At 58.8% G+C, this 57,671-nt stretch carries 45 protein-coding genes; 1 reads left to right on the top strand and 44 read right to left on the bottom strand.

Going from position 1 to position 57,671, the window contains the following annotated elements; all coding sequences use genetic code 11:
• Window positions 1–232: 232 nt before the first annotated feature.
• The 31 genes from O3648_RS00225 to hisS all read right to left on the bottom strand — a co-directional run bounded on the left by O3648_RS00225 (window position 233) and on the right by hisS (window position 36,703).
• Window positions 233–1,627, bottom strand: a complete 1,395-nt coding sequence (locus O3648_RS00225; protein ID WP_371567681.1) for a bifunctional phosphopantothenoylcysteine decarboxylase/phosphopantothenate synthase — start codon at window positions 1,625–1,627, stop codon at window positions 233–235.
• A 31-nt stretch (window positions 1,628–1,658) separates the two neighbouring features.
• On the bottom strand, window positions 1,659–2,117 hold the full coding sequence (rpoZ, locus tag O3648_RS00220) for a DNA-directed RNA polymerase subunit omega (protein WP_279739979.1): 459 nt from the start codon (window positions 2,115–2,117) through the stop codon (window positions 1,659–1,661).
• Window positions 2,118–2,384: 267 nt separating this feature from the next.
• Window positions 2,385–2,942: a guanylate kinase gene (gene gmk, locus O3648_RS00215; protein WP_279739981.1), complete on the bottom strand. Its 558-nt coding sequence runs from the start codon at window positions 2,940–2,942 to the stop codon at window positions 2,385–2,387.
• A gap of 41 nt (window positions 2,943–2,983) precedes the next feature.
• Window positions 2,984–3,364 (bottom strand): integration host factor, actinobacterial type, encoded by a 381-nt coding sequence (mihF, locus tag O3648_RS00210; protein ID WP_279789061.1) that lies wholly within the window; start codon window positions 3,362–3,364, stop codon window positions 2,984–2,986.
• A gap of 439 nt (window positions 3,365–3,803) precedes the next feature.
• On the bottom strand, window positions 3,804–4,661 hold the full coding sequence (gene pyrF, locus O3648_RS00205; protein WP_279739985.1) for an orotidine-5'-phosphate decarboxylase: 858 nt from the start codon (window positions 4,659–4,661) through the stop codon (window positions 3,804–3,806).
• Complete coding sequence (gene carB, locus O3648_RS00200; protein ID WP_279739987.1) at window positions 4,661–7,981, bottom strand: carbamoyl-phosphate synthase large subunit; 3,321 nt, start codon at window positions 7,979–7,981, stop codon at window positions 4,661–4,663. The genes pyrF and carB overlap by 1 nt, the downstream gene beginning before the upstream one ends.
• Window positions 7,982–9,169 carry a glutamine-hydrolyzing carbamoyl-phosphate synthase small subunit gene (gene carA / locus O3648_RS00195; protein WP_279754085.1) on the bottom strand — a complete coding sequence of 396 codons (1,188 nt, stop codon included), beginning with the start codon at window positions 9,167–9,169 and terminating at the stop codon, window positions 7,982–7,984. It lies immediately after the preceding gene.
• 143 nt (window positions 9,170–9,312) lie between these two features.
• Window positions 9,313–9,852, bottom strand: coding sequence for a hypothetical protein (locus tag O3648_RS00190; protein ID WP_371567675.1), 540 nt, complete (start codon window positions 9,850–9,852; stop codon window positions 9,313–9,315).
• 217 nt (window positions 9,853–10,069) lie between these two features.
• Window positions 10,070–11,371 carry a dihydroorotase gene (locus tag O3648_RS00185; RefSeq protein WP_279790292.1) on the bottom strand — a complete coding sequence of 434 codons (1,302 nt, stop codon included), beginning with the start codon at window positions 11,369–11,371 and terminating at the stop codon, window positions 10,070–10,072.
• Window positions 11,372–11,401: 30 nt separating this feature from the next.
• Complete coding sequence (locus O3648_RS00180; protein ID WP_371567672.1) at window positions 11,402–12,403, bottom strand: aspartate carbamoyltransferase catalytic subunit; 1,002 nt, start codon at window positions 12,401–12,403, stop codon at window positions 11,402–11,404.
• Window positions 12,400–13,074, bottom strand: coding sequence for a bifunctional pyr operon transcriptional regulator/uracil phosphoribosyltransferase PyrR (gene pyrR / locus O3648_RS00175; RefSeq protein WP_371567669.1), 675 nt, complete (start codon window positions 13,072–13,074; stop codon window positions 12,400–12,402). Before pyrR ends, O3648_RS00180 begins: the two co-directional genes overlap by 4 nt.
• A 708-nt stretch (window positions 13,075–13,782) precedes the next feature.
• Window positions 13,783–14,193: a transcription antitermination factor NusB gene (nusB, locus tag O3648_RS00170; RefSeq protein ID WP_005505934.1), complete on the bottom strand. Its 411-nt coding sequence runs from the start codon at window positions 14,191–14,193 to the stop codon at window positions 13,783–13,785.
• Window positions 14,193–14,756, bottom strand: coding sequence for an elongation factor P (gene efp / locus O3648_RS00165; RefSeq protein ID WP_279740000.1), 564 nt, complete (start codon window positions 14,754–14,756; stop codon window positions 14,193–14,195). The genes nusB and efp overlap by 1 nt, the downstream gene beginning before the upstream one ends.
• A 226-nt stretch (window positions 14,757–14,982) precedes the next feature.
• Entirely contained in the window at window positions 14,983–16,113 is a 1,131-nt protein-coding gene (gene aroB / locus O3648_RS00160) for a 3-dehydroquinate synthase (RefSeq protein WP_371567666.1), read from the bottom strand.
• Between the two features lie 25 nt (window positions 16,114–16,138).
• Window positions 16,139–17,626, bottom strand: coding sequence for a shikimate kinase (locus tag O3648_RS00155; protein WP_371567663.1), 1,488 nt, complete (start codon window positions 17,624–17,626; stop codon window positions 16,139–16,141).
• Window positions 17,626–18,843: a chorismate synthase gene (aroC, locus tag O3648_RS00150; RefSeq protein ID WP_279790283.1), complete on the bottom strand. Its 1,218-nt coding sequence runs from the start codon at window positions 18,841–18,843 to the stop codon at window positions 17,626–17,628. The genes O3648_RS00155 and aroC overlap by 1 nt, the downstream gene beginning before the upstream one ends.
• 119 nt (window positions 18,844–18,962) lie before the next feature.
• Window positions 18,963–19,898, bottom strand: a complete 936-nt coding sequence (locus O3648_RS00145; protein ID WP_371567660.1) for a shikimate dehydrogenase — start codon at window positions 19,896–19,898, stop codon at window positions 18,963–18,965.
• Window positions 19,899–20,174: 276 nt separating this feature from the next.
• A complete protein-coding gene (gene mltG, locus O3648_RS00140) occupies window positions 20,175–21,368 on the bottom strand; it encodes an endolytic transglycosylase MltG (RefSeq protein WP_279740008.1) in 1,194 nt (397 codons plus the stop codon).
• Window positions 21,365–21,928 (bottom strand): Holliday junction resolvase RuvX, encoded by a 564-nt coding sequence (ruvX, locus tag O3648_RS00135; RefSeq protein WP_005505922.1) that lies wholly within the window; start codon window positions 21,926–21,928, stop codon window positions 21,365–21,367. Before ruvX ends, mltG begins: the two co-directional genes overlap by 4 nt.
• A 2-nt stretch (window positions 21,929–21,930) precedes the next feature.
• Window positions 21,931–24,618: an alanine--tRNA ligase gene (gene alaS / locus O3648_RS00130; protein ID WP_371567657.1), complete on the bottom strand. Its 2,688-nt coding sequence runs from the start codon at window positions 24,616–24,618 to the stop codon at window positions 21,931–21,933.
• A 132-nt stretch (window positions 24,619–24,750) separates the two neighbouring features.
• Window positions 24,751–25,248 (bottom strand): peptide chain release factor 4, encoded by a 498-nt coding sequence (locus O3648_RS00125; protein WP_279740012.1) that lies wholly within the window; start codon window positions 25,246–25,248, stop codon window positions 24,751–24,753.
• Window positions 25,248–25,682, bottom strand: a complete 435-nt coding sequence (locus tag O3648_RS00120) for a DUF948 domain-containing protein (protein WP_279740013.1) — start codon at window positions 25,680–25,682, stop codon at window positions 25,248–25,250. Before O3648_RS00120 ends, O3648_RS00125 begins: the two co-directional genes overlap by 1 nt.
• A 306-nt stretch (window positions 25,683–25,988) precedes the next feature.
• Window positions 25,989–26,621, bottom strand: a complete 633-nt coding sequence (rpsD, locus tag O3648_RS00115; protein ID WP_279790278.1) for a 30S ribosomal protein S4 — start codon at window positions 26,619–26,621, stop codon at window positions 25,989–25,991.
• A gap of 420 nt (window positions 26,622–27,041) precedes the next feature.
• Entirely contained in the window at window positions 27,042–27,557 is a 516-nt protein-coding gene (locus tag O3648_RS00110; protein ID WP_279754095.1) for a hypothetical protein, read from the bottom strand.
• Window positions 27,558–27,859: 302 nt separating this feature from the next.
• Window positions 27,860–28,984: a hypothetical protein gene (locus tag O3648_RS00105; protein WP_279740019.1), complete on the bottom strand. Its 1,125-nt coding sequence runs from the start codon at window positions 28,982–28,984 to the stop codon at window positions 27,860–27,862.
• A 208-nt stretch (window positions 28,985–29,192) separates the two neighbouring features.
• Window positions 29,193–30,644 (bottom strand): replication-associated recombination protein A, encoded by a 1,452-nt coding sequence (locus O3648_RS00100; protein ID WP_279740020.1) that lies wholly within the window; start codon window positions 30,642–30,644, stop codon window positions 29,193–29,195.
• A 130-nt stretch (window positions 30,645–30,774) separates the two neighbouring features.
• Window positions 30,775–31,209, bottom strand: a complete 435-nt coding sequence (dtd, locus tag O3648_RS00095; protein ID WP_314078327.1) for a D-aminoacyl-tRNA deacylase — start codon at window positions 31,207–31,209, stop codon at window positions 30,775–30,777.
• Window positions 31,210–31,314: 105 nt separating this feature from the next.
• The gene (locus O3648_RS00090) at window positions 31,315–31,842 is read right to left on the bottom strand and encodes an adenylate kinase (RefSeq protein WP_311446491.1); all 528 of its coding nucleotides are present in this window, start codon (window positions 31,840–31,842) and stop codon (window positions 31,315–31,317) included.
• 196 nt (window positions 31,843–32,038) lie between these two features.
• A complete protein-coding gene (aspS, locus tag O3648_RS00085; protein ID WP_279740026.1) occupies window positions 32,039–33,811 on the bottom strand; it encodes an aspartate--tRNA ligase in 1,773 nt (590 codons plus the stop codon).
• Between the two features lie 237 nt (window positions 33,812–34,048).
• Complete coding sequence (locus O3648_RS00080) at window positions 34,049–34,456, bottom strand: endonuclease domain-containing protein (RefSeq protein ID WP_371567651.1); 408 nt, start codon at window positions 34,454–34,456, stop codon at window positions 34,049–34,051.
• Window positions 34,457–35,341: 885 nt separating this feature from the next.
• Window positions 35,342–36,703: a histidine--tRNA ligase gene (hisS, locus tag O3648_RS00075; protein WP_279740030.1), complete on the bottom strand. Its 1,362-nt coding sequence runs from the start codon at window positions 36,701–36,703 to the stop codon at window positions 35,342–35,344.
• Between the two features lie 293 nt (window positions 36,704–36,996).
• On the opposite strand from hisS, the gene O3648_RS00070 reads away from it, so the two are divergent.
• Entirely contained in the window at window positions 36,997–38,265 is a 1,269-nt protein-coding gene (locus tag O3648_RS00070) for a DUF349 domain-containing protein (protein ID WP_371567649.1), read from the top strand.
• Between the two features lie 186 nt (window positions 38,266–38,451).
• Here O3648_RS00070 and O3648_RS00065 read toward each other — a convergent pair whose 3' ends face one another.
• The 13 genes from O3648_RS00065 to O3648_RS00005 all read right to left on the bottom strand — a co-directional run bounded on the left by O3648_RS00065 (window position 38,452) and on the right by O3648_RS00005 (window position 57,559).
• A complete protein-coding gene (locus O3648_RS00065) occupies window positions 38,452–41,832 on the bottom strand; it encodes a type I restriction endonuclease subunit R (RefSeq protein ID WP_371567647.1) in 3,381 nt (1,126 codons plus the stop codon).
• A gap of 188 nt (window positions 41,833–42,020) precedes the next feature.
• A complete protein-coding gene (locus O3648_RS00060) occupies window positions 42,021–43,232 on the bottom strand; it encodes a restriction endonuclease subunit S (RefSeq protein ID WP_371567644.1) in 1,212 nt (403 codons plus the stop codon).
• 11 nt (window positions 43,233–43,243) lie between these two features.
• Window positions 43,244–44,869 carry a type I restriction-modification system subunit M gene (locus tag O3648_RS00055; protein WP_371567642.1) on the bottom strand — a complete coding sequence of 542 codons (1,626 nt, stop codon included), beginning with the start codon at window positions 44,867–44,869 and terminating at the stop codon, window positions 43,244–43,246.
• Window positions 44,870–45,244: 375 nt separating this feature from the next.
• Window positions 45,245–47,662, bottom strand: coding sequence for a bifunctional (p)ppGpp synthetase/guanosine-3',5'-bis(diphosphate) 3'-pyrophosphohydrolase (locus O3648_RS00050; protein WP_371567639.1), 2,418 nt, complete (start codon window positions 47,660–47,662; stop codon window positions 45,245–45,247).
• A 376-nt stretch (window positions 47,663–48,038) separates the two neighbouring features.
• Window positions 48,039–49,205, bottom strand: coding sequence for a protein translocase subunit SecF (gene secF / locus O3648_RS00045; protein ID WP_371567636.1), 1,167 nt, complete (start codon window positions 49,203–49,205; stop codon window positions 48,039–48,041).
• Window positions 49,206–49,207: 2 nt separating this feature from the next.
• Complete coding sequence (gene secD, locus O3648_RS00040) at window positions 49,208–50,899, bottom strand: protein translocase subunit SecD (RefSeq protein ID WP_279740041.1); 1,692 nt, start codon at window positions 50,897–50,899, stop codon at window positions 49,208–49,210.
• Window positions 50,900–50,998: 99 nt separating this feature from the next.
• A complete protein-coding gene (gene yajC, locus O3648_RS00035; RefSeq protein WP_049342021.1) occupies window positions 50,999–51,358 on the bottom strand; it encodes a preprotein translocase subunit YajC in 360 nt (119 codons plus the stop codon).
• 338 nt (window positions 51,359–51,696) lie between these two features.
• Complete coding sequence (ruvB, locus tag O3648_RS00030; RefSeq protein WP_279789130.1) at window positions 51,697–52,683, bottom strand: Holliday junction branch migration DNA helicase RuvB; 987 nt, start codon at window positions 52,681–52,683, stop codon at window positions 51,697–51,699.
• Between the two features lie 171 nt (window positions 52,684–52,854).
• Window positions 52,855–53,475: a Holliday junction branch migration protein RuvA gene (gene ruvA / locus O3648_RS00025; protein ID WP_005505871.1), complete on the bottom strand. Its 621-nt coding sequence runs from the start codon at window positions 53,473–53,475 to the stop codon at window positions 52,855–52,857.
• Between the two features lie 227 nt (window positions 53,476–53,702).
• Window positions 53,703–54,359 (bottom strand): crossover junction endodeoxyribonuclease RuvC, encoded by a 657-nt coding sequence (gene ruvC, locus O3648_RS00020; protein ID WP_371567834.1) that lies wholly within the window; start codon window positions 54,357–54,359, stop codon window positions 53,703–53,705.
• A gap of 255 nt (window positions 54,360–54,614) precedes the next feature.
• Window positions 54,615–55,373, bottom strand: a complete 759-nt coding sequence (locus tag O3648_RS00015; RefSeq protein WP_279754108.1) for a YebC/PmpR family DNA-binding transcriptional regulator — start codon at window positions 55,371–55,373, stop codon at window positions 54,615–54,617.
• Between the two features lie 135 nt (window positions 55,374–55,508).
• On the bottom strand, window positions 55,509–56,276 hold the full coding sequence (locus tag O3648_RS00010) for a type 1 glutamine amidotransferase (RefSeq protein ID WP_005508778.1): 768 nt from the start codon (window positions 56,274–56,276) through the stop codon (window positions 55,509–55,511).
• The gene (locus tag O3648_RS00005; protein WP_371567632.1) at window positions 56,276–57,559 is read right to left on the bottom strand and encodes a MurT ligase domain-containing protein; all 1,284 of its coding nucleotides are present in this window, start codon (window positions 57,557–57,559) and stop codon (window positions 56,276–56,278) included. The genes O3648_RS00010 and O3648_RS00005 overlap by 1 nt, the downstream gene beginning before the upstream one ends.
• Between the last annotated feature and the right edge of the window lie 112 nt (window positions 57,560–57,671).

Raw genomic sequence — 57,671 nt, 5'->3', positions numbered from 1 at the left:
AAATATGAGGCGCTCTCCCGACAGAACCCCAGAAGAAAGAAACCCGCATCACAAGTGCTTGCGCATAATGCTCTACAAGGGGGTCTGCAGAAAGAGACGGGTAGCAGAGTCATAAGGGTACAGCGGAGCCACGGAGGGTACAGCAAAGCCCGCACCATACCTCCCACAGGGGGCACCGCACGGGCTCTACACTATAGACGCTGCGAAACTTTATGCGGATGCGCAGGTCGCCTCAGGCAGAAAGCTCAGGTAGGAAAGCTGCCACATGCTCCACTAGACGCACCGACAGTTCCTTCTTCGAACCGGAGAACACCGGCACCTCATCATTCAGAGTCGACAGCAGCGTAATCGCATTATCGTCCGTGCCGAAACCACGATTCACGCCCACTGTATTAACCGCCAAGAAGTCCGTACCCTTACGCTGTAGCTTCTCACGACCCAGCTCCAACGGAGTCTTCTCCGCCGAACCGGTCTCCGCTGCAAAACCAACAATGAGCTTCGGACCGGGGGTGCTCTCCCCCGCCTCACGAGCCTGCTGGCGGCGAACCACGACCTCACGCAAAATATCCGGGTTACGCACCAACTGAATCACCGGCGCATCCTCAGAATCGGCGCTCTTCTTAATTTTGAACTCGGCAAATTCGGCGGGCCTAAAATCAGCCACCGCCGCAGACATGATCAGCACATCCGCCGCCGCGCTCGCCTCAAGGGTCGCCTCACGCAGCTCCAGGGCACTCACCACGCGGGTCACCTGTACACCTTCGGGTGCGGGAACCTCAAGGTTCGCGCCAATCAGGTGCACGGTCGCGCCCAGGTCGCGTGCCGCCTCCGCCAGGGCTACGCCCTGCTTACCAGTCGAACGGTTGCCGAGGAAGCGTACCGGGTCCAGCGCCTCACGGGTGCCGCCGGCGGTAATGACCACGAGGCGACCTGCCAGAGGACCATGCAGCGATTCAGATGCGCCAGTTGCCTGACCCAGCAGCACCGAAGTCAGGGTCGCCGCACGTGCCGCCGCCATACGCTCCTGCTCCGTACCCGTGTACAGGGGCTCAGTCGGCGCGTAACCGGGCATGTACACCGGGTGCACCCGACCCTTCGGGAAGCGAGCAATCACATCCAGCGCGACTGCGAAAATATCCTCCGGCTCAGGCATACGACCGGGACCAGAATCCGGGCCCGTCAAACGCCCAATCGCAGGCTCAATCACGTGATAACCCCACGCACGCAGAGTCTGTACATTTGCCTGAGTCGCCGGATGCTCCCACATCTGGGTATGCATCGCGGGTGCCAAAATCACCGGGGCGTGCGTGGTCAACACCGTAGAGGACAACAAATCATCCGCACGACCAGCCGCCAAACGAGCCAGCAAATCAGCGGTCGCCGGGGCAATCACCACAGCGTCAGCCTGTTCAGCCTGACGCACGTGGTTCACCTCCGGCACACGGTCAAACACGTCCGTTGAGACGGGGTTGCCGCTCAGCGCCTCCAGAGTCGGAACACCCACGAACTTCGTCGCGTTCGGGGTGGGCATGGCGATAACTTCGTCGCCATTCTTCACAAAAAGACGAAGGAGCATCGCCGCCTTATACGCAGCAATGCCCCCTCCAATACCAACGATAATGCGCATGGTACGTTATAGAATCCTTATAAAAAGCAGATTACTCAGCGGACTCGTCGAGGATAACCTCTTCGATGGCAATAACCTCTTCGCTACCTGCGGGGATGTACTCCTCCTCGATAGCGCCGGAGAACTCAGCCGCGCTGAAATCAATCACAGCGGACAGATCCTCGGGAACGGGGTAGCCGTCCTCGTCAAACTTTGCGTCCGGGTGGTGCTCCGACACAACACGGTCAGCAATGATTTCACGCATTGCCACCGACAGGGACTTCTCGTTCGACTCAGCGTCAACCAGCGGGCCAACGTGCGCAGCAGTATTGTCCTGCAGGTTAGCGTAGTACGCGTTAATCTGGCGTGCACGGCGGGCACCGAAAATCACCAGGCCGTACTTGGACTCCGCCTTCTCAATCAGCGCGTCAGCGCTGGGGCTCACGATGCCCTCGGGAGCGACGCCGTCAACGAAGTTGTAGTCCTCGTGTTCCTTGATTTCGTTTGCCACTAAAAACTCCAAATAGCTTGATGGAATGTACGTACCGAACGTCCCCACATACCGTTCGCGCCATGGCGCAAACCGGGCATACTGAGGGCACGGTCAAAACTAAAGAACTATTCTACCCTCTCAACGGCTAAAACGCACGTACCAGCCCATACAAAAAGGTGGGGGCCCGAAGAAAACTCTTCGAAACCCCCACCCTTCACAACATCTCACGGCGGAACTACAGGTCGGAAGAAATTCTAGCCTCATCGCAAACGCAAAACATGCAGATTAGGCAGCGCCAATCAACTCAGCAATCTCCTTCGCTGCACGCTCGACAGTGTCGTTGACAACCGTGATATCAAATTCCTTCTCGGCAGCCAGCTCAACCTTCGCAGTTTCAAGGCGACGAGCCTGCTCCTGCTCACTCTCGGTACCTCGACCTACCAGACGTGATACCAGCTCATCCCAGCTCGGAGGAGCCAAGAAAATCAGGCGGGCGTCAGGCATGGCCTCGCGGATCTGGCGAGCACCCTGCAGGTCAATCTCAAGAATCACCGGGTGGCCAGCGTCCAGGGCCTCCTGGACCTTAGCGCGCGGAGTACCGTACTTGTTCTTACCGTGCACCACAGCGTACTCAAGCATCTGACCGTCAGCAATCATCTGGTCAAACTCTTCCATCGAAACGAAATAGTAGTGAGTACCGTCAACCTCACCGGGTCGAGGATCACGAGTAGTAGCGGAAACAGAGAACCACACGTTCGGATAGTTCTCACGAATGTACTGGCACACCGTACCCTTGCCAACAGCAGTGGGGCCAGCCAGTACGGTGAGAGTCGGCTGAAACATAGCTTCCTTACTGCACCCTCATCGACTGAAGGCACGAGGTATTAGGACTGAGAAGACTCGGAAGACTTACCAGCAGTCTTACGACGTGCGCGGTTCAAATACCGCGAATTACGGTTGAAGTACTCCACCATCTTGCGACGCTGGTGTACACCCAGGCCGCCAAGGCGGCGAGTCGGTGCAATATGAAGTTCTTCAATGATACGTTCAGCTCGAACGGCACCAATGCCCGGAAGTGCGCGTAACATTTGCCCCACCGGCATTTTAGCCAGCGCAGGGTCGGAATCGACCATATCGAGTACCTGACGCACAGAAAGTTCACGTTCACTCAGTGCACGCTTAATTTCCTGGCGGTGTGCTCGGGCAAGTACTGCCTTCTCGCGGGCGGAGGCGCGCGCATCCTCAGTTAGCGGAGTCAGCGGCATGGTTGGGTCCCCCATTTCTGCGAGTTATAGAATTTTACCTATCAACTAATATAACACGGATAGCGTGAGAACCTTCATTCCATCCGCGGCACTCACACTCGCACCAACAATGCGTCTACGCACGTCAGCACGTAAATATCGGGGAGTACCCCTATAGCATAGCGGAGTATTCGCTCTATCAAAAGCGGAGCCACGCACACACCTCATAGAGCAGGCGTACTCCCCCACTACAGAGGTGAGCAAACTCGCATTGGCGCGAGTATGTAGCGGCAAAATATGCATCAGGATGTACAAAAAATGCGATAGAACAGCCACAATTGTAGTGCTATCGGCCCAAACCACCGGCAAGAAAAATGGGCACACAAAAGGGGCGCACACCCCGAACAGACCCTCAACAGAATCCACCCGGAGCACACGCCCCTCTCACACAACACGCAAACTATGCGCCGCGAGCCGCCAACAGGTCATTACGAGCCGCCTGCGCAGCCTGCGCCAAGCCCTCAACTGACGGGCCAGCAGCCAGCACGCCACGGCTGGAATTTACCAGCACCTGCGACTCAACGCCAGCAAACACGCGGTACAGATCAGCTGCCGAAGCACCCTGCGCACCATAACCAGGCGACAGAATCGGGCCGTTGAACACGCTCAGGTCAATACCCAAATCAACCAGCGCCTGACCAACAGTCGCACCAACGACCAGACCGCACGGGCCCATCTGCTCCCATTGGCGGGAAGCATTCTCAGCGGTAGACGCAGCGATAATACGCTTAGCCACAGCGCCCTCAGACTCCGATGCGCCCACGTGCTGAACGCTCTTACCCTCAGGGTTCGAGGTCAGCGCCAGCACAAAAGTGCCGCGATCATTCTCATCAGCCAAATCCAGTGCCGGACGCAGCGACTCAAAACCCAGATACGGGCTCAAAGTCACCGAATCGGTACCCAGCGGCGACGAGGAGCCGAGCCACGCATCCGCGTACGCCTTCATGGTCGAACCGATATCGCCACGCTTAGCGTCAGCAACAATCAGCACACCATCAGCGGCAGCGCGGGCAAATAGTGCCTCCAGCACAGCAAGGCCAGCCGAACCGTGACGCTCAAACAGCGCCACCTGAGGCTTCAACGTCGCCGCAAACGGGGCGCAACCCTCATAGACTGCCTCAGTAAAAGCAGCCAGGCCGGCAGCGGAATCCTCAAGACCCCACTGCTCCAACAGGTTCGGATGCGGGTCAATACCCACACACAGCGGGCCGCGCTCCGCCATCGCCTTCGCCAGACGATCACCAAAAGCAGCGGACATTACTCCTCGCCACCCTCGGAACGAGCATCCACAGCAGCAGCCAGCTGAACGCCGTGCTCCTGCAGGCTCATGATGTCCCAGCTGTGTTCACGCAGAGCAGTAATCGCCTGAACAGCCGCAGCGAACTCAGAAATGGTGGTCATAACCGGGCAGCCCACCGAAACCGCAGCGGCACGAATCTCGTAACCATCGCTACGAGCAGCACCACCGGCAGGGGTGTTTAGAATCAGGTCAATATCACCATTGCGGACCATGTCCACAATCGAGTGGTCGCCATTCGCCTCAGCGAACTTCGAAGCCACCAGAATCGAGTTCAGGCCGTTACGACGCAGAATCTCAGCAGTACCACCGGTCGAAACAATCTCAAAGCCCAGCGACTCCAGCATCTTCGCGTAAATAATGACATTACGCTTATCGTGGTTAGCCACCGAAATGAACACCTTACCGGAGGTCGGCAGCGGCGAACCAGCACCAGCCTGAGCCTTCGCGAATGCGGTGTCATAGTGCTTATCCAGACCCATGACTTCACCGGTCGAACGCATCTCCGGGCTCAGCAGCGAATCCACCACAACACCCTCGGGAGTGCGGAAACGAGCGAACGGCAGAACCGCAGCCTTCACAGCAATCGCGGTTTCCTCAGGCAGGGACGCACCATCCATGTTCGACGGCAGGTAGCCCTCAGCCTTCAGTTCCGCAATGCTCTTGCCCAGACCAATCAGCACAGCAGCCTTAGCCATCTGCACGCCGGTAGCCTTCGACACGAACGGAACAGTACGAGACGCACGCGGGTTCGCCTCAATCACGTACAGGTTCTCCGACACGTACGCGAACTGAATGTTAATCAGGCCGCGTACACCGGTACCGCGAGCAATCTTCTCGGTAGCGTCCTTCACCTTCGCGATGATGTCCGGGCCGAGAGTAATCGGAGGCAGAGTACAGGAGGAGTCACCCGAGTGAATACCAGCTTCCTCAATGTGCTCCATGACGCCGCCCAGGTACAGCTCCTCGCCGTCGAACAGGGCGTCAACGTCAATCTCGATAGCGTCCTCAAGGAACTTATCAATCAAAGCAGGCTGCGAAGGCGAAACCTCGGTAGCGTTCTCCAGGTAGCGTGCCAGGTTCGCCTCATCATAGACGATCTCCATGCCACGGCCGCCCAGCACGTACGAAGGACGAACCAGAACCGGGTAACCAATCTCGTCAGCGATGCGCTTAGCACCCTCGAAAGTGAACGCGGTACCGTTCTTGGGCGAAATCAGGCCGCCCTCCTCCAGCACGCGGGAGAACTCACCGCGGTCCTCAGCCAGGTCAATAGCCTCGGGGGTGGTGCCCAGAATTGGCACACCCGCATCCTTCAGTGCACGAGCCAGCTTCAGCGGAGTCTGACCGCCCAGCTGAACGAACACGCCCATCAGACCGCCGGTACGACGCTCCGACTCAACAATCTCAAGTACATCCTCAAGGGTCAGCGGCTCAAAGTACAGGCGAGTTGAAATATCGTAGTCAGTTGAAACAGTCTCAGGGTTGCAGTTGACCATGACGGTCTCGTAGCCGAGCGAACGCAGCACCAGCGAAGCGTGCACACAGGAGTAATCGAACTCAATACCCTGACCGATACGGTTCGGGCCCGAACCCAGAATCATAATCGAGGGCTTCTCGTGGTGCGTAACCTCATCCTCCAGGTCGTAGGAGGAGTAGTGGTACGGAGTGAATGCCTCAAACTCGGCAGCACAGGTGTCAACAGTCTTGAAGACCGGGCGGATACCCAGAGCGTGGCGCACACCGCGCACAACATCCTCAGAAGAGCCGATAATCTCAGCAATCTGAGCATCCGAGAAACCGTGGCGCTTAGCCAGCTTCAAGGTCTCCGGATCAAGGTGGTCACGCTTAGCGTGAACCACACCGGCAACCTCATTCAGCAGCACCAGCTGATCCAGGAACCACGGGTCAATCTTAGTAGCCTCGTGCAGCTGCTCCACGGTAGCACCAGCCAGCAGAGCCTGCTGAACCTGATAGATACGCTGAGTGGTAGGAATCTTCGTCTTCTCAATCAGCTCAGCCAGCTCAGCCTCAGACAGGGTCAGCGGCTTGAATGAGAAGGACGCGCCCTTCTGCTCCAGCGAACGCATCGCCTTCTGCAGAGCCTCGGTGAAGTTACGGCCCAGGGCCATAGCCTCGCCAACACTCTTCATGGTGGTGGTCAGGGTCGGGTCAGCAGCCGGGAACTTCTCAAACGCGAAGCGCGGAACCTTCACGACCACGTAGTCGAGGGTCGGCTCGAAGGATGCCGGGGTCTTCTGAGTGATATCGTTCGGAATCTCATCCAGGGTGTAGCCCAGGGACAGCTTGGTCGCAATCTTCGCAATCGGGAAGCCGGTAGCCTTCGACGCGAGCGCCGAGGAACGAGACACTCGCGGGTTCATCTCAATGACGATGATGCGGCCGGTCTTCGGGTCAATCGCGAACTGGATGTTACAACCACCGGTGTCCACGCCAACCTCACGAATCACGTTGATTGCGATATCGCGCAGCTTCTGGAACTCACGGTCGGTCAGGGTCAGTGCGGGTGCCACGGTGATGGAGTCACCGGTGTGCACGCCCACGGGGTCGAAGTTTTCGATGGAGCAGACGACCACGACGTTGTCGTTAGTGTCACGCATCATCTCCAGCTCGTATTCCTTCCAGCCGAGGATGGACTCCTCCAGCAGAACCTCGCTGGTGGGCGAGTACTGAATACCGGCACCGGCAATACGGTAGAGGTCTTCCTCGTTGTACGCCATACCCGAGCCGAGACCACCCATGGTGAAGGAGGGGCGGACCACCATCGGGTAGCCCAGTTCCTTAGCGGCTTCCAACGCCTCCGGCATGGAGTGAACGATCACCGAGCGTGCAGACTCGCCGCCGGCGCGTTCCACCACGCCCTTGAATGCTTCACGGTCCTCACCGAGGTTAATCGCCTCAATGTTCGCGCCGATGAGCTCAACATTGTACTTGGCGAGCACGCCGCGCTCATCCAGGGAGATTGCCGCGTTCAGTGCGGTCTGACCACCCAGGGTCGGCAGGATTGCGTCCGGCTTTTCCTTAGCGATGATCTTCTCAATCACCTCGGGGGTGATGGGTTCAATGTAGGTGGCGTCCGCGAACTCGGGGTCGGTCATGATGGTTGCCGGGTTCGAGTTAACGAGGATGACGCGTACGCCCTCCTCCTTCAGCACGCGCAGTGCCTGAGTGCCGGAGTAGTCGAATTCCGCTGCCTGACCGATGACGATGGGGCCGGAACCGATGACGAGGACGCTATTAAGGTCAGTACGACGAGGCATTTATGCTTCCTTTGCAGTCTTGGTTGCGACCATCAGGTCGATGAAACGGTCAAAGAGGTAGGCGGAATCGTGCGGGCCCGCAGCAGCCTCGGGGTGGTACTGCACGGAGAAGGCGGGGATATCCTTACAGGTCAGGCCCTCAACCACGTTGTCGTTCAGACCCACGTGGGAGACCATGACCTGACCGAACTCGGCGTTCGGTGCGGTCACGTAGTCGCCAATCGGCGCGTCCACAGCGAAGCCGTGGTTCTGCGCGGTGATTTCAACCTTGCCGGTGGTTTTATCCATGACCGGCTGGTTGATGCCGCGGTGACCGAAGGGCAGCTTGTAGGTGCCGAAGCCCAGCGCACGGCCCAGCAGCTGGTTACCGAAGCAGATACCGAAGAACGGGGTGCCCTTACGCAGCACGCCCTGCAGCAGCTCAACCTGCTCGTCAGCGGTTGCCGGGTCACCGGGGCCGTTGGAGAAGAACACTCCGTCGGGGTTGTGGGAGTAGATGTCCTCGAGGGTTGCGCTTGCGGGCAGCACGTGCACGCGCACGCCACGCTCAGCAAAACGCTGCGGGGTCATCGACTTAATGCCCAGGTCCAGGGCTACGACGGTTGCAACCGGGGGCGCGAACCAGTTGAACTGGTGCGGCTCAACGGTGTAGGCGGTATCAACCGAAACGGAGTCAGCAAGCTTACGGCCGGCCATCGGTTCGGAGGCGCGCACCTCCTCCAGCAGTTCAGCTTCAGAGCGTTCTGCGTACTCACCGGAGAACACGCCAGCACGCATCGAACCGCTCGAACGCAGACGGCGGGTCAGAGCGCGAGTGTCAATGCCCTGAATACCGATGATGCCCTGCTCGATGAGCTCTTCGTCGAGGGTGCGCTCAGAACGCCAGTTGGATGCCACACGTGCGGCATCGCGAACCACGTAGCCAGCAACCCAAATCTTGCGGGATTCAGCGTCGGTGGTGTTCACGCCGGTGTTGCCAATATGCGGAGCGGTCTGAACCACAATCTGACCCGCGTAGGAGGGGTCGGTCAGGGTTTCCTGGTAGCCGGTCATGCCGGTCGAGAAAACCGCCTCGCCCAGGGACGCGCCGGTTGCGCCGTAGCCATAGCCGCGGTAGACGGTGCCGTCCTCCAGGACGAGCAGCGCGCGGTCCGTACGCAGGGCGCCGGATCGTGTCATGTCAGTCATGCTCTTCTTCCTTTTCTCTGGTGTTCTCCCCCGCTTCCTGTGCGGCCTCTACCGTGCAGGTTCCGGGGTAGTCTATGGTGCCTTCGGCGGGTTGTTCCCCTGCCGCTAGGCCAAATCTATACGTTTCGCGGTTTGTCCGGGGGTTAGGCTTCCGGTTCTGCCGCCCACTTCTCGGGCGCATCTACCGCGTTCGGGGCGATGCGGCGTAGCTCCTGCAGTACCGCCTGCTTATCCTCGGCGTAGCGGGTGCGGAAGCCAGTCTGCACGCGGTGACCGTCCAGGGTCCAACCAATCACAACCAGGCCGTTCTTCTCCACAATCTTGCCTGCCATACCGCGGTCGGTGGTGATGACTGCGAGCTTCTTCGCTGGAATCCACAGGTCCTTCGCGCCGTTACGGGTGAAGATGATGCTGTCCGGATAAATCAGCAGGGTGGACTTGCTCTTGAAGCCGAGCGAATCGAACCCCACGCGGTCCAGCCAGTTACCGAATATCGTGGTGCTGACGTACTCGCCCTCGAAAGCAGCGTCAGCGGTCATGCCCTCGTAGCGTTCGGGAACTTCCTTGAGGGAGCCGAACATGTTCGCCTGGCGTACCAGGCGCGAGCGCCATCCATGCCACATGCCGTAGATGCATAGCGCAACCAGGGCGATGCAGATGATAGCGGTCAGGAACTTTCCCACGAAGGTTCTCTCTTTCGGTTGGGTCTCGGTCGATTGTCTCGGCCTGGGTTGATAGGGAGGGGTGTTTTTGCGCTGGTGGTTCCGGTCGTGTTTCGGGGAGGTTTCTCCCCCGCTACTAGCCGTTACTAGCTCCCACGAGGCTGTATTCCTCGCGAGGCGGTGGCAGGCGTGAACCTACCACCGCCAGGCACGGTTACTTCGTGGTTCGCCTCGCGGGTTAGCGGCGCGGGGTTGCCAGCTCGCCATTCAGCACGGTCGGGTGGCCGGCGTAGAAGGTTGCACGGATCGAGCCGGGCACCTCCATACCGCGGTAGGGGTTGTTCTTACCCTTGGTTGCCTGCTCCTCCGGCTTGATCACGCGAGTTGCCTTCGGGTCAACCAGCACAATATTTGCCGGTTCACCTTCGGCCAGCGGGCGGCCCTGCTCATGGTCCAGGCGACCAATCTTCGCGGGCTCCTCGGAGAGAATGCGTGCCACATCGCGCCAGGTAATCATGCCGGTGTCAACCAGAGTCATCTGGATGATGGACAGTGCCTGCTCCAGACCGGTCATACCGTTCGCGGCACACGCCCACTCGCATTCCTTGGTCTCTGCCGGGTGCGGTGCGTGGTCGGTACCAATCACGTCGATGATGCCGTCAGCAACTGCCTGACGCAGCGCCATGACGTCTTCTTCGGTGCGCAACGGCGGGTTCACCTTGAAGACCGGGTCGTAGGTGCGTGCGGTCTCGTCGGTGAGCAGCAGGTGGTGCGGGGTTGCCTCCGCGGTCACCTTCACGCCGCGGGACTTAGCCCAGCGCACAACCTCAATGGAGCCCTTGGTGGACAGGTGACAGATGTGCAGCTTGGAGTCCAGGTGCTCAGCCAGTAGCACGTCGCGGGCAATGATTGCCTCTTCAGCGACGGCGGGCCAGCCGGCTAGACCCAGGTCAGCGGACACCTTACCTTCATTCATCTGGGCGCCTTCAGTCAGGCGTGGCTCCTGCGCATGCTGCGCAATGACGCCGTCGAAGGTCTTGACATATTCGAGGGCTCGGCGCATCACGGCGGGGTCGTACACGCACATGCCGTCGTCGGAGAACACACGCACGTTCGCGATGGAGTTCGCCATACCGCCAATATCGGAGAGACGCTCACCCTTCAGGCCCACGGTCACTGCGCCGATGGGCTGCACGCGGCACCATGCGGATTCCTTGCCGAGGCGGTCAACCTGCTCAACCACTGCGGCGGTGTCTGCCACGGGCATGGAGTTTGCCATGGCAAACACTGCGGTGTAACCGCCCAGGGCTGCTGCGCGGGTACCGGTCTCGACGGTTTCGGATGCCTCGTAACCGGGCTGACGCAGGTGAGTGTGGATATCAACCAGGCCGGGCAGGGCCACCTGGCCTGCCGCCTCGACAACCTGTGCGTCTGCGGCATCAATGTTCTCTGCGATGCGGCTAATCACGCCGTCCTCGATGAGGATGTCGGCGACCTTTTCGCCGTAGAGGCTTGCGCCCTTAATCAGGTACTTGCTCATGGTGTTGGTTCCTCTCGTTAGGAAGGTCGTTTAGGATTCGTCGCCGGCGTCGAGTTTGGCGCTGGAGCCGTCGGTTAGAAGCAGGTAGAGCACCGCCATGCGCAGCGCCACGCCGTTGCTGACCTGGCGCAGGACCCAGGAGTTGGTGGCGTCGGCGGCTTCGGAGCAGATCTCCAGGCCGCGGTTCATGGGGCCCGGGTGCAGGATTGCGACCGGCTGCGGCTGTGCCTGCAGGGTTGCGAAGCGTTCGGCGGTCAGGCCCCACAGGTCGGTGTACTCCTCTGCGGAGGGGAAGTACGCGGCGTTCATGCGTTCCTTCTGGATGCGCAGCAGCATGACGGCATCGGGGTTGGTGGCAATGGCTTCGTCGAAGTCGTGGAAGATTTCTACGCCAGCTTCTTCAACCCAGGAGGCAGTGTTCAGCGGCAGTAGGGTCGGCGGTGCGACGAAGACGACCTGCGCGCCGAGGGTGGTCAGCAGCCAGAGGTTGGAGCGTGCCACGCGCGAGTGCAGGATGTCGCCGACGATGAGCACGCGCATACCGGACAGGTCGGTGCCGCGGGGGCTATCGAGGCCGTCGCGTTCTGCCTTGTACTGGCGCAGGGATACGGCGTCGAGCAGTGCCTGGGTGGGGTGCGCATGGGTGCCGTCGCCCGCGTTGAGCACGGGGATATCAGTCCAGCCTGCCTCGGCGAGGCGCTGCGGTGCGCCGGATGCCGAGTGGCGGATCACGAAAGCATCCGCGGCAATCGCCTTGAGAGTCTGTGCGGTGTCCTTGAGCGACTCGCCCTTAGACAGGGAGGATCCAGAAGCAGAGAAGTTCGTGACGGTTGCACCCAGGCGCTTCTCCGCGGCTTCGAAGGAGAGGCGGGTTCGGGTGGAGTCCTCGAAGAAGAGGTTGACGACGGTCTTGCCGTTGAGCACGTTGAGGGTGCGGTTTTCGGCTTTGACCTGCGCCATGTAGTCGGCGACGTCAAGGATTTCGATGGCTTCTTCGCGGGTTAGTTCGCGGGTGTCGAGCAGATGCTTCATGAGAGCCCTCCCAGCTGGATAATATCGACTCGGTCTGTTGCGTTGTCAGTTTCGGTCAGTACGACGCGCACGGTTTCGCTGGCGCTGGTGGGCAGGTTTTTGCCCACGTGGTCGGCGCGGATGGGTAGTTGCCGGTGTCCGCGGTCTACGAGGACTGCCAGGCGTACGAGGGCGGGTCGTCCGTGGGCGTTGAGTGCGTCGAGGGCGGCACGTACGGTGCGGCCGGAGTAGAGGACGTCGTCAACAAGGACTACGGTTTTACCTTCAATGCCGATGCTGGGCATGATGCTCTCCCCTGTGTTCTCTGGGGAGTTGGTGCCGTTGGGCGAGGTAGGTTGGTCGTCGCGATAAGCGGTGATGTCCAGGGCGCCGAGTCGTGTTTCTGCGGTGAAGTTCGGCTCGATGGCTTGGATGCGGGCGGCGAGTCGTACGGCGAGGGGCACGCCGCGGGAGCGGATGCCGATGAGTACGAGGTTTTCTACGCCTTTATTGGTTTCGATGATTTCGTAGGCGATGCGGGTGAGGGCGCGGCGGATTTCGTCCTCGCTGAGGATGGTGCGGCCGACGGTGGTCGCGTCCTCGGAGGTGCTTTGAGGGGTTGCCAAATGGGGGGCTGCGGTTAGATTTCGCCCCTGATTCGCGCCGGATGTGGGTACAGTTGACCCAGGCATAGCCGTCTCCTTCCCCGCCTCACGGGACGGATTTAAAGGTTTTGTGCTTCTAGTAGGGTACCACAGTTCACAGGCTACGTTCAGGTTCGGCGAGAGACCGCTCACGGCGAGATGGCTGCCGGAATACTTCAGAGAATTAGGCACAGTGCAATAGGTGGAGCCCCCATCTGTATGCCGATATGTACCCCCGTGTACATCTCGGGACACCCTTAACTACGCTGAAATGAATAGAAAATTGGCAAAATGAACAAACAATACGCTAGGGTGTGCGCTCTGTGGATATTTGTTAGGGTAATGGCATCAACCGATAACATTCCACTGAATTCCATACGTTGTTGTGTGGATGATTCTGCGGTTTACACAACCACACCCCAGAAAAGAACTAACAATGATGTTTAGTCGTACCACGTGTAGTTCTATTGCCGCACTTTCTGCAGCAATGATACTCACCCTGTCTGCATGTTCCGGTGGCGCGCAGGTCAGTGCTGAATCAAGTACTTCAACTTCCGTGAGCGCATCCACACCAAATGCGGACCCCAACGCAGAACTGCACCAACCAAGCGCAACCTAGACACAGAAAACCCCCGCCGTGCTGTAGCGAACTACAGCATGGCGGGGGTTTCACGTACGCTCCCCTGCGGGCGCATCCTCAACAACGGCAGCGAACCAACCAGCTACGGGCTGGCGAGCAGGCCGCGGCGGGATGTCTTACGCGAGCAGGGTCGGCTTCACCTGACGGAGCTTATCCAGCAGACCGTTCACGAACTTCGGAGATTCATTCGTGGACAGCACACGCGCCAGACCGACAGCCTCAGAAATTGCGACAGCATCCGGAACTTCGTCATTGTAGAGAAGCTCCCAAGTGCCAATACGCAGCACGGCACGGTCCACGGCGGGCATACGCTCGAAGGACCAGTCACGGGCGTAAGTCTCCACAAACTCACGGATTTCTTCATCGTGGTCGCGGACGCCACGAATGATTTCCTCAGAGTAAGCAGAAATCTGCGCTACCGTGTACAGTCGGCGGCGGCGGAGTACCTCAATATAATCTTCGTTGCGCTGATCCGCCTCGAAGAGCACTTCGAGGGCGCGCAATCGGGCTTTAGTACGCGAATTCATTAGTCGTTCACGCGACCGAGGTACTCACCGGTGCGGGTGTCAACCTTGACCTTGGTGCCGGTCTCCAGGAACAGGGGAACCTGGATCTCGTAGCCGGTCTCAACGGTTGCGGGCTTGGTGCCGCCGGTAGAGCGGTCACCCTGCAGGCCGGGCTCGGTGTAGGTGATTTCGAGGACCACGGATGCGGGCAGCTCAATGTACAGGGGGGTGCCCTCGTTCAGCGCGATGGTTGCGGTCTGGGACTCGAGCATGTAGTTTGCTGCGTCGCCAACAACGGTTGCGGGAACATTGATCTGGTCGTAGGTCTTCATGTCCATGAAGACGTAGTCGTCGCCGTCCTGGTACAGGTACTGGTAGTCGGAGCGGTCAACGGTTGCGGTTTCAATCTTAGCGCCAGCGTTGAAGGTACGATCGACGACCTTGCCGGAGGTAACGTTGCGCAGCTTGGTGCGGACGAATGCGCCACCCTTACCGGGCTTAACGTGCTGGAACTCTACGACGGACCAGAGGTTGCCGTCAATCTTCAGGACGGCGCCGTTCTTAATATCGGTAGTGGATGCCATGGGGCTCTCCTTCGTGTCATCGACGCTCACGCCGTAGTGGTACCCGGCGCGGCGCTAAGTTTTCAATAAGCAAAAATATGTCCAGTACATTCTACAGGATGCGCACGAATTTGCCTAGCAGGGGCACCACAGATGCTGTGGCACCCCGCCCGGCTACCGCATGCTGACTGCCATATGTTGGCAGTCGTGTGGCGGGTGCGTGGCGGTGACTGTACGGGACTCAGGCCTACTCGGAGATAATCTCCTGGTAGGTCATGTACAGGATCGAGTCGTCCGGCACCTCGTAGACGCGCGGGCGAGCCAAACCGTCAAGAATGATGAAGCGCAGCAGGTTGCCGCGTGCCTTCTTGTCGCGGCGCATTGCTTCGAGCAGCTGGGGCCATGCATCTGCCTTGTAGGAGGTGGGCAGACCCAAGGATTCGAGGATGCGGCGGGTGCGTGCCACGAGTTCTTCGTCGGCGTGGCCGGTTGCCAGCGCCAGTTCGGCGGCGTAGACCATGCCGACGGACACTGCCGCGCCGTGACGCCACTGGTAGCGTTCGTTACGTTCAATGGCGTGGGCGAGGGTGTGGCCGTAGTTCAGGATTTCGCGGCGGCCGGATTCGCGCAGGTCCTCGGAGACGACCTCAGCCTTCACACGCACGCTACGCTCAATGAGTTCACGCATGATGGCGGACTGCGAGTCACGCACGGCGTTCGGATTCGCCTCAATCAGGTCGAGGATTTCGGGGTCTGCGATGAAGCCGCACTTGACGATCTCACCCATGCCGGTCAGCAGCTCGTTCTCGGGCAGGGTGCGCAGGGTGCCGATCTCGCAGAGTACCGCGGCGGGCGGCCAGAACGCGCCGACCAGGTTCTTACCCTCGGCAGTGTTGATGCCGGTCTTACCGCCCACGGCAGCGTCCACCATGCCGAGCAGGGTGGTCGGAATGTGAATAACGCGCACGCCGCGCAGCCAGGTTGCCGCCACGAAGCCGGCAACGTCGGTAATAGCGCCGCCACCCACGGAGATGATTGCGTCGGTGCGGGTGAAGTCGTTCTGGCCGAGCACCTGCCAGCAGAACGCCGCCACCTGGTAGTGCTTCGCCTCCTCAGCATCCGGGATTTCGGCGCTGAACGATTCGTATCCCATGGCACGTAGGTCTTCCATGACCAGCTCACCGGTGGAACGCAGGGCACGCGGGTGAATCACGAGCACCTTCTTGGTGCGGTTGCCCAGAATTTCGGGAATCTTACCGAGCAGGTTGTGGCCAATGAGAACCTCATAGTTCTCACGCGGGGAGCTGCCGGTCACCGGGATGCGGGTAATATCTTCCGCGCCGGAGGCACCGAAAGTGGGGGCGGGCTGAGTGCTCATCATGTGTCCTTTCACAGGTGAGGGGTTATGCTTGGGGGTGCTGCGCTCGGGAAGTACGGATTGCGGTCACGTACGCCTGGATTTCTGCGGTCATCTCCGTGATAGGGCGGCCGCCTCGTGCGTCCAGGGTGAAGTGCGCCAGCTCTTCGTATCGGCTGCGGCGACGCTCAAAAATTTCGGTCCACCGCTCCACCGGGTTCGGCTGCAGCAGCGGGCGGGTCTTGCTGCCGGTAATGCGCGGGGTGACGGTGTCAGCATCAACGAGGATGTACACCACGCATTCGTCCTTGAGCAGCTCCGCAACCGAATCGGTCATGGGTGCGCCACCGCCCAGGGAGAACACCGTATTGCGGTACACCGGCGAGGTGAGGACCTCTTCGATGGTTTTGCGTTCGAGCTCGCGGAAGTGCGTCTCACCGAAAATCTCGAAGATTTCGGAGACTTCGCCGTAGCGTTCCACGATGAGCTGGTCGGCGTCGAGGAACTCGTAGCCGTAAAAACGCGCCAGGTGCGTACCAATATAGGTCTTACCTGCCGCCATGGGGCCGATGAGCACGATGGGGCGGGCGCGTTCCGCGAAGTTCTCGTGCATTTCACGCACCTGCTGCGGGTGGATGCGAGCGCCGCCGGCGGACTCGTCTTCTGCGGGGGTTTCTTCCGGCGCGCCCAGTTCTTCCGACGCTGCAATATCTGCGGGTGCCGCAGATTCAGCGGAAGTTGCGGGCAGTTCGAAAGCTTCGAGGGGATTCTCCCCTGGTTGACTCTCTGCTTCCACGGCGGGTACTGCGGGTGCGGCAACCTGAACCTTGCCGAACAGCGCCGGAGTCGGACGAACCGGCTTGGCCGGTTCAGCCGCGGGCACAGCTACGGGAGTTGCGGATGCGGCTATGGGGGCTACGGGGGCAGACTGCGGTTCAGTCTTCTGCACGGGAGCGGTAGCGCTCTCCCCCGCCGCCTCTGCAGGCTGTACCTGCTTTACAGGTGCCGGCTTGGGCGCGGCAGGTTTAGGTGCAGCCGGCTTCGGAGCTGCAGGCTTGGACACAGGCGGCTTAGGTGATTCCGCCTTCGCGGGCTCCTTGCGGGGCTCCTCTTCGTCGGTGCCCATGCCCTGCAGGGCGCTGAGCAGCTTCAGGCGCAGGTCCTCGCCCAGACCGAGTGCCGGGTCAGCATCCTCAGACACCGAGGAAGCGTACAGGCGCACACCCTGCGTGCTCGCCATAGTAGCGGCAGGCACGGGGCGGGTACCAGAATGCATCAGGTCAGCCGGGGTGGGCACGCGAAAGGCCGGACGGGAGGAATCCTCACACTCAACAGCCTGCTCAGCCGTGGCAGATACGGATTCCGATACACCAGATTCCGGGCGCGGCGAAGCGCCCCCTCGCGCACGCTGCGTTGCCGCAGCAATACGCGCGAGGGGGCTCGAAGCGACCGGGCGGACACTCTGTTCCACAGAAACCGCCCCGGAACCACAACCGTTCACGCCGCTGCCCTCAGACTCCGCAGGAAGGGGCACTACGCGTCCCAACCAGCCACGTTAGACTCCCAAGCCAGAGACGCCGGAATAGCGTCCAGGTAGGAATCCATGTTGCGGCGAGTCTCACCCATGGAGTCGCCACCAAACTTCTCCAGTGCCGCCTCAGCGAGCACTAGGGCGACCATAGCCTCCGCCACCACGCCAGCGGCGGGAACAGCACACACGTCCGAACGCTGGTGGTGGGCGCGGGCCTCTTCACCGGTGGACGTGTCAATGGTCTTCAGGGCCTTCGGCACGGTCGCAATGGGCTTCATTGCCGCGCGCACACGCAGCAGGTCACCGATGCTCATACCACCCTCAATACCACCTGCACGGTTGGTATCGCGGGTGACGCCATTTTCGCCAATGGAAATCTCGTCGTGAGCTGCAGTGCCGGGGCGGTCAGCGGTCGCGAAACCGTCGCCAACCTCAACGCCCTTAATGGCCTGAATACCCATCAGAGCCGCGGCAAGGCGCGCGTCCAAGCGGCGGTCCCAGTGCACGTACGAACCCAGTCCGGGAGGCATACCGTACGCGAGCACTTCAACCACACCGCCGAGAGTCTCACCGTCCTTGTGCGCCTCATCCACGCGCTGAACCATCGCGTCGGAGGTTGCCTTGTCGAAGCAGCGCAGCGGGTCAGCGTCCAGCTCCTCAACGTTGCGGGGCGAAGGTACCGGGGCACCCTCAGGAGCGTGCACGCCACCCACAGCTACGGTGTGAGAAACCAGCTCAACACCCAGAGCCTTCAAAATCTGTGCGGCAACCACGCCAAGAGCTACGCGGGTCGCAGTCTCACGCGCGGAGGCGCGCTCCAGCACCGGGCGAGCTTCAGAGAAGTTGTACTTCTGCATACCCGCAAAATCGGCATGACCGGGGCGCGGACGAGTCAGCGCAGCGTTACGCGCACGACCCTCAATCAGCTTCGGATCCACCGGGTCGGAGCTCATCACGTCAGTCCACTTGGGCCACTCGGTGTTCGCAATCTCAATCGCGACCGGGCCGCCCTGAGTCAGGCCGTGACGCACACCGCCCAGGATGCGCACGCGGTCCTCCTCGAACTTCATGCGGGCACCGCGGCCGTAGCCGAGGCGGCGGCGAGCCAGGGCGTCACGCACCATGTCGCTGGTGAGTTCCACACCGGCGGGTACGCCCTCAATAATGCCGACGAGCGCCTCGCCGTGGGATTCTCCGGCAGTGAGCCAACGCAGGGCCATAGGTTAACCTCTTTTCATCGCACCCGCACCGCAGCGCAGGAGGAAGGAATAATAATTCTTCACGTGTATAAATAGTGTATAAAATGCCTGTTTACTGAGCGAGTGAAAGCACGCTTTTTTCACGAAACGGAAGCACGAGGCGCAAGATCAACCGCCGCACACATCGCATTCACCAAGCCCAGCAGCTCACCCTCAGACAGGGTGCGGTCAGTAAAAATCAGAACCTGCTCCACCGCCTGATACAGCAGCATCTCCAGGCCAGAAACCACCGTACCGCCGTTCGCCTCCCAGGCGCTCGCCAGCACCGAAGGCCACGGGTTATACGCAACATCGAGCAGTACCGGCCGGTGCGTCGCGGAGGCACCTTTCAACCCGCTCAGCTGGCTCGCCCACTCATCCGCCGCATGAGCCGGAAGAGTAGACACCACCGGGTGATGACCGCGCTCAGCAAGATTCTGCGGCAAATCAGCCAACGTAATCTGTTCCAGCTGAACACCCAGGCGGCCCGCCGCCTCCTGCACACTACCGAGCTTATGCAACGAACGGGCGTACACGCTCACGCGGCGGTACCCCAGCGCGTGCAGCGCCGCCAAAGCAGAAATAGCGGTCGCTCCCCCACCCACAATCGCGGCAGAATCCTTGAGCGGTTCCGGTTCCAAACCGGCGTGGCGCAGCGCGTTCACAATACCAATGACGTCCGTATTATGCCCCAGAATCTTCTCACCACGCGGATACACCGTATTCACCGCACCGGTCACCTGCGCCATCTCGCTAATCTCATCGCAATACTGGATGACCGCGGTCTTCAACGGCATCGTCACCGACAGACCTGCAATATACGGAGCATCCTCCGTACCGTCCGGGTGTCGCACACCGTGCATCATCGCCGGCAAATCATCAGGCAAAGTATCGCGGCGCTCATACCCCAAATTCTGCTCACCCAAAAAGTCATACGCCGCACGATGCAACGCGGGTGACAGGGAATGGGAAATCGGGTGCCCCAGCACGTAGGCACGGCGAAGATACGGGGCTTCACGGTACGGCTCAGTCTTCATCGGTACTCTCTCGCTCTCAACGCTGGGGAATGCTCTCAACGCTTGGGGCTTTGCGGACACGCACGCCACGAACCCACGTTCATAGGCGCACTCTACCCATTTTAAGGGACAAACCACTATTCGGGTACAGCCCACCACCCGAGCACGACCCAGCATTCGGGTACAGCAAAGGCGGGCACCTCCCCCACTCTCGTGGAGGCGGTACCCGCCTCAGCAAAGAACCTTCAGTCCAAAGCTACCGAATCGTAGCTACCTGCTGAACCAATCAGCTACAGCTTAGCTACAACGGTTCGGGTGCTTAGAACACCACTGGTTGTACTCTTCAACATAACGCTGGTGCTCAGCATAAGTGCGGGAATACTTGGTCTCACCGGAATCCAGATTCACAGTCACCCAGTAGAAGTACGGGTTCTTCTCGGGAGCTGCAGCAGCCTTAATCGAAGCCAGCTGCGGGGAACCAATCGGACCCTTAGGAAGACCCTTATTCGCATAAGTATTGTACTTATTGCTCTTATCGGCCTTCTGCTCTTCAGTCAGGTGGTACGAGCGGACACCCAGACCGTAGGTCACGGTCGCATCCGACTGAATCAGACCCGAGGTCTCACCGTCGGGGTTGTTCAGACGGTTCTCAATGATGCCTGCAACCGCCACGTAGTCCTTCGGCTGAGCCTCAAGTTCCACGATAGAGGCAATAGTCAGAACCTCAAAGATCTTCTGATCGCCGCTCACACCGGCTTCCTTCAGGTCAGCCTTGGTCTTATCAACCATGGTCTGAATAACCTTCTTGATGTCGGTATCCTTCGGGAAGCGGTACTCACCCGGGTGCAACCAGCCCTCAATCGACGGGAAGTTGCTCGGCACGCCGTACTGGGTGTAGTTGCTGATCGCGTCCTCAACCTGCTTGCGGGTGAACGCGCCATCGGAGCCAGAAACAATCAGATCGATGGTCTCGCTCACGCGCTTACCCTGAGGAATAGCCAGGTACAGTACGTTGCTGTTCGCCTGAATAATCGTGTTGATAGCGTTCGAGCTGCTCATGTGCTGCTGCAATTCATAGGTGCCAGGCTGCAAGTACTTACCCTTGCTCTCCTTGGCGTACACCTCAAGGAACTTATCAGCATCAGCAATGACGCCAGCATTTTCTAGCTCAGCAGCCACCTGCGCGGTGGACTGGCCGGAACGAATCGTGAAAGTTACGGTCATGCCGTTACCGCCACCCGAGTAGTCACGATTCTTGAACGGGTCATAGCGAGTAATCAGGGCACCAGAAATGATGACCAGAGCCACGACAAACAGGGAAATTGCGCTCAGCAAAACGGCGCGGCGGCGGCGCTTACGCGCACGCAACGTAGCCACCGACACGATTTCCTGTTCCATCGTAATGCCGGTAATACCCTTACGTTCGTCCTCAGCCGTAGGCCTAAAGAGGTCGAGCCCGCTCTCTTCGGGCTGTTTATTCTGTTCGGTCACTGAAGGTTCTCCGTTTCGTTGACGGCACCAACCGCGGTCCCTTCTGACTCGGACGGTCGGTTTTCTTCGTGGGCCGGATCGCTCACCTTGTACCCGGCTACGGACTGCCCCGCTTTGAGGGCATCCAGGCTGTACTGCAAAATGTTCACAGCCGCCACCTGGTCAACCATAGTCTTGAAATCTCGGCTGGAAACCCCAGCCTCGTGCAGTGCACGGTGAGCGCTCACGGTGGTGAGTCGCTCATCCACCAGCCAAATATTAATATGTGTTTTCTCTTCGGCATCCAGCTCGGAGCGCAGAGCCTGCGCGTACTCCCTAGCCATTTCCGTGGAGGGAGAATCCCCACCACGCATGGTCTTCGGAAGCCCGACGAAAACCTCCACCACCTCGTTCACCTCAATCAGCTTGCGCAAAACACGGCGGTCAGAGTTCTTCTTCGCGTCGCGGCGTAATGTCTTGAGCGGGGTGGCAAGGATGCCGTCGGGGTCGCTGAGGGCGGTGCCGACGCGAGCATTACCCACATCGACGCCCATCCGCACTCCGCGCTGGAATTCTGCCATATTTAGGCCTGAGCCTGTGCGATAGCGTCGCGGACAGCGTCCAGTGCAGCACCAATCTTGGATGCATCCTGGCCACCACCCTGAGCGACGTCGTCCTTACCGCCGCCACCGCCGCCGAGAACACCGGCAGCGACGCGGACCAGAGCGCCAGCCTTCACGCCAGCCTCACGAGCGCCCTCGTTGGTTGCTACCAGGATAACGGGGCGACCATTAGCCACACCCACCACAGCAACAACCGCAGCCTCGGAGCCGAAGCGCGAACGCAGATCCAGAGCCAGCTCACGAACGCCGTTAGCGTCCAGTTCGCCAGCGTCATGCGCCAGAACGCGAACAGAACCGATGGTCTGTGCATTCTCCAGCAACTTGCCAGCCTCAGCCTGCAGCTTCTCGCGGCGCAGCTGAGCCAGTTCCTTCTCAGCAGCCTTCAGCTTAGCCAGAGTCTGGTTAATCTTCTCCGGCAGATCAGCGGAGGACTGAACCTTCATCAGACCGGTCAGCTGGTTCACCAGGGTACGCTCAGCAGTCAGGTGGTTGAAGGAGTCCAGACCCACCAGAGCCTCAACACGGCGGTTACCGGAGCCAACAGAACCCTCAGTCAGCAGGGTCAGGGAACCAACCTCAGCGGACGAACCAACGTGGGTACCACCGCACAGCTCGCGGGAGAACTCGCCACCGATTTCAACAACACGCACCACGTCGCCGTACTTCTCGCCGAAGAGGCTCATAGCGCCAAGAGCCTTAGCCTCAGCCAGCGGCATCTCACGGGTAATCACCTGGTGGTTATCGCGAATAGCGAGGTTTGCTACCTCTTCAACCTCACGCTTAGCAGACTCGGACAGGCCCTCGCCCCATGCGAAGTCGAAGCGCAGGTAGCCTTCCTTGTTGAAGGAGCCGCGCTGAGTTGCTTCATTACCCAACACCTGGTGCAGAGCTGCGTGAATAATGTGGGTACCGGAGTGTGCCTTCTCACCGTCGCGGCGACGCTGAACGTCAACCTGTGCCACAACCTCAGCACCGGTGTGAACCTCGCCCTCACGTACAACGGCGCGGTGAACACTCAGGCCCTTCACGGGCTGCTGAACATCCTGAACGTCAATGATGAAGCCGTTGCCGGTAATAACACCGGTATCAGCTGCCTGGCCACCAGCCTCAGCGTAGAACGGAGTCTCATCCAGGACAACCTCAATCTTGTCGCCAGCCTTAGCTGCGGGAACAGATACGCCGTCCACCAGGATTGCACGCAGGTGAGTCTCAGTACGCAGCTCGGTGTAACCGGTGAAGATGGAGCCACGCTCATCCACGAGCTTACGCAGCTCGGACAGGTCAGCGAACGCGCCCTTCTTCGCCTTAGCGTCAGCCTGTGCACGGTGACGCTGCTCAGCCATCAGCTCACGGAAAGCCTTCTCGTCAACCTTCACGCCAGCCTCAGCAGCCATCTCCAGGGTCAGGTCAATCGGGAAGCCGTAGGTGTCGTGCAGAGCAAACGCCTCAGCACCGGAAACAGCGTTGGAGCCGTCCTTCTTAGCGGCAGCAACTGCCTCTTCCAGACGCTCAGTACCGGTCTCAATGGTATGCAGGAACGCCTTCTCCTCAGCGTAGGCAATGCGGGAAATACGCTCGAAGTCATCACCCACGTACGGGAAAGCACCCTTCATAGCCTCGCAAGACGCCGGGAACAGCACGGGCAGGCAAGGCTCAGTCACGCCCAGCAGACGCATCGCACGGATAGCGCGGCGCATCAGACGGCGCAGAATGTAGCCGCGACCCTCGTTGGAGGGGGTGACACCGTCAGCAATCAGCATGAGGGAGGAGCGGATGTGGTCAGCCACCACGCGCATACGCACGTCGTCCTCGTAGCCTTCGTCCTCAGGGGACTCAGAGCCGTGGTACTTCTTACCGGACAGTTTGGATGCTGCATCCAAAACCGGGCGAACCTGGTCGGTCTCGTAGAAGTTCTCAACACCCTGCAACAGCATTGCCAGGCGCTCAACACCCAGGCCGGTATCAATGTTCTTCTTCGGCAGCTCACCCAGAATCTCGAAGTCATCCTTGCCGAGGCCCTCGCCACGCTGGTACTGCATAAACACGAGGTTCCAAATCTCAATGTAACGGTCGTCGTCAGCCGCCGGGCCGCCTTCCTTACCATAGGCGGGGCCACGGTCATAGAAAATCTCCGAGTCGGGACCTGCAGGGCCGGGCTGACCAGTGGACCAGTAGTTTTCCTTCATGCCCATACGCTGAATACGCTCAGCGGGGAACCCAACGGTCTTAGTCCAAATCTCGAATGCTTCTTCGTCACCCTCGTAGATGGTGACCCACAAACGCTCGGGGTCCAGGCCAAAACCACCCTGATCCTGAGAGGTAGTCAGCAACTCGTAAGCGAAAGGAATCGCCTTCTCCTTGAAGTAATCACCGAAGGAGAAGTTACCAGCCATCTGAAAGAAGGTACCGTGACGCGCAGTCTTACCCACCTCTTCAATGTCCAGGGTGCGGATGCACTTCTGCACGCTGGTCGCGCGGGAGAACGGAGGGGTCTCACGGCCCAAGAAGTAGGGAATGAACGGCACCATACCGGCAATAGTGAACATAGCGCCGGGCTCGTTCGAAATCAGCGATGCCGAAGGCACCACAGTATGGCCGCGGGAAGCGAAGAAATCGATCCAGCGCTTGGAAATCTCCTGTGAGAGCATCTCGTTCCTTAGAGTAATCTGTGCGAAATTCTAAATTAGTCTACTGACCTATGGTGCCTGCCCGAGAGCAAAATGGCTAATTGAGCCAGTCTCGTACCGTGGTTTACGGGCGAAGACACCACGTTTTAAAACCTAGTTGAAGAAGCCGTCACCGAGCTGACGGTCACGCGCAATGCGCTGCTCACGCGCTCGCTTCTGCGCCTCTTCCAAGGAGGCAATCTCAGCCTCCACCTCAATAAGTTCACGCTCAGCCAGGCGGCGGTTCGTGGACTCAATCTCAGTCGAGCTCATCTTGCGCTCCCAGGTATCCAGGGAGCCAGGACGCAGATCCTGCTTCTGGCGCTCCACCTTAGCGTTGAGCTCCATCTCCTTTTCCTGCATGCCCTCACGCACGCGGGCGGCGAACTCAACAGCACGCAACGCATACGGCTGCAGGGGCTTGCCAATCGGCGAATCGAAGAACTTTCCCATCTGAGACTCCGGGTTGAGGGCCAGTTCACCGTGCTCACGCATGAGCAGGGCGCTGCCGGGGGTACGCTGAGCAGGTTCGGAGGCGGTGGCACGCTTGGAAGCAAAGTAACCAACCGCCGCGCCGGCGCCAAGCAGAAGAGCTGAACGAAGCAGACCCATTAGTTCTCACCACCTGCAGAGTAAGAGGACTGTGCCGAACCATACTGACCGCCAGCGTTGTTGTTGCCGGTGCCGTGTGCGTCGCCGGGCTTACCTCCGCGGAACGCCTGACGCACACCGTAGGAGAAGGACGCAACCTTAATCAGCGGCTGACCCACAGTCGAGGTCACCAGCGAGGACAGCGCAGAAACATTCGCAGACGCATCTGAAACGTTCGAGGTGATGTCGTCAACCTTCTCCAGCTGCTCATTGGTGGTTACCACAGTGCGGGTCACCTCTTCAATGAGGGGGCCGGTGCTCTGGTTCAGCGAACGAATCGTCACGATAAGCTCATCAAATACCTTAGTCAGGCGAATAATGGGTAGCGCAAGAAGAGCCACCAGAATCGCAAAAACTCCTGCTGCAATCAGGCCCGCAATATCTCCGCCGGTCATCTATAACCCCATTCCGCTCAATGCATGATGCTTATCAAATAGTCGTACAGGACCGCATGCCACCGTGGCATGCAGCCGGATTGTGCGTACATATCAGGACTGTACACACAGTTCAATCCCTTATTTTAGTCGAAAAATCCTTCAAGCGCCCCCTAAACTCTCATGAAACTCCCAGCGACGGAAGATTCACAGGTTCAGTGGCGCCACTGCTCTCTGGTGTATATACCCAAAAACCCGCGCGTTAAACGGGAACAACCCGCCCCCCACCGAACGGTGCAGGACGGGTTGCTTCTCGAAAAATCGAGATTATGCCAGACGCGAGTAGTACTCAACGACCAGCTGCTCGTCGCAGATCACGGGGATCTCTTCGCGCTTGGGCTTACGCTCAAGCTTTGCGTGCAGCTTCTCAATCTCAACGTTCAGGTACGCGGGAACCTCGGGCAGAACTGCCTGGTTCTCACCTGCAGCCGCAGCCTGGAAGGGGGTGGTCTTCTCAGCCTTGGGGTGAACGTGGATCAACTGGCCGGGCTTAACCTGGAACGAGGGGCGGTCCACGCGAACGCCGTCAACCATGATGTGACGGTGAACAACCATCTGACGTGCCTGTGCAATGGTGCGGGCGAAGCCTGCACGCAGAACCAGAGCGTCGAGGCGGGTCTCGAGCAGCTCGACCATGTTCTTACCGGTCTGGCCCTCGGTACGCTTTGCCTCGAGGTATGCGCGGCGCATCTGTGCCTCGCGAATGTTGTACTGAGCGCGCAGACGCTGCTTTTCCTTCAGCTGGGTAGCGTAGTTGGAGTCAGCCTTCTTGCGGGCACGGCCGTGCTGGCCGGGGCCGTAAGGACGGCGCTCTAGGTACTTTTCTGCCTTCGGGGTCAGTGCAATGCCCAGGGCACGGGACTGACGCACGGTACGGCGGGGGCGGTTGTGGTTTGCCACAGTTCGTATTCCTTTTCTTTAGCGGTGGCACGGCTCATGACGCATATACGGTGATGTGCTGAGCGTTTCCCATGGGTGTGGGTGTGCCATTGTTCTGGTGGTCTGGCCTCCGGTAGGCCGCCCACGGTTTGGGCGGTGGAGAGTAGAGAGCAGCCGCACTCTCGGTACTATGAGCTACCCGATGATCAGTTTCTACCCCGTTACCGGGGCGGACGCTGCGTTTTGGGTAGTCTGCCAGCCACCTTTCTAGTGTAGCCACTCAAGGTAGGTCAGGGAGGAGGAACTGACTATGATATTAAACATAGCGTCTACTGTATGCTCAACAAGCTTTTTCTGGTTTACAAATATAAGAAGTCGGCTCTAAGGGAAAAAAATCTCCTAGAGCCGACTTACTCTCATATAGGTGGAACCTTAAATTTCTTAGATGCCGTAGCCGTAGTTATCGTAAACGCTGGTATTGTTAGCAGTGTTGGTGTCTACAGCAGTGTTAGGGATGTAGTCGGTGGTAACCACAATCTTGTTACGCTTGGAGTGGTTCAAGTAGTGGCCATGAGCCCAGTCAAGACGAATCTGCTCGCCGGGACCCAGCTCACCGCGGAGGGTTACCATAAAGGTGTGGGAGTTGACACGAGCAATCTTGATCTTGGTTGACATGGGAGTAGTGAGGGTTAAAGAGGTGTTCCGGACGGGGGCACCGCTCATATCCTCGACGGTTACGTAGAAACGAGTTCCGCTGGGCAGGTTGCCTGAGGCGGAGCCTGCATTCCCTAGATAGAGCTGGCCGATGGTGGCTAGGCCGGGAACCGGAGCGAAAGAACTTACGTTGGTGTAGGCATTAACAGAGGTAGGTGCGGTAGCTGCCTCTGCAGGAGTCAGGGCTGCACCGCCCAGGGCTAGAGCGCCTACAAGGGTTGCAGTCAGGGTCTTTTTCATCATAAGTACATCATCCAATCTCTAAAGATGCGAAAGCGTGAGCAATATGTCGAGGAGGGGCCGACTACTAGGTCTCAACCAATCAGTGGCACACCTAAGATTTTAGCAAGCTAAAGGCTGACTATGTATTCGGTTTTTACTTCCTTTTATGGGGGCAAAAACACTCCATTTGCGCCTTATCAGCCCCCATGCGGGGCTTTTAGAGGGTATCACAGAGCGGGGGAGGGATATGTAACCCCTCCCCCGCTTAACCCTTTCCCTATGAGTCTAACTATAGACACAAAGAGTTGGATTTACCTTTGATCTTACCAGATACCATCGGCATACATGAGCTGGTAGCCAAGCTGGGTGTCCTGGCCACGAGTGAGTCCAACCAGCTGGGCGTTGAAGAAGGTCACAGCATTGGAGGTGGAACCATTGAAGCCGGTACCGGCAGCGCCTGCAGAGGTGGTCTTCTGGAAGGCACCAATCTCGTTGGAGTAGACGTAGCCGCTACCGGTGTAGGTAACAGCCTTGGTGTCACCGCTGGTGTCGTGAGCCCAACCAGAGAACTGGATGGTGGCACCGGCGAAACGCTTTTTGCTCTTGTTCCAGTTGTCTACACTCTTGGTGTAGGCGTTCAGCAGGCAGGCCTCGTCAACAGAGGAGCCAACGGAAGAACGGACCTCATCGAAGCTGGGGGGCAGGAAGCCAACGGGGCGAACACCAATGGCAGTGTAGATTGCGCCAGAGCCAATAACGGTACCATCACGCCAGTGGGAGTTAACGAAGTCAACAGCGTCGCCCTTGGTGGCTGCAGTGTTGGGCTTGATGGCGAAGAGCCACTTGAGATGGTTACCCTCGGCAACACCGGTCTCTTCACCGAACTCGCCAGCACCCAGGTTGTTGTAGCGGCCGTCAGCAGAGTAGACGTCGATGTAGGAAGAGGCATGGGAGACGTCGCGCTGGTTAGGAGCATTGGGATCATCCACGTTGACAGCTGCGGGAGAATCGTCAGCTACACCGGTGCTGGTGTTCCATTTGTTGTTGGCAGGCCATTCAGCAGGCATCTGGGCGGAACGGATCTTGCCGCCGCCGAAGAGCTTGTTGATAGCGGGAGAGGTGGCAACGTTACGCTGAGCGAACTCGAAGCCGAAGGGCAGCTGAGGAACGTCCAGAACACCACCGTTGGTTACCTGCACACGCAGGTTGGAGGTTCCTAGGGCACCGTTGGAGCTAGCGTTATTGTTGTACCAGAAACGAATGGTGGTGTTCTGCAGGTTGGGCAGAGCGGCCAGACGCCTCTGGAAGACAGCCTCTACCTGTGCGTCGATGTCAGCGGGGCAGGGAGAAGAAGCCGCGTAAACGGGAACCGACGCAGACGCAACAACCACAGGAGCTGCCCAGGCAACACCCTTTGCTAGGGTGCGTCGGGAAAAACCGTGAGTCATGTGTAACTTTTCCTTAAAGTATTTAGGGAGAAATAAGACGTGTAAATACCACAAAGCTCTATGAAAACACAATGCTCTCACAGATGTACTTACAACTCCTTAATTATAGACCCGTAAGCTAGAAAAGCAGACGTAATCGCCCAAGTTTCTTTCGTATTCTGTTAACCACAGAGCGTCTGGCTTCCTCTCTTTTCTTTGCAGATTTTCACTAGGCGGGCTCGCGTAGGCAGGCTATTTTTTTCAGACGCTCCCCTATCTGTCCCTCAGCCCCAAAAACTGTGGGAGTATAGTAGACCTTCCCCACCAGAGCCTCAGGGGCATATTGTTGGCGGGCCACCCCGTTCTTCTGATCGTGAGGGTAGACATAGCCCTTACCATGCCCCAGTGCAGTAGCCCCCGGGTAGTGACCATCGCGCAGATGAACCGGAACCGGCCCTGCCAAGCCCGCACGGACGTCCGCCAACGCCCCATCGATAGCCCGGTACACGGCATTCGACTTAGGGGCAGACGCTAGATGAATCGTCGCCTGCGCCAAATTCAACCGAGCCTCCGGCAGCCCCACCAGCTGAACAGCCTGAGCAGCATTCACCGCAGCAGTCAGGGCCGTGGGGTCAGCCATACCGATATCCTCACTGGCATGAACAATCAGGCGGCGGGCAATAAACCGGGGGTCCTCCCCCGCCTCAATCATGCGCGCTAGATAGTGTAGGGCAGCATCCACGTCTGAGCCACGAATCGACTTAATAAAGGCACTGGTGACGTCGTAGTGCTGATCGCCCTGCTTATCATAGTGCACCACCGACCGATTGACCGCCAAGCTCGCGTGCTCTGCCGTCACCGGCAGGGGCTGCTTGACCGAATACTCAACACCGGCGTCCTCAGCCTCACTAAACGCAATCGCAACCGCCGCCTCCAGCGAGGTTAGGGAGCGGCGAGCATCGCCTCCAGAAACTGCCGCGAGGTGGGCGCGCGCATCCGCATCAATGACCGCCGCGCCGCCAAAACCGCGCGGGTCAGCCAACGCACGGTCAATCAGGTGCTCAATATCGGACTGCTCCAGCGAATGAACCCGCAACAGCAGCGAGCGCGAAAGCAGCGGCGAAATAATGCTGAACGACGGGTTCTCCGTCGTAGCCGCCACCAGAATCACCCAGCGGTTCTCCACGCCGGGTAGGAGCGCATCCTGCTGAGCCTTCGTGAAACGGTGAATCTCATCGAGGAAGAGTACGGTAGTCGTGCCGTACATATCGCGGTCGAGCAGCGCCTGATCCATGACCGCGCGAACATCCTTCACGCCCGCGGTAATCGCCGAAAGCTCCACGAACTTACGACCCGGCGCGCGCGCAATCACATGCGCCAGGGTGGTCTTGCCCGTACCCGGAGGGCCGTATAGAATCACCGAAGACGGGCCAGCCGGTCCGGCGTTCTCCCCCGCCAATACGCGCAAAGGCGCACCCGGAGTCAGCAGATGATCCTGGCCGAGAACCTCATCAATAGTGCGCGGACGCATACGCACCGCCAACGGTGCACGAGACGCCGAACGGGAAGAGTGCGCACGCGACGCAGAGGCACGCGAGGAGGGCTCCTCAGCGGGCGCGCCAATCAGGCTCACGCGGTCCCCGTCATCGGGCAATTCAAGATCAAAGAGGGAATCAGCCATAGTCTTACTCTATCGTTTCACAGGAAATTCGGTCATGACTTCGTGACTCTGGTACGGGTTAAAGACCCCCGCCGAAGTCACTAACTCATGACCAGAAATCAGAACCTAGCGTCTAAATTGTGAGCCACTCTTAGAGGGTCTCACTATCGAGAATCAGGGTCACCGGGCCGTCATTGACAAGCTCCACCTGCATGTCCGCACCGAACACACCGGTCTCCACGTGCAGGCCATGCTCACGCAACGCCTGAACATAATCGTTGAACAGCGGCTCACTCACCGCGCCGGGCGCAGCAGCAGACCAGGAGGGGCGGCGGCCCTTCTTCGCATCCCCGTACAGGGTGAACTGGCTGACCGCCAGCACGGGTGCACCCTCATCGAGGAGGGACTTCTCCCCCTCCAGCAGGCGCAGGTTCGCGGTCTTATCGGCAAGCTTCGCAATCTGCGCCGCACCATCACCGTGAGTGATACCAACCAGCACCAGATAGCCGGGCTGCTCAATCGCGCCGACCGTCTCACCGTTCACGCGCACCACCGCGCGGGTCACACGCTGAATAACAGCTCGCATCGTTCACCTTTCAACTGGGTTCATCTTTCAACTTGGAGCCGGCCTTCACCGGGCTCATACATCTCGCTCAACCCCGCTCTCGGCGGCTGGTTTAGGGCAGCCGCCTCAGAGCACACCGCGCAGTTGCACGGCACGCAAAAACTGGTTTGCCGCCCGCGGGGTACGAAACTCGATAAAACGCTTCTGCAGATGCTGCCCGCGAGCCTCCGCCAGCAATTCCCCGACGTGCGGGTAGCTCCTCCACGTGTACCGAATCATGTTGTCCGGGTCACGCAGAATATTCTTCAATGGCGGCTCCACATTATCAGCCCACAGCCTCTGACCCGTCACCGCACGGCGCACCGTCCGGCGAACCACACGCCACATGACCACCGCACGGCTATAGCGCAAGTAAATCACCACATCCGCACGCTCCAGCAGGCGGCCACGCACCTGCGGATACTGCCACTCCGTAATCCACGCAGGCCGCTCAATGAGCGTCTGAACATCCGCCTCAAAACTAGGGCGCGGAGTCCAGTTCGGACCCCAATGCAACGAGTCCATCTCCGTATGCGGAATGTCCAGGAGGCGCCCTAACCGCGCCGCGAACGTCGTCTTACCGCTACCGCTCGGGCCGGCAACCAGAATACGCATGCTCCCCTCCCCCTTTACTTAGTACACAGATCGGCACGCACGCCAGTTGAGACAAAGGGCGGGCTGTGACCCTGCACAGGCAGAATACACAGCCCACCCTCAACGGCGACCCCGGCACAACTCAACGCCCGCCGGGTCCACGCCGCACAGGCCCACACCCCTACGGGGCGCATGACCAAAGACTAGAGAAGACTAACTACTCTTCGTCCTTCTTCTTCGGCTTGAAATCAACGCCAGCTTCCTTACGCTGCTCCGGAGTAATCGGTGCAGGAGCCGCAGTCAGCGGATCGTAACCGTTACCGGTCTTCGGGAACGCAATAACCTCGCGGATCGAATCAACGCCAGCCAGCAGAGACACAATACGGTCCCAACCGAACGCAATACCACCCATGGGCGGTGCGCCGTACTTGAACGCATCCAGCAGGAAGCCGAACTTCTCCTGGGCCTCTTCCTCACCAATGCCCATCACAGCGAACACGCGTTCCTGCACGTCACGGCGGTGAATACGGATCGAACCGCCACCAATCTCGTTACCGTTGCAGACAATGTCGTAAGCGTACGCCAGAGCCGAACCCGGGTCGGTGTCGAAAGTATCCATGAACTCGGGCTTCGGGGAGGTGAACGCGTGGTGCACAGCAGTCCACGCGGAGTGGCCCAGAGCCACGTCACCGGACTCAGTAGCGTCAGCAGAAGACTCGAACATGGGAGCGTCAACAACCCACACGAAGGACCACTCGCCGTCCTTAATCAGGCCGGTACGGTGACCAATCTCAACACGCGCAGCACCCAGCAGTGCGCGGGAAGCCTTAGCCTCCCCAGCAGCGAAGAAGATGCAGTCGCCGGGCTTCGCGCCGGTAGCCTCAGCCAGGCCAGCACGCTCAGCATCAGTAATGTTCTTAGCAACCGGACCGGTCAGCTCGCCATCCTCCTGAATGAGGACATAAGCCAGGCCCTTAGCACCACGCTGCTTAGCCCATTCCTGCCAAGCGTCCAAAGTACGGCGAGGCTGAGAAGCACCACCGGGCATGACCACAGCACCCACGTAAGGAGCCTTGAACACGCGGAAAGTGGTGTCCTTGAAGTACTCGGTCAGCTCAGTCAGCTCCAGACCAAAACGCAGGTCAGGCTTATCCGAACCGTACTTCTCCATCGCATCCTTGTAGGTCATGCGCTGAATCGGGCGGGGAACCTTCACATCAATCAGGTTCCACACAGCCTCAACGATGCGTTCGCCCAGGTCAATGATGTCTTCCTGATCAACGAACGAAGCCTCAATGTCCAGCTGAGTGAACTCAGGCTGACGGTCCGCACGGAAATCCTCGTCACGGTAGCAGCGAGCAATCTGGTAGTACTTCTCAATACCGCCCACCTGCAGCAGCTGCTTGAACAGCTGCGGGGACTGCGGCAACGCGTACCAAGAACCCGGAGCCAGACGAGCCGGCACCAGGAAGTCACGCGCACCCTCAGGGGTGGAACGGGTCAGGGTCGGGGTCTCAACCTCAATGTAGCCGTCCTCGGCCAGCAGGTTGCGTGCCGCACGGTTCGCGTCCGAACGCAGGCGCATGATGCGAGCCGGCTCCGGGCGGCGAAGATCCAGGTAGCGGTAGCGCAGGCGCGCCTCCTCACCCACCTCAACGTGCTCGTCAATCTGGAAAGGCAGCGGAGCGGCAGTGTTCAGCACCTCAACGGCGGACACCTCAACCTCAATCTCGCCGGTTGCCAGGTTCGGGTTCTCGTTACCCTCCGGGCGCTTAGAAACCTGGCCGGTCACGCGCAGAACGTACTCATTACGCAGGTGCTCAAAGTCAGCCTCATTGTGGAAAACGCACTGGGTGACGCCCTCGCGGTCACGCAGGTCAACGAAGGCGACACCACCGTGGTCGCGGCGGCGAGCCACCCAACCGGTCAGGGTAACAGTCTCTCCAATATTTGCGGCGGTCAGCTCGCCGTTGGTGTGAGTGCGAAGCACAGACATTCCTTTCATAGCGCGCACCTCACGACTATAGACAGTAGCCGGGTACACGCGGTTGATGATATGCGCACACTGCGTGCGCCTCATATATTGTATCCCCTCTAGGCATGTCGAGGGCAGAAAATAGGGTGTGGAGGCAGGACGCGGGTTTGTACCATAGGTTAGTATCTTTTGTCGTAGTTAAAAACCATGGCAGAAGACACTAACCTATGGTCGAAATTTGTAGCGTTAGCCTTACCGTATGAGCAGTCCCCGAAGATGGGCAATAAATTCCCGCTCTTTCTGAAAAATATCAGCCCAGGTTAGATGCACGATTCTCCAGTCGGCGCGGGTTAGAGCGCGGTCACGGGCAGCCTCGTAGCGGTCCCTGCCGGGGTGGTCCACGTATTTCTGTTCGCCGTCGAACTCGAGAATCACCCGCGCCTCGGGCCAGGCGAAGTCCACCCGATAGTTACGCCCCTCGCACGAAATCGGGTACTGCGTCATGGGGGTAGGTAACTCATGTTCCATGAGTAGGCACCGGGTGAGGCTTTCACCAGCCGACTCGCTGGATGCATCCACCGCCTGTGCCAGGAGGGGCCCTGCGGAACCGCCATAGCCGGTGAGATTCAGCAGAGTCTCGATAACTTCGTGGGGTTCCATTAGTCCCCGCCGCATGATGGAGTCGGCGAGGACTACCGCCTCCCGAAAGGGCATAGTGCGAGCGCAATCCTGCAGTGTACGAGCCACCGTTGTCGCCATGACGTGTGTACCGGGTATTGCGGTCACTGCATTAGGGTCAAAACCTCGCCTATGCCTGCAGATGCGCCCCCTATCGGATGGGCTAGTGGCGGTACTGTACACATGCACGATTGAAGGTACGTTGAGTACATCTAGCCCCCAGAGTGCAGCTGCTGATGTGTGTGAGAAAACCCCCTGAAGACCCATGAGGTAGGCGGCAATGCACCGTACCGCGAGCCGCTCATCGGGAGTGAGCACCTGAGCATCGCGGGTGTAAATATAGGCTCCTCGCTGAATACGTTGCAATGTTCCTGCCGCTATCATCGCACGGATATGCCGGGCTCCAATGCCTCGTGAGTTAAGGATGCGAGGGGTGAGCACGAGAGGGTACAGCTCGGCTGCACGTGTGATTGGGCCTTGCACGGCTGGGGTTTGGGGATTCAGGATATTTACGGTATTCATGGCTTTATCCTGACAGTCTCTGCGAAGTCGTGGAATCTGTTCGTGAAATCTGTGGATAACTTCGCTGTTTTTAGGGAAATATCCACTATCCACAGGTTTAGGTTGTATCTCAGAATTTTTGTGCCATGGGTTAGTGTCTTCTGTCGTAGGTAAAAACCATGGCAGAAGACACTAACCCATGGCACAAATCTGCCCAGTACAAATCCACACAGCGCAACAAAAACCCGCCCGGCAAGGAAGTCAATCCTCCACACCAGGCGGGTACATATCCAGGCTCAGAGTAGTCAGATACTACAGTGGCCAAACCCCACAGGGTATGACGGGCCCCTACTATTTACCTACTATTTACAGGCCCTCAGCACGTACAATCTGAACGTGCAGATCCTCAGCCGGCGGCATCCACGAAGCCGGATCAGCAGCAACCTGCTCACCCGAACGGATATCCTTCACCTCGTGAACCGGGGCACCCGACTCATCCGAGGAAATGAACCACACGAACGGAATGCCGCGCTTCTCAGCGTACTTAATCTGCTTACCGAACTTCGCCGCATTCGCAGACACCTCGCAGGCAATACCGCGGGCACGCAGCGCATCCGCAACATCATTCGCAGCAGACCAGCCCTCATCATTCGTCAGGGCAACAAACACAGCCGAAGGCACCTTACGGCTCGCCTGCGCAAAACCCTGCGACAGAATACGAGCCACCACACGAGTCACACCAATCGACAGGCCAACACCCGGGTACGTCTTCTTACCATTCGACGCCAGCGACTCATAACGGCCACCCGAGCAGATCGAACCCAGCGACTCGTGACCAACCAGCACAGTCTCATACACGGTGCCAGTGTAGTAGTCCAGGCCACGAGCAATCGACAGGTCAGCCAGCACCTTACCCGGCGCACGGCGAGACGCCTCCTCAATGACCTCAGCCAGCTCAGCAAGACCCTGATCCAGCAGCTCATGCTCCACCGAATACTTAGCGGCAAGCGCACGCACCTGCTCCACAAAAGAAGCATCCTCAGTGCGGATCTGCGCCAGCTCCAAGGCGGCAGCGGCAGCATCCGCGCTCGCACCAGCCTCAGCCTGCAGCTCCTCAGCCACGCGCTCAACACCAATCTTCTCCAGCTTGTCAATAGAACGCAGAACAGCCGCAGTATCAGTCAAACCCAGACCCAGGTAGAAACCCTCAGCCAGCTTGCGGTTATTCACACGCAGCTTGAACTCAGGAATCGGCAGCTTCGACAGCGCATCAACAACAACCAGCGCCAGGGTCACGTCGTAACGGAACGGCAGCTCGCCGTCACCAACCACGTCAATATCAGCCTGAGTGAACTCGCGGGCACGACCCTCCTGCGGACGCTCACCACGCCACACCTTCTGAATCTGGTAACGCGAGAACGGGAAATTCAGGTAACCGGCGTTCTCCACCACGTAACGGGCAAACGGCACAGTCAGGTCAAAGTGCAGAGCCAGCTTTTCCTTAGCCTTAGCAGCCTCATCCTCCTGCAGGCGAGAAATTGCGTAAACTTCCTTGTCAATCTCACCCTTGCGTAGCAGCTGCTCAATAGTCTCTACCGAACGAGTCTCAATCGGGGAGAAACCGTGCAACTCAAAAGTCTCACGCAAAGTGTCCAGAACATGATTCTCAACCAACCGCTCAGCCGGAAGGTACTCGGGAAAACCAGACAGCGAAGCCTTGCGAGCCATACGCGATACTCCTTGACAAAGAACTCGACAACAAAACCCCCGGAACACCTCCGGGCATATCTATCCATCATACCAACACCCACCCCAGCACAGCACCCACTCCCCCAGCACAACCCGCACAAACCCGCGGCTAGCAGGTTCGCCCACAACACAACACGACCAGACACTACTCACACACACCCCACAGAGGCTATGCTTAGGAGGTGCACACGCACACCCAAACGGGTGCCCACCACTGGGAACAGCGCATAGGCGCCCCACCCCCAGCACCCCCGAGTGAAAGAGTTATAGCGGTGACTACCAAACCCGACGACACTGTAAACCTCGAAAAGGCACGCCAGTACGGCCGCGTCTCCGAGGACGGCCACGTCTTCGTCATTGTCGACGGCGAAGAATACGCAGTAGGCCAGCTGCCCGGCGCCTCCGAAGAAGAAGCACTCAGCTACTTCGCCCGCAAATTTGAAAATGTCGAGGCGCAGGTTTCCCTGCTCGAATCCCGCCTCGCCAACAACGCCCCCGCCGCAGACCTGCAGAAGGGCATCACCTCCATCGGTGCACAAATCGGTGTGCGCAACATGGTCGGCGACTACACCGGCCTGCAGAAGCGCCTCGTCTCCCTCGCAGAGCAGATCACTGAACTCGGCGAAAAGCAGCAGCAGGCACGCAGCGAAAACCATGAACGCGCCCTCGCCGTCCGTGAAGAAATCGTCGCGGAAGCCGAACAGATTGCCGGCCAGGACCCTGACCAGATTCACTGGAAGAACTCCCACTCCCGCATGAACGAACTGTTCGAAGCGTGGAAGAAGGCACAGCGCGAAATTCACCTGGCAAAGAGCGTAGAGGACGAGCTGTGGAAGCGTTTCCGTGCAGCTCGCACCACCTTCGACCGCAACCGCCGCGCGCACTTCTCGCAGCTGGACGACCGCAACGCACGCATCAAGCGTGCCAAGGAAGAGCTGATTGCGCGTGCGGAAGAGCTGTCCACCTCAACTGACTGGTCTGAGGCTTCCCGCGCATACGGCGACCTGATGCGTGCCTGGAAGCAGGTACCCCGCGGCCACCGTCGTGAGGACGACAAGCTGTGGGCACGCTTCCGCGCGGCACAGGACGTGTTCTTCAACGCCCGTAACGAAGCCGAAGCAGCGCAGGACGCAGTCTACGCCGAAAACCTCAAGGTCAAGGAAGCACTGCTCGAAGAAGCACGCGCACTCCTGCCCGTCGAAGACATTGAGGCTGCAAAGGCAGCCTTCGACAAGATCCTGGACCGCTGGGATGCGGCAGGCCGCGTGCCCCGCAACGACCTGCGCCGCGTCGACGGCGAACTGCGCCGTATTCAGGACGAAATCAACGGCGCCGAAGAGGCAAAGTGGAAGCGCAACGACCCCGCCAAGGCAGCCCGGGCGAACTCCCTGCTCGCACAGATTGAGGACTCCCTCGCCGAGCTGGAGGCAGAGCTCACCGCAGCTGAGAAGGGCGGCGACTCCAAGAAGATCGCCAAGGCTAAGGAAGCTCTGGAGGCGCGCCGCGCCTGGGCAGCAACCCTACAGGGCTTCGGCAACTAGGGTCTAGCCGGAGTTCTAGCCGACAGGTAAGTGCCCGGGGTGCTGGCTGCTAGAGGCTGGCGCCCCGGGTTACTTGTCTCATTAACACCGAGAAGCCACATGTGTTTTGAGAAGCTACCATTATCGTGGCTTTTCGAAACATATGTGGCTTCTGGGCGGATTACCTCTGGGCAAATAACCGCAGGGTTAGTTGCCACCGAGGAACGGCATGAAGCGAACGATATGCTTCTCCAGCTTCTGCTTCACACGCTTCGCCTTGGTTGCTGCGTCCTCAGTCTTCGCGCCGCCGAGCTTGCCGCCAAAGAGCGAAATCTTACCCTTGACCAGGCGGCTGATCTTGCCGGGAATGGTGCGGCGGTTTTCCTTGAGCGCACGGTTGACGACGCGCTGGGTCTCTACGGAGTCCAGCTCTTCATCCTTCACGATAGTGTCTTCTTCGCGGGTGCGGCGGTCGGTCACGTAGTGGTGGAAGTGTTCCTGCACGTCGTGGTCTTCGGACTCGTTCAGGTAGGTATCGAAGTAGTCCTCGATGATGTCGCCGCTTTCGCGCAGGTCAGCGTCGTTACGAATTGCGAGGCGCACGCGGTCACGGAAGTACTCCACGCTGTCCTGGGCGGTTTCGGCGGTGCTGTTCTCACCTGCCGCGTCGGCCTTGCCATGGCGTACGGCGCGGGCTGCCTTGACGAGCTCAAGGATGTAGAGCACACCGACTTCCTGCTGCTTCACCAGCTCAGTGAGGAAGTGGACACCAGCGAACGGGTCGACCTCATCAGTCCTCTCCTCGCCCTCATCGGTTCCTTCTTCCTGTGCCTTGCGCTGTTCACGAATCTCTTCGTAGATGTCGTTGTAGACACCGGTGTAGCCCTGCATGTCGTAGTCGCTGATGAGTTCGTTGCCGCCGTCGCGGATGAACTCGTCGTGCACGCGCAGTTCCTGCTGCAGTTCAAGCACATCGTTCATGAGCTTGATGTAGCGGGCCTTGTCTTCGGGGGTGTCCACGGTGATGGAGCCGCCCTCATCGATGGGGAATTCTTCGCGCAGGTCAGAGACAGCCTGATCGTATGCGGCGTAGGCTTCCTTGTAGGGTCGGGTGAAGGCGATATCGAGGGCGGACTGGCCGTTGCTGTTTTCGGTGTCGCCGAAGAGGGTGAAGGCGTCCTTGGTTGCCTGTTCGAGGTCGCGGAAGCACACGATGTTGCCGGAGGGCTTGAGCGAGTTGAGGATTCGGTTGGTGCGGCTGTACGCCTGCACCAGGCCGTGCATCTTCAGGTTCTTGTCCACCCAGAGGGTGTTGACGGTCTTAGAGTCGAAGCCGGTCAGGAACATGTTAACGACGATGAGCAGGTCCAGTTCGCGTACCTTCATGCGGCGGGAGACGTCCTTGTAGTAGTTGTCGAAGGAGTCACCGTCGGTGCTGAAGTTGGTGCCGAACATGGTGTTGTAGTCTTCGAGGAACCCGTCCATGCGGCTGCCGGTGTCTTCGGTAGCGAAGGTGAAGTTTTCTTCTTCACCAAAGGTGTCGAAGAGCTGCCCACCGTTGCCCTGCGAGTAGATGATGGCAACCTTGAGCTTCTGTTCGGGGCGCAGTGTGCCGTCTGCGATGCGTTCTTCTTGCAGGGTGTTGATGGCGTCGTAGTAGGTGCAGGCGGCATCAATAGACGAGGTTGCCAGGATCGAGTTAAAGCCGCGCACACGCTGTACGTAGTGTTCGGTGACGCCGTTGATGGTGCGGGTCTTTTTGATGTCGTAGCTGGTGGCTGCGCTCTGGTTGGTTTTGCGGTCGTAGTTGTCCAGAATGTAGGTGGCTACGGCTTCGATACGTTCGGGGCTTTCGAGTACTTCCTTGCTTTTTGCGAACTTGGCGAGTTCCTTTGCGTCGGGGGTTTCAGCGTGTTCGGCGGCGATTTCTTCTGCGTAGGAGGTTTCTTCGAGTTCGGCGAAGTGGGGGCTGGTGTTGGTGTATTCCAGGTGGAATTTCAGCACGTTCTTGTCGTTGATGGCGTCAACGACGGTGTAGGTGTGCAGGCAGTCGCCGAAGACTTCGACGGTGGTGGTGCCGGGGCCGCCTGCGGAGTTCTTGTCGAAGATGGGGGTTCCGGTGAACCCGAACATGCTGTACTTCTTGAAGCTTTTCTTGATGGCGGTGTTCATGCGGCCGAACTGGGAGCGGTGGCATTCGTCGAAGATGATGGCTACGCGCTGGCCGTAGACGGGGTGTTCGGGTTCGGCGGTGATGAGGTTAGACAGTTTGTGGATGGTGGTGACTACGATGTTGGTTCCACGGTCGGCGAGGCGGTTGCTGAGTTCGCGGGTGCTGCCGGTGGAGCTGACGGAGTCTGCCTGGAAGTTGTTATATTCGAGCATGGTCTGGTAGTCGAGGTCCTTGCGGTCCACGACGAAGAGTACCTTGTCGACGAGTCCGGTTTCTGCCAGGCGGCGTGCGGTTTTGAAGCTGGTGAGGGTTTTGCCGCTGCCGGTGGTGTGCCAGATGTAGCCGCCGGCTTCTTTGGTGCCGAGCAGCTTGGGGTCGTTGTTGGCGATTTCGACGCGCTTAATGATTTTCTCGGTTGCCGCGATCTGGTAGGGGCGCATGACGAGCAGGTCCTGGCCTACGGTGAAGATGCAGTAGCGGGTCAGGATGTTTGCGAGGGTGTGGCGGGTGAGGAAGGTGCGCGCGAAGAGGATCAGGTCGTTGATTCGGTTGTTCTGTTCGTCTGACCAGTAGCTGGTGAAGTCGAAGCTCTTGCCTGCGGAGCCGCCGGAGGCAGTCTTACGGCCGGTTTTCTGCTGGTCTTCGACGTGCTTGTGGCGCACGGTATTGGAGTAGTATTTGGTTTCGAAGCCGTTGCTGATGACGAAGATCTGGGCGTATTCGAAGAGGCGGTGCTTGTCCTGCTGGAAGCCTTCGTTCTGGTATCGCTCGATCTGATTGAAGGCTTCGCGGATGCTCACGTTGCGCTTCTTGAGTTCGATGTGTACGAGGGGCAGGCCGTTGACGAGGATGGTCACGTCGTAGCGGTTGAGTACCTTTCCGTTGGCAGTGGGCACGCGGTACTGGTTGATGACCTGCATGCGGTTGCGTGCGGGGTAGGCGGCGTCGATGAGCATGATGTTGCGCAGGGTGCCGTTGTCGAGGCGGAAGTCGATGAAGCGTTCTTCCTGGATGAGCTTGGCCTTCTCCAGGATGCCGTCGTTGGAGCGGGCGATGTGTTCGGTGAGTAGGCGGTTGAATTCTTCGTCGGTGAAGTGGAAGCCGCTGTTGGGGCCGTAGGCGCCTTCTTCGGCGCGGGTGTTGAGGCGTTCGAGCTGTTTGCGTAGGTTACGGATGAGCGCGGCTTCGTCGGTGAGGTCCGGCTGGTAGTCGTAGCCCTGGGTTTTGAGGGTTTTGATGAGTTCGGCTTCGAGCTGCGCTTCGCTCTGGTGCTCGCGCTTCTGCTGTTGCTGGGCCTTCCATTCCTCGTGGAGGTCTGATCCCTTGAGCTTAACGATGACGGTGAAGTCGTCCGAGCTGAGGATGCTTTCGGTGCGTCCTTCGGTGGGGCGGGGGTGGTTGGGTACGGTTTCCACGGGGTGCTCCTTTGCGTAGGGGTTGAGTGCGTGGATGGTTGGGCTCAGAGTTAGCGGGCCCAGTTTGTTGAGTGTGGTTGAGGTATATGGTTGAGGTCTAGCGGCCCGTGCAGGGGTGGCGGGGTGCCGCCCCTGCACGGGGTGCGCGCGTGATGCGCAGTTTGATGCGCAACATGATGCGCAGGTGCCTACTGGTTTTCGCCCTTGCGGGGGAAGGTGAGTAGCTGGTCGCGATAGTACTCGTATTGGCTGCGACGCGCTGCGAGCTCTGCGGGTAGACCCTCGGAGAGGCTGCTGGTTAGTGCGTCGAAGCGGTCGAGAATATCGACAATGCGCTGCTGAATCTCCATAGGAGGAACCGGGATTTTGGTTTCCATCAAGTGCTTATTAGTAATTGACTTTACGATTGTTCCATGACCAGCAAACATGAGGGTCCTGAAGTAATAAGTCAAAAACCTTGCATTCATTGAATCATTCAGAACCAGCCCACGAATATCCTGATTAATTGCTAGATTCATTCCAGCAATTTTCATCCTGCCAGGATTAATTTTAATTGCGACAATAACTGCCCCTGCAGGAACTATATTCGTAGAGCTTCCTTTTACTCCCTCTTCTGTAATTTTTGACCTAGTATCTGTAACTTCCAAAACATCATCAGAAAGGTCACCTACAGAAGCCCAAGGAATATTGCCCTCCCAGTACTCTGCTTTAGATTTGCTGGGAGTTCCGCCACCGTAATTCTTGGCTACAACGTCTTTCAGAGAGCGATATTCTACTCCGTCAGGGCAGAGCGTCTTCACCAGACCAGCAATAGCAGGAAGACCGGTTGCGGGGTCTTTGAGAGTTCCAAAGAGAGAGCCACGGTAGTACTCGTATTGCAGAGTACGTGCTTCCAGCTCCGCTTCCAGCTCCGCTTCCATGTTCGTGAATTTGTCGAGAATTTCAACAATCGCTTCCTGAATCTCCAAGGGAGGAACAGGAACCTCAAACTTCACAAGCATTGGCTTACGAATAGATTTGACGGTAGCTTCAACTGCATGCCGGTTAATATATTCTTTAAAGAATGAAGAAATATAGTAATACCCAAACTTGGGGTTCATTTCATCAACCGTAAAAGAAACCCTGTAGGCGCGCTGATGCAGGTCATATTTCCCGGATACAAAGTGGAAGATTTCACCAACGCCACCTTCACCAGGAATAACAATTGCAGTCTCATCGTATAGATACTTTGACGACCGAAGAATTGTCTTGGAACGAACATAAAAAGGATACTGCCCAGACTCCTGAGCGTCCTTCTTATCGCTCTTACCAGTTCCAATATCAGCAATTTCACCCAGCGGGCGGTACTCTACCCCGTCCGGGCAGAGCTCAGCCACCAGGCGGTCAATATAATTCGTCACCTCCGCCACGACTACTTGCCGCCTTCCAGTCGCGCCACAATAGCGTCAATCTCCACACGCAACTGAGCCTGACGAGCCACAATACCCTCAATCCGAGAATTCAGCTCAACAATATCCACGCACTCACGCGTATCCTCCGGCTCAACCCAGCTCGACACCGCCAGGTTCGCCTCCTGCTCCAGCAGCTTCTCCACCGGAACCAGCGCCGAGAAATGCTCACGCTCCTCACGAGCCGCCAGCACCTCAAAAATCTTCTCACGGTGCGACTTACCCAGAATATTCTGGTTCGTGCCCTTATCAAAGAGCGCAGATGCATCCACGAACAGCACCGAATGGTCCTTTCGACGACCCTTCTTCAACACCAAAATGCAGGTCGCAATGCTCGTACCGTAAAACAGGTTGGCAGGCAGCTGAATCACAGCATCCACCACGTTCTGCTTCAACAGATACTCACGAATCTTACGCTCCGCACCGCCACGGTACAGCACACCCGGGAACTCAACGATAGCAGCCGTACCCGCCTCATCCAGAGACGCCAGCATATGCATCGTAAACGCCAAATCAGCCTTCGACTTAGGCGCCAACACAGCCGCCGGGGCATAACGGTCATCATGAATCAGGGTCGGGTCATCATCACCCTTCCACTTCGTCGAATACGGAGGGTTAGACACAATCGCACCAAACGGCTCCTCAAAATCACCGCCCGCACCACCACGATGCTTCGGATCAATCAAAGTATCACCGTGCGCAATACTGAAATCATCCACCGGCACACCGTGCAGCATCATGTTCATGCGGCACAGGTTATAGGTCGTCAGGTTAATCTCCTGACCCACAAAACGCAGGCCGTCCGAGTTCTTACCCAGCTCACGCTTAAACTTCAACAGCAGCGAACCCGAACCACACGCCGGGTCATACACGGTACGAATCTGCTCAGCCTCACGGCCATCCATGGCAATCTTCGCCAGCAGCTCCGAAACCTCCTGCGGAGTGTAGTACTCGCCGCCACTCTTACCCGCATTCGCCGCGTACATGCCCATCAGGTACTCGTAGGCGTCACCGAATGCATCATTCTCGCTATCCTCGTAGTCCTTACCCAGGTTCATATCCGCCACAGCATCCATGAGCTTGAGCAGGTTCTCGTGACGAGCCGCAGGGCTCACACCCAGCTTGTTTGAGTCCAGTACGAAGTCGTCGAAGAGGCCCTTCACGTTGTTCTCAGACTCAGTACCGCGCGCCGACTCCTCGAATGCCTTGAACACGTTCGCCAGGGTCTCATTCAGGTTCTGATCCTGACGCGCCTTCGCATGCACCACAGAGAACAGCTGAGAGGGCAGCAGCAGGAAGCCACGCTCCTCCACCAGCATGCGGCGAGTATCCTCATCAAAAGCTTCATCAGGAATCTGTTCAAAAGCCTGATCCAGACCGTACTTCTTCTCCACAAAGCGCACCTGGCTCTCAGAGAGGTAACGGTAGAACAGCATGCCCAGCACGTACTGCTTAAAGTCCCAGCCGTCTACCGAACCGCGCAGGTCATTCGCAATACGCCAAATCGTAGAGTGCAGCTGCGCACGCTCAGCATTACGGTTACGGTGCTCGTCAGTGGTAGCGGAAGAATCCGTAGACTGCGTCGTCATAGGGGCGGTCAACCTCTCATTAGTTATCGTTTCTCGTCGAAGAAACGTCAAAGTTCGGGACCCGTGCGGTCCCGGTCGTACACATACGCCAGTGTGGGTTCAGAAGCCCTACTCGGTGGGAGTGTTCATAGCTTCCACAAGCTGATTCGTACCCGGCGGCGCGAACTCTTTCAGTATACGGGTTCCCCAGACCCCATACTCGCTGGTTCGTCATCGCTGAGCCACTGGTTGTCTCGATAGGTTAGTGTCTTCGCCGTGGGTCTTTAACCCGTAGTGAAGACACTAACCTATCGAAAGTTCCCCCGACTCTCCCCCGCTTAACGTCCGGATGCCACATGTGTTCAACACATGTGGCATCTGGGTATAGAAAAGTATTTACGCTTCCGAGGGCTTCGCGCCGGTCAGGCGGTACGCCTTGTACACGCCCGTCACGTTACGGACCACATTCAGCACGTGCTCCAGCATGAAACGGTCACCCAGTTCCAGGGCGAAGCGGTCCACCACGGTACGATCCTCCGAGGTGTGCACGCGCGCATCCAGGATGTTCACGCCCGACTCAGAGATAGCGCGAATCAGGTCGCTCAGCAGGCCCTTACGGTCCAGTGCCTCCACCTGAATCTGCACACGGTACGTAGCGGTCGGCGAAGACGCCCACTTGACCGTGGTCACGCGAGGCTCCTCGTCAGCGTTACGCATGTTCGGGCAGTCGCGGCGGTGCACCGAAATACCGTTGTAGCGGGTCACAATGCCGATAATGTCATCCGGAGGAACCGGGGTGCAGCAGCGCGCAATCTTCGTCAGCACGCCCTCAGCACCCGGCACAATCACGCCGTTATCGCCAATCGCCTTGCGGGTGGACTTCAGTAGCGTCTCGTCAAAGTCGTTGACCTCAACCTCAGGCGCCGGCTCATCGCCGCGATGCACCTCAACCAGGGTTTCGATGACCTGCTTCGGCGCAATCTCATGCTCACCAATCGCACGGTACAGCGACGCCACATCATTCTTATGCAGCAGCTGAGCCACCTGAGTCATAATCTCCGGGCTCATCATCTTCTGCAACGGCAACTCACTGTTACGCATACTCTTCGTCAGCATCTCGCGGCCGGCGAGCAGCGCCTCCAGGCGGCGTTCCTTCGCAAAATACTGACGGATCTTCGTGCGAGCGCGTGAGGAGCGAACGAACTTCAGCCAGTCCTCACTGGGGCCAGCATCCTCGTTCTTCGTTGTCATGATTTCCACGGTGGCGCCGGTGGGCAGGACCGTGTGCAGCGGTACGAGGCGGCCGTTGACCTTCGCGCCGACGGTGCGGTCGCCGACCTCGCTGTGGATGGCGTAGGCAAAGTCCACGGGGGTGGAGCCGTTGGGCAGGGCGATTGCTTCGCCGTTGGGGGTGAGTACGACGATTTCGTCGGTGTCGAGGGTGTCTGCCAGCGACTCGTAGAACTTCTCCGACTCGGGGTTGGAGTTCGAAATTTCGGCGATGGACTGCAGGATGCCGACGTTCATCATCGCCGAGGTCTGGGTGCCCGGCTCCTTCGGGTCCTTCGCGGGCGCGCCGCCACGAGCTGCGACCTTCTCACCGCGCGACGCCGCCTTGTAGCGCCAGTGTGCCGCCACACCGTACTCAGCCTCTTCATGCATCTTGTAGGTGCGGATCTGAATTTCAAGCGGCAGGTTACCCGGACCGTACACAGTCAAATGCAACGACTGGTAGTTATTGTTCTTCGGGTTCTTAATGTAGTCCTTGAAACGGCCGGTCATCGACGGCCACAAGGACAGCACGTGACCGAGCACGGTGTAGCACTCTGCCTCTTCCTCAACCATGATGCGCACGGCGAGAATGTCATTAATCTCGTCGAAGCTGCGGCCCTTCGTCTTCATCTTCTGATGAATCGAATAGTAGTGCTTGGGGCGGCCCGTCACCGTCGCCTCAATACCGACCTGCGCCAGGCGCTCCTTAATCTTGGTGCGCGCCTCGTTCAGGAACTTTTCGAGGGCGGGGGTGCGTTCGCCGACCATGCGCACCATTTCGGCGTAAATTTCCGGGCTCATAGCGGCGAAGGACAGGTCCTCCAGCTCCCACTTGATCGTGTTCAGGCCCAGGCGGTGCGCGAGCGGCGCGTAAATCTTTAGGGTCTCTTCTGCCTTCTTCGCGGCAGAAGCCTGCGGCACAAAACGCCAGGTGCGGGCGTTGTGCAGGCGGTCGGCAAGCTTGATGAGCAGCACACGGATGTCCTTGCTCATAGACAGCACGAGCTTACGAATCGTCTCAATGGAGGCGTTCTCGCCGTAGGTCATCTTGTCTAGCTTGGTCACGCCGTCGACCAGGTAGGCGACCTCCTCACCGAACTCGTCAGTAAGCTGCTCCATCGTGTAGTCGGTGTCTTCCACCGTGTCATGTAGCAGGCCAGCGGCGAGCACGGGGCCGGTCGCGCCCATCTCAGCAAGAATCGCGGTCACAGCAACCGGATGGGTGATGTACGGGTCGCCACTCTTACGCTTCTGACCCTCGTGGCAGCGGTTCGCCACCTCGTAGGCGCGCTGCAGCACCTGGATGTCTTCGTCCGGGTGGTAGCGGCGCACGGCACGCACGACCGGCGCAATCATCGGGGAGAAACGGATAGTGCCGCCGTGCGAATCGGGCGCCTCTATCTTGCCGCTGCGGCTACCGAATACCAGGCGGTTCGGCACACGTCCGCCAGCAGCCATGACGCGGTGCGAGCCGCGAACAGCCTTAGCCTGCTGAGGCTCCTGGCTCTCAGTGTTTGCGTTCAGTTCAGCTTCTGCACTCATTTTCAGGCTCCTTTGGACGTAACAGCGATGACCTGAACTCCCGAATCTGCTCGTCGTTGAAAGGCGTGGATGCGGGCGTGCAGTATCTTCTACCTTTATCCTACCCAGCGCGCGGATATGAGCCAAAATATGTGCATAAACTATGCCGCGCTGCGAAATATTAGGCCGGTGAAACATTAGCCCGGCAAACATGAGGTTCAGCGGGGAACAAGGAGGCGCCACTCCCCAGGCTCTGCTACCCCGCGCCGCGGCTAGAACAAGCCATGGGGAACAAACCAGCGGATATAAAACCGCGGGCACGCTAAAGGGGAGCCGACACCTCTCGGTATCGACTCCCCTATCGTTAGCGATGCCAGTGGTGCTGGCGGAACGCTGGCTAACCGTTCAGGTTCACGCGGTGAATCTCAATAGTTGCGCGTGCCGGCTTCTTAGCGGGCTTCTCGGTTGCCTTCTCCTCCTCTGCGGATTCCTCAGGCGCCTTAGACTTGCTGGACTTCTCAGCTTCGGCATGCTCCTCCGAAGAGTCACCCTCAGCCTCGTCAGCGTCCTTGAGGTTGCCGCTCTCCACCTTCGCGGAGTGCTCACGAATCTGAGCCTCCCCCAAACGCAGCGAAGCATACAGCGGAGCAGACACGAACAGCGTGCCGAACATGCCCACCAGAATACCCACAAACAGCGACAGGGACAGGTCCTGCAAAGTACCCGCACCCAGGATAAAGGCACCAATGAACAGGATCGCGCCCACCGGCAGAACACCCACAATAGCGGTGTTAATCGAACGGACCAGGGTCTGGTTCACCGCCAGGTTAATCTGCTCGGCAAAGGTCGTGTCACGACGTTCCAGCACATCCTCGGTGTTCTCACGGATCTTATCGAACACCACCACCGAGTCGTACAGCGAGTAGCTCAGAATCGTCAAGAAACCAATAATTGCACTCGGAGTGATCTCGAAGCCGAACGCGGCGTACAGGCCAACCGTCACCACCACGGTGAAGAACAGGCCCGCAATAGACGCCAGCGACATCTTCCAGGTACGGAAGTAGAACGCCATACCAATCAGCGCAAGCACCACAAACGCGACCAGACCCCAGAATGCCTGACGGGTCACATCCGCGCCCCAGGTCGGGCCCACAAACGAGGAGGTCACGTCATTCTCAGAGACGCCGTAACCCTCCTGCAAAGCGGCCTTCACCTGCAGAGTCTCATCATCGCTGAGCTTGCTCATCTGGGCACGAATCGTACCCGGCGCAATATTGGTTACGCGAACGTCCGAAGCATCCTTCGCCTTCTCGTGAATAATGCGCTCACCCGTAGCAGTATCAACGTGCGCGGTCTTCGAGACCACGAACTCCGAACCGCCGCGGAAATCAATACCCAGGTTGAAGCCACCACCAACAGCCGGAATCAGAACCGAAACGGCCATCAGCACAGCCGCAAGCAGCAACCACAGGCGGCGCTTACCCACGAAGGGGTACGAGCGGGCACCCGAATGCAGGTCATTACCGAAGCGGGCAAAAGCATTAGGTTTCACATCGGTAGCCATGCTTAGCTCTCCTTCTTCTCATCAGAAGCAGACTCGTCAGCCTCAGCGGCAGTACGCTCTGCACGGCGACGCTCAGCAATGCTCAGCTGCTTCTCCTCCGGGCTGCGGAGGCGACCGGCACCACGGTACAGCGGCGTAGCGCCCAGCGACTCAGGCGACAAGCCCGAGTGGCGGTGACCCTCACCGAAGTAGCGGGTATTCGCCAGCAGAGTCAGCATCGGGTGGGTGAACAGGTACACAACCACAAGGTCAGCAATCGCAGTCAAACCAAGGGTGAACGCGAAGCCCTTCACCGAACCGACCGACACCACGTACAGCACCACAGCAGCCAGCAGGTTCACAGCCTTCGACGCCAGAATAGTGCGGGATGCACGCTGCCAACCGTGGTTCACCGCCGACGGGATCGTGCGGCCCGCACGGATCTCATCACGGATACGCTCAAAGTAGACGATGAACGAGTCAGCCGTAGCACCAATCGCCACAATCAGACCCGCCACACCAGCCAGGGACAGGCGGTAGTTCAACGCCCAGCCCAGCAGCGCAATCGCCTCATACGAGATGATGCCCGCAACAATCAGCGACGCAATCGTCACAAAGCCCAGCAGACGGTACTGGAACAGCGAGTAGACAAACACCAGCAGCAGACCAATCAGGCCGGTCAGCAGACCCACACGCAACTGCTCCGAACCCAGGGTCGCAGAAATCTGCTGCTCCGACTGGATCGTGAAGCTAATCGGCAGGGCACCGTACTTGAGCTGATCGGCGAGAGCCTTCGCCTCCTGCTCGGTGAAGTTACCGGTAATCTGCGGCTTGCCGTCAGAAATCACTGCCTGCGACACCGGGGAAGACAGCACCTTGCCGTCCAGCAGAATCGCGAAGCGGGCACGCGGATCATGTGCGTTCTGCGCACGAATCGCGTTCAGGCGAGAAGTAATGTTCTGGAACTTCTCACGAGCCTCATCGTTGAACTGAATGTTCACAGCCCAACGGCCCGTAGTCACGCCCTGGCCGCTCGTCTCCTGCGAGTGGCTTGCGGTAGAAATATCGCTACCGCTCAGCTCCACAGGACCCAGAATGTACTTCTCCTGACCGTCAGTGGAGCACGCCACCATCGGCTTAGTCGGGTCCGCACTATCGGCGTCCTCATTGCGTGCCGCGGTGCAGTCCTTCGCCTCGTACTGCTTGTACAGATCCGCAGTAATCCAGTTACGGTCCGAACCATTAGTCGGCTCCGCAGACGGCTTGGGCAGCTTATCGTCCGCAGTGCGGGCATCCTCAGCCACCGCAGTACCGGCACCAGACAGCAGCACCGGGCGGAACGTCATATTTGCAGACGCCTGAATCAGCTGACGAGTCTCAGCGCTCATCGTTCCGGGAACCGAAACAACTACGTTATTGCCCGAGCCGAAGGAGGTGGTAACCTCCGCCTCCGAAACGCCGGCACCATCAACGCGCTGACGAATAATCTCAACCGCCTGGTTCAACTGCTCCTGGGAGACGTTCTCATCCGAAGAGCCATTGACCTTCGGAGAAAGAATCATTTGAGTACCACCCGAAAGGTCCAGGGCGAGCTTCGGTGCCCAAGAACCTCCCGAGTAGGTGGTGCCGAAAATACCGGCAGCCATAACAACCATGAGCAGGACCATCGAGAGGAGTGCCCCTCGCGCGGCTGCAAGCGGTGAACGCTTAGCCATAATGTTCCTTCTTCGTGTGAATAGTATTGAGTGTTCTACAGATTCCGTAACGCGAAAACCCGACGCCGCTCACTGGGCGCCGGGCTCATACGCTCTGAATTACTTAGCAGTATCAGAAGAGGTATCGGAAGCGGGAGCTTCGGATGCGGTAGCCTCGTACACGTCCTCGGTCAGGGGCGCCGCGGGGGCTTCCTCCTCGACGACGGCCATAATCGCGTTCAGTGCCAGGGTGATAACAACACCGTCCGCAATCTGAAGCTGCAGCTTGTTGTTCTCAAGGTCAGTGCTGACAACGGTGCCGTAGATGCCGGAACCAGTCATCACCTGGGTGCCGGGGACGAGAGACTGCTGCATTGCGCGCAGTTCCTCCATCTGCTTACGCTGACGCTTCTGGGCGGAGAACATCATCCATGCCAGCAGCGCCATCATGGCGATCATAATCAGGAGGTTAAAATCCATGGTCTCACTTTCACATCCGCACCCGTGCCGCTCACCGCGAGGGTTGAGCCTACCAGAAGGTGTGGAATCGTAGATACAGTACGTATCCATCCTACGCGAGAGCATGAGCTTTAGCGCCCCGAACCAGCATTTTTGTGAGGTTAACCTGAGTTTTGGACTCTCTCGGCGTAATTTCTGTCCCCAGAAGAAGCCCGGCAGAGCCCGATGGAACCCAAAAGCGCCTACAGAAGAGTTGCAGAAAGATACGTTGCCGAAAGATACAAGGAGCGCACACAGAAAAGCCCGCAGGAGGCTGATACCTCCCACGGGCTACTGCTGTTTTATCAGTTGATGCGGGACTAGAGCTGAATTTCGGGTGCTTCCAAGCCGAGGTGCTCCCACGCCGCGGGCAGAGCCACACGACCGCGCGGGGTGCGACCAATCAGGCCCTCACGCACCAGGTACGGCTCGGCAACCGTCTCCACGGTCTCAGTCTCCTCACCCACCGCAATAGCGAGGGTAGACAGACCTACCGGGCCGCCGCCGAACTTGTGAATCAGCGCCTCCAGCACGGCACGGTCCAGGCGGTCCAGGCCGCGTGAATCCACCTCGTACATGTCCAGCGCGGTTGCGGCATCATGCGCGTTAATACGATCCACGCCGTTCACCAGCGCCCAGTCACGCACACGGCGCAGCAGACGGTTCGCAATACGCGGCGTGCCGCGGGAACGACCAGCAATCTCGGTGAAGCCCTCGGAGGTGATCTGCATGTCCATCAGACCCGCGCTACGGCGAAGTACCAGCTCAAGCTCCTCCACCGAGTAGAACTCCAGGTGACCGGTAAAACCGAAGCGGTCACGCAGAGGACCGGGCAGCAGACCCGCACGGGTCGTCGCACCCACCAGGGTGAACTGCGGCAGCTCCAGCGGAATGGAAGTCGCACCCGCGCCCTTACCGACCACAATGTCCACACGGAAATCTTCCATCGCCATGTAGAGCATTTCCTCAGCCGGGCGGCTCATACGGTGGATCTCATCCAGGAACAACACCTCACCGGGGGTCAGCGAAGACAGAATCGCCGCCAAATCACCCGAATGCTGAATCGCCGGGCCGGAGGTGATGCGCAGCGGCGCCTCCATCTCTGCCGCAATAATCATCGCGAGAGTGGTCTTGCCCAGACCGGGAGGGCCCGACAGCAACACATGGTCGGCGCTACGGCCACGCATCTTCGAAGCCTCCAGCACCAGGGACAGCTGCTGACGCACACGGCGCTGACCCACAAAGTCGTCCAGGGACTTAGGGCGCAGTGCCGCCTCAATCATCTTCTCTTCAGGCTCTTCTTCCATCGCCACCAGGCGCTGGGCGGGAGCTGAAGACGCCTGAGTGCCGGGCACCTGACCGGGAAAATACCCGCCGGAAACCAGGGACGCCGCGGGCTGCGGCTCATAGGGATTCTGGCTCATAGAATTCTTCTTTCACAAAAGTTTGAGTGGGATACATCGAACAGGGCGCGCCGCTTAGTGGCGGCCCACCGTGTTCTGAGTACCCAAGGATGCGAGCACACCGCGCAGAGCCACACCCACCGGCTCAGTCTCTGCGGCAGGGTTGTGCTGCACGTAAGCGTCAATAGCGGCGGAAGCGTCCTTCTCGCTCCAGCCCAGAGAGGTGAGAGCGTCAAGCACCTGCGGCTTCCAGACAATGCCCTGGCTCAGCGGCAGCTCATCAGTCTGACCATCGCTGAGAATCAGCTTGCCGGCAAGCTCCAGTACAATACGGCGGGCACCCTTCGGGCCAATACCGGGAACCTTCGTGAACGCCTTATCGTCACCGGTCGCCACGGCACGCTCCACCTCAGCGGCAGTGTGAACACTCAACACCGCCAGAGCAATACGAGGACCAATACCGGAAACCGAAAGCATCATATCGAACACTTCACGCTCGGCAGGCTCCGAAAAACCGTAGAGAGTCATCGACTCTTCACGCACAATCATAGTGGTCAGTACGGTAGCTTCCTCACCCGTGCGTAGCTTGGAGAGAGTACGCGCAGTAGCGTACACAAGCATGCCGAAACCGTTCACGTTAATCACCGCATGATCAAGGCCAACCTGAGCCACACGACCGGTCAGGGATGCAATCATTTCTCTCCACCTTTCAACACCGCGCCCAGGAATGAGGCTCACGGCAGCGTGAGGGCACCGGGAACTCCGGCACCCACAGAACACGCTCAGAACGCACTCCCCCAGTTCAACGGGGAGACACTACAAGTATATTAGAATATTTCTTCTGAAATCAAGCACATATTCGAACTTCTTAGCGAATACACGCAAGCCAACAGGAGGCAACGCACAGGCCCACGAAGGCACCTCTAGCGGCGAGCGCGTGCCTCCGCCTCCATCCAGGCACGCTGCGCCGGAGTCAACGACCCGCCACGGCGAGCCTGTGCCGGGCGTGACCCCTGGTGAGTCTGCGTCTGGGCCGCCATGTTGATACCCGAACCGATGCCACCACCACGCCAACCGTGACAGATTGCAATCGCCAGGGCATCGGCAGCGTCGGCGGGTTTCGGCATGGAATCCAAACCCAAAATACGGGTCACCATACGACCCACCGATGCCTTATCGGCACGGCCGCTACCGGTCACGGCCGCCTTCACCTCCGAAGGGGTATGGAAGAACACCGGCACGCCGCGCATTGCAGCCGCAGAAATCACCGCACCCGAAGCATGCGCCGTACCAATCACCGTGTTCACCTGTTCCTGGGCGAAGACACGCTCAATGGCGAGGGCGTCCGGCTTGTAGGTGTCGAGCCAGTGGGAGGCGGCGTTGAAAATCCAGAAAATACGCTGGTCCAGGGACTCCGCCGGGATCGTGCCAGCAACACCCACGTTCACGAAGTGCGCCTTACGATTAGCAGTCATATCAAGCATGGAGAAGCCACAGCGAGTCAGACCAGGATCAACGCCCATAATGCGGGTCGCACCCGAAACACGCTCCACAGCGGTGGCGGTATGATTCTCACGCATGCTATCGCGTGCGGCAGGTTGAGCGGCAGACATTATCTCCCCTTTCGACAAACTCCCTCTAGAATCTCTAGATTCTAGCCCTTCAGAATCCTAGCACCCGGCACCAGGGCACGCCACGAGAACGGTCACCACGAGTACGGCCACTACTCGTGCCATCCCCAAGACGCTAAGAAGCCACTCCCCCAACCAGCCACCCTACGGCGGCTCGATTAAAGGAGCGGCTTCTTCAAACGTCAGATATCAGAATCCGAGGGATTACTCAGCTTCCAGCTCTGCCATAACCTCAGCAGAAACATTAGCGTTAGAGTAGACGTTCTGAACGTCGTCAAGCTCTTCAATAGCGTCTGCCAGCTTCATGAACTTCTTAGCACCCTCAGCGTCCAGGTCAACCTGCATAGTCGGGCGGAAGACCGGGTCGTCATTGTTATACTCGAGCTCAGCCTCGTCGAGCGCCTTACGGATCTCGGGCAGGTCGGTTGCTGCGGAAACAACGGTGAACACGTCGCCCTCGTCCAGAACCTCTTCAGCGCCTGCATCCAGAACAGCCATCAGAACGTCATCCTCGGTCAGACCGTCAGTCTTGGTGACCTCAGCAACGCCCTTACGCTCGAAGAGGAACGCAACCGAACCCTGGTCAGCCATGGTACCGCCGTTACGGGTCACAGCCAGGCGAACCTCAGACGCTGCACGGTTACGGTTATCAGTCAGACACTCAATGTACAGAGCGGTACCCTGCGGGCCGCGTGCTTCGTACATGATTTCGGTGTAGTCAATGGTCTCACCGGTCAGGCCAGCGCCACGCTTGATTGCGCGGTCAATGTTGTCGTTAGGAACGGAGTTCTTCTTCGCCTTCGACACAGCCAGGTCAAGAGCGGGGTTACCAGCAATATCAGCACCGCCCATACGTGCTGCAACTTCAATTGCCTTAATGAACTTCGCGAAAGCCTTCGCACGCTTAGCGTCAATAGCGGCCTTCTTGTGCTTAGTAGTCGCCCATTTAGAGTGACCGGACATTCGTATCTCCCTTAGTCAAAACCTCCGTGCGGGCACGGCGAAACGTCCCACGCACCGTACTGTACTCACATAACTATACCGTAGCGGAGGCGCACACCACCTCAGAAAATGCACGCCACCGCCCGGAATAGGATGCTAGCGGGGGCGGGACGCAGCCGAAGCGCGCGCCTTCTCCACCAGCGAGTCGTCAATCGTGTTCGGCGTGAACTCGCCAAACTTACGCTTAGCCGCCTGCTCAATCAGGTAGTCCGAAATCTTCGGGTTCTTCGGCAGCAGCGAACCGTGCAGGTAGGTGCCAATCACGTTGTGCACGCGCGCACCCTCATACGCATCGGTCACGTTGTTACCCTCACCCTTAGTGACGGTAGCCAGCGGGGTGCAGCCGGAACCCAGGTAAGTCAGGCCCGAGTGGTTCTCAAAACCAATCACAGTGCCGAACTCCTCAGACTCCTCAACAATGTTGCCAATCAGGCGGTCATCGCCGCCAACCGTGTGCGCATCAAAAATGCCGATACCCTTCAGCACCTCACCCTCACGGGTGCGGAATTCCTTACCGAACAGCTGGTACAGACCACAAATAACGAGCATCGGCACGCCAGCCTCAGCCAGCGAGCGCAGCGTGTCACCGTTCGCGTGCAGGTCATCCTGAATCACGGACTGACCGGAATCCTGACCGCCGCCACCCAGAATAATGTCAACATCTTCCGGGAAAGGCTGACCGGGGTTGTGGTCCAGAATCTGCACGTCAAAGCCGTGCGCCTGCGCGCGACGAGCCAACGCCAGAGTGTTACCCCAGTCGCCGTAAATGTTCATGTCGAGCGGGTACAGCTGCAGAATACGCAGAGTCTTACCGTTATTGGGGCCGGAGGCGGGGGTGCCCTCAAAAGTGTGAGTTGCCGTCATTAGGAAACCCTCTCAACGTCAGTGATCTTTGCGAGCTCTTCACGCAGAGCCAGCATTGCGGTGTAGGTGCAGAAAATACGCATGGGCGCGTTACCGCTGGAAGCGATGAACTGCTTGAGTGCCTCCGCCAGGTTCTCGTTGACCTCGTCAACCTTCACGCCGTCATGCTCCAGGCGCAGCGCCATATCCCAGGCACGCACACCCGAAACCATCTGCACGCCGGTCTTCTTCAAGCTGTCGAAGTCAACATCCCACAGCCAGGACACGTCACGGCCGTCAGCGTACTGGTCGTTAATCGTGATCATGGTGGCGTAGTCGTCAGCGTTCGCGCTCGCCAGGGACAGGCGGAAACCGCTCGGGTTCTTCACCAGCAGCAGCTGCAGCGGGCGGCCGTTCACGTTCAGAGTCTCACCGCGACCGAAGGCGGGGGTAATCTTCGCCAGCTCCGCAATGAGCTTATCTTCGTTGAGCTTCTCGCCCATGACGGCGCGGGTCAGCGCCATAGCGCCAGCCGCGTTGAAGATGTTGTAAATGCCGTAGAGGTTGATCTCGCCGACTCGCTCCACACCCGCCAGGTCGAAGGTTGCGGAGGTGCCGGAGAACGCGGTCAGGGTGACGTCTGCCTCGGGCAGGGTTGCCTTCGCGACGGTGCCGCCGCGCATCTCATCGTCCGAGGGGAAGTACGAGCGCAGGGACTCATCCAGACCGTAATACTTGACGGTCACGCCCGGCTGCACGTTCTCAGCGAGGGAGCGGATGCGCGGGTCCTCACGGTTGAGCACCACGGTGCCGGTCGTTGCGGAGGCGACGGTCGCCAGCATGCGGCGGGTCGTGTCAATCTCACCGAAGCGGTCCAGCTGGTCACGCAGAACGTTCAGCAGCAGAGCGTAATCGGGCTTGACGGCCTTCACGAAGTGCACGGCGTGCGCCTCGTCCAGCTCAAGCACAGCGATATCAGCGTCAAGCTTGCCGCCGAGGGTCATCTCGCCCAGCAGTGCGGCAGCGACACCGCGCACAAAGTTCGAACCGGTACGGTTAGTGAAAACCTTCAGACCCTGAGCTTCAAGCAGCTGCACAGCCATCTTCGTGGTAGTGGTCTTACCGTTCGTGCCAGAGACAACAACCACGCCGTAGGGCAGCTTCGCGAGCTCTTCAGCAACGAAGTCGGGGTGCAATTTTTCCATGACAAGGCCGGGGAAAGCGGAGCCGCCACCGCGAAGCTTAGTCGCGGCACGTACGCCCTGGCCGAGGAGTCGAATGAGGGGTTTGGACATGCTTACCATTTTAGTACACGCACGCCAGCGGCTGAATGTGGGTAGCGGTATCGTTCGCTACAGCCGGAAGGGGCGGGGCTACTGAGGTTTTGGCGCCGGGGTTTGGTGCGGGGCTCCGGCT

It is taken from the genome of Rothia sp. 27098_8_161 (genome assembly GCF_041432905.1).
Classification (GTDB): domain Bacteria; phylum Actinomycetota; class Actinomycetes; order Actinomycetales; family Micrococcaceae; genus Rothia.
This window is presented reverse-complemented; position numbering and strand designations above follow the sequence as displayed.

Excerpts from the sequence above, each read along its gene's own strand:
- O3648_RS00225 (WP_371567681.1), bottom strand. The coding sequence starts at position 1,627 with ATGCGCATTATCGTTGGTATTGGAGGGGGCATTGCTGCGTATAAGGCG.
- gmk (WP_279739981.1), bottom strand. The coding sequence starts at position 2,942 with ATGTTTCAGCCGACTCTCACCGTACTGGCTGGCCCCACTGCTGTTGGC.
- mihF (WP_279789061.1), bottom strand. The coding sequence starts at position 3,364 with ATGCCGCTGACTCCGCTAACTGAGGATGCGCGCGCCTCCGCCCGCGAG.
- pyrF (WP_279739985.1), bottom strand. The coding sequence starts at position 4,661 with ATGTCCGCTGCTTTTGGTGATCGTCTGGCGAAGGCGATGGCGGAGCGC.
- carB (WP_279739987.1), bottom strand. The coding sequence starts at position 7,981 with ATGCCTCGTCGTACTGACCTTAATAGCGTCCTCGTCATCGGTTCCGGC.
- carA (WP_279754085.1), bottom strand. The coding sequence starts at position 9,169 with ATGACTGACATGACACGATCCGGCGCCCTGCGTACGGACCGCGCGCTG.
- O3648_RS00185 (WP_279790292.1), bottom strand. The coding sequence starts at position 11,371 with ATGAGCAAGTACCTGATTAAGGGCGCAAGCCTCTACGGCGAAAAGGTC.
- O3648_RS00180 (WP_371567672.1), bottom strand. The coding sequence starts at position 12,403 with ATGAAGCATCTGCTCGACACCCGCGAACTAACCCGCGAAGAAGCCATC.
- pyrR (WP_371567669.1), bottom strand. The coding sequence starts at position 13,074 with ATGCCTGGGTCAACTGTACCCACATCCGGCGCGAATCAGGGGCGAAAT.
- nusB (WP_005505934.1), bottom strand. The coding sequence starts at position 14,193 with ATGAATTCGCGTACTAAAGCCCGATTGCGCGCCCTCGAAGTGCTCTTC.
- efp (WP_279740000.1), bottom strand. The coding sequence starts at position 14,756 with ATGGCATCCACTACCGATATTAAGAACGGCGCCGTCCTGAAGATTGAC.
- aroB (WP_371567666.1), bottom strand. The coding sequence starts at position 16,113 with ATGAGCACTCAGCCCGCCCCCACTTTCGGTGCCTCCGGCGCGGAAGAT.
- aroC (WP_279790283.1), bottom strand. The coding sequence starts at position 18,843 with ATGGCCCTGCGTTGGCTCACTGCCGGAGAATCCCACGGCGAGGCGCTC.
- O3648_RS00145 (WP_371567660.1), bottom strand. The coding sequence starts at position 19,898 with ATGAAGACTGAGCCGTACCGTGAAGCCCCGTATCTTCGCCGTGCCTAC.
- ruvX (WP_005505922.1), bottom strand. The coding sequence starts at position 21,928 with ATGGCAGAATTCCAGCGCGGAGTGCGGATGGGCGTCGATGTGGGTAAT.
- alaS (WP_371567657.1), bottom strand. The coding sequence starts at position 24,618 with ATGCTCTCACAGGAGATTTCCAAGCGCTGGATCGATTTCTTCGCTTCC.
- O3648_RS00125 (WP_279740012.1), bottom strand. The coding sequence starts at position 25,248 with ATGGGTCTGCTTCGTTCAGCTCTTCTGCTTGGCGCCGGCGCGGCGGTT.
- O3648_RS00120 (WP_279740013.1), bottom strand. The coding sequence starts at position 25,682 with ATGACCGGCGGAGATATTGCGGGCCTGATTGCAGCAGGAGTTTTTGCG.
- O3648_RS00110 (WP_279754095.1), bottom strand. The coding sequence starts at position 27,557 with ATGATGAAAAAGACCCTGACTGCAACCCTTGTAGGCGCTCTAGCCCTG.
- O3648_RS00105 (WP_279740019.1), bottom strand. The coding sequence starts at position 28,984 with ATGACTCACGGTTTTTCCCGACGCACCCTAGCAAAGGGTGTTGCCTGG.
- O3648_RS00100 (WP_279740020.1), bottom strand. The coding sequence starts at position 30,644 with ATGGCTGATTCCCTCTTTGATCTTGAATTGCCCGATGACGGGGACCGC.
- dtd (WP_314078327.1), bottom strand. The coding sequence starts at position 31,209 with ATGCGAGCTGTTATTCAGCGTGTGACCCGCGCGGTGGTGCGCGTGAAC.
- O3648_RS00090 (WP_311446491.1), bottom strand. The coding sequence starts at position 31,842 with ATGCGTATTCTGGTTGCCGGCCCGAGCGGTAGCGGTAAGACGACGTTC.
- O3648_RS00080 (WP_371567651.1), bottom strand. The coding sequence starts at position 34,456 with ATGGAACCCCACGAAGTTATCGAGACTCTGCTGAATCTCACCGGCTAT.
- hisS (WP_279740030.1), bottom strand. The coding sequence starts at position 36,703 with ATGGCTCGCAAGGCTTCGCTGTCTGGTTTTCCCGAGTACCTTCCGGCT.
- O3648_RS00055 (WP_371567642.1), bottom strand. The coding sequence starts at position 44,869 with ATGACGACGCAGTCTACGGATTCTTCCGCTACCACTGACGAGCACCGT.
- O3648_RS00050 (WP_371567639.1), bottom strand. The coding sequence starts at position 47,662 with ATGAGTGCAGAAGCTGAACTGAACGCAAACACTGAGAGCCAGGAGCCT.
- secF (WP_371567636.1), bottom strand. The coding sequence starts at position 49,205 with ATGGCTACCGATGTGAAACCTAATGCTTTTGCCCGCTTCGGTAATGAC.
- secD (WP_279740041.1), bottom strand. The coding sequence starts at position 50,899 with ATGGCTAAGCGTTCACCGCTTGCAGCCGCGCGAGGGGCACTCCTCTCG.
- yajC (WP_049342021.1), bottom strand. The coding sequence starts at position 51,358 with ATGGATTTTAACCTCCTGATTATGATCGCCATGATGGCGCTGCTGGCA.
- ruvB (WP_279789130.1), bottom strand. The coding sequence starts at position 52,683 with ATGGAAGAAGAGCCTGAAGAGAAGATGATTGAGGCGGCACTGCGCCCT.
- ruvA (WP_005505871.1), bottom strand. The coding sequence starts at position 53,475 with ATGATTGCATCCCTGACCGGTCGTGTGGCTCAGGTTGGCCTTGATCAT.
- ruvC (WP_371567834.1), bottom strand. The coding sequence starts at position 54,359 with ATGCGTGAGAATCATACCGCCACCGCTGTGGAGCGTGTTTCGGGTGCG.
- O3648_RS00015 (WP_279754108.1), bottom strand. The coding sequence starts at position 55,373 with ATGTCCGGTCACTCTAAATGGGCGACTACTAAGCACAAGAAGGCCGCT.
- O3648_RS00010 (WP_005508778.1), bottom strand. The coding sequence starts at position 56,276 with ATGACGGCAACTCACACTTTTGAGGGCACCCCCGCCTCCGGCCCCAAT.
- O3648_RS00005 (WP_371567632.1), bottom strand. The coding sequence starts at position 57,559 with ATGGTAAGCATGTCCAAACCCCTCATTCGACTCCTCGGCCAGGGCGTA.